The organism is Lederbergia graminis, assembly GCF_042655485.1.
Taxonomy (GTDB): Bacteria; Bacillota; Bacilli; order Bacillales; family Bacillaceae_C; genus Lederbergia; species Lederbergia graminis.
In genome coordinates this window covers 173,015-219,016 of the sequence record NZ_JBHSMC010000016.1, presented here as the reverse complement: position 1 = coordinate 219,016, position 46,002 = coordinate 173,015, and the positions used below count along the sequence as shown (strand labels likewise).

The 46,002-nt window shown below is 34.9% G+C and carries 41 protein-coding genes (1 of these 41 running past the window's edge); 31 read left to right on the top strand and 10 right to left on the bottom strand.

Annotated elements, in window-relative coordinates:
• Positions 1–307 precede the first annotated feature (307 nt).
• The 8 genes from ACFPM4_RS13800 to dnaA all read right to left on the bottom strand — a co-directional run bounded on the left by ACFPM4_RS13800 (position 308) and on the right by dnaA (position 10,864).
• Positions 308–1,396, bottom strand: a complete 1,089-nt coding sequence (locus ACFPM4_RS13800; protein WP_382352822.1) for an HD-GYP domain-containing protein — start codon at positions 1,394–1,396, stop codon at positions 308–310.
• 64 nt (positions 1,397–1,460) lie between these two features.
• On the bottom strand, positions 1,461–4,019 hold the full coding sequence (gene gyrA / locus ACFPM4_RS13795; protein WP_382352819.1) for a DNA gyrase subunit A: 2,559 nt from the start codon (positions 4,017–4,019) through the stop codon (positions 1,461–1,463).
• A 198-nt stretch (positions 4,020–4,217) separates the two neighbouring features.
• Positions 4,218–6,140, bottom strand: a complete 1,923-nt coding sequence (gene gyrB / locus ACFPM4_RS13790) for a DNA topoisomerase (ATP-hydrolyzing) subunit B (RefSeq protein ID WP_382352837.1) — start codon at positions 6,138–6,140, stop codon at positions 4,218–4,220.
• A gap of 189 nt (positions 6,141–6,329) precedes the next feature.
• Complete coding sequence (gene remB, locus ACFPM4_RS13785) at positions 6,330–6,590, bottom strand: extracellular matrix regulator RemB (protein ID WP_144926173.1); 261 nt, start codon at positions 6,588–6,590, stop codon at positions 6,330–6,332.
• 9 nt (positions 6,591–6,599) lie between these two features.
• Positions 6,600–7,718: a DNA replication/repair protein RecF gene (gene recF, locus ACFPM4_RS13780; protein WP_382352815.1), complete on the bottom strand. Its 1,119-nt coding sequence runs from the start codon at positions 7,716–7,718 to the stop codon at positions 6,600–6,602.
• A gap of 14 nt (positions 7,719–7,732) precedes the next feature.
• The gene (yaaA, locus tag ACFPM4_RS13775) at positions 7,733–7,948 is read right to left on the bottom strand and encodes a S4 domain-containing protein YaaA (RefSeq protein WP_382352812.1); all 216 of its coding nucleotides are present in this window, start codon (positions 7,946–7,948) and stop codon (positions 7,733–7,735) included.
• A 248-nt stretch (positions 7,949–8,196) separates the two neighbouring features.
• Complete coding sequence (dnaN, locus tag ACFPM4_RS13770; RefSeq protein WP_382352809.1) at positions 8,197–9,333, bottom strand: DNA polymerase III subunit beta; 1,137 nt, start codon at positions 9,331–9,333, stop codon at positions 8,197–8,199.
• Between the two features lie 187 nt (positions 9,334–9,520).
• A complete protein-coding gene (gene dnaA / locus ACFPM4_RS13765; protein ID WP_144926161.1) occupies positions 9,521–10,864 on the bottom strand; it encodes a chromosomal replication initiator protein DnaA in 1,344 nt (447 codons plus the stop codon).
• A 617-nt stretch (positions 10,865–11,481) separates the two neighbouring features.
• Between dnaA and rpmH the strand changes: the two genes are divergently transcribed.
• The 11 genes from rpmH to ACFPM4_RS13710 all read left to right on the top strand — a co-directional run bounded on the left by rpmH (position 11,482) and on the right by ACFPM4_RS13710 (position 23,146).
• Positions 11,482–11,616 carry a 50S ribosomal protein L34 gene (gene rpmH / locus ACFPM4_RS13760; RefSeq protein WP_144926158.1) on the top strand — a complete coding sequence of 45 codons (135 nt, stop codon included), beginning with the start codon at positions 11,482–11,484 and terminating at the stop codon, positions 11,614–11,616.
• A 94-nt stretch (positions 11,617–11,710) separates the two neighbouring features.
• The gene (rnpA, locus tag ACFPM4_RS13755) at positions 11,711–12,061 is read left to right on the top strand and encodes a ribonuclease P protein component (RefSeq protein WP_382352805.1); all 351 of its coding nucleotides are present in this window, start codon (positions 11,711–11,713) and stop codon (positions 12,059–12,061) included.
• Positions 12,062–12,160: 99 nt separating this feature from the next.
• The gene (gene spoIIIJ, locus ACFPM4_RS13750; RefSeq protein WP_382352802.1) at positions 12,161–12,952 is read left to right on the top strand and encodes a YidC family membrane integrase SpoIIIJ; all 792 of its coding nucleotides are present in this window, start codon (positions 12,161–12,163) and stop codon (positions 12,950–12,952) included.
• On the top strand, positions 12,949–13,587 hold the full coding sequence (gene jag / locus ACFPM4_RS13745; protein ID WP_382352799.1) for an RNA-binding cell elongation regulator Jag/EloR: 639 nt from the start codon (positions 12,949–12,951) through the stop codon (positions 13,585–13,587). The genes spoIIIJ and jag overlap by 4 nt, the downstream gene beginning before the upstream one ends.
• A 120-nt stretch (positions 13,588–13,707) precedes the next feature.
• Complete coding sequence (locus ACFPM4_RS13740) at positions 13,708–15,597, top strand: LTA synthase family protein (protein WP_382352796.1); 1,890 nt, start codon at positions 13,708–13,710, stop codon at positions 15,595–15,597.
• Between the two features lie 271 nt (positions 15,598–15,868).
• Positions 15,869–17,254, top strand: a complete 1,386-nt coding sequence (gene mnmE / locus ACFPM4_RS13735; protein WP_144926146.1) for a tRNA uridine-5-carboxymethylaminomethyl(34) synthesis GTPase MnmE — start codon at positions 15,869–15,871, stop codon at positions 17,252–17,254.
• Positions 17,255–17,497: 243 nt separating this feature from the next.
• Entirely contained in the window at positions 17,498–19,396 is a 1,899-nt protein-coding gene (gene mnmG, locus ACFPM4_RS13730; protein ID WP_144926143.1) for a tRNA uridine-5-carboxymethylaminomethyl(34) synthesis enzyme MnmG, read from the top strand.
• A 14-nt stretch (positions 19,397–19,410) separates the two neighbouring features.
• Positions 19,411–20,127, top strand: a complete 717-nt coding sequence (gene rsmG, locus ACFPM4_RS13725; RefSeq protein ID WP_382352791.1) for a 16S rRNA (guanine(527)-N(7))-methyltransferase RsmG — start codon at positions 19,411–19,413, stop codon at positions 20,125–20,127.
• Between the two features lie 163 nt (positions 20,128–20,290).
• Positions 20,291–21,157, top strand: a complete 867-nt coding sequence (gene noc / locus ACFPM4_RS13720; RefSeq protein ID WP_144926137.1) for a nucleoid occlusion protein — start codon at positions 20,291–20,293, stop codon at positions 21,155–21,157.
• Between the two features lie 386 nt (positions 21,158–21,543).
• Positions 21,544–22,305, top strand: a complete 762-nt coding sequence (locus ACFPM4_RS13715; RefSeq protein WP_382352788.1) for a ParA family protein — start codon at positions 21,544–21,546, stop codon at positions 22,303–22,305.
• Positions 22,298–23,146 carry a ParB/RepB/Spo0J family partition protein gene (locus ACFPM4_RS13710; protein ID WP_382352785.1) on the top strand — a complete coding sequence of 283 codons (849 nt, stop codon included), beginning with the start codon at positions 22,298–22,300 and terminating at the stop codon, positions 23,144–23,146. Before ACFPM4_RS13715 ends, ACFPM4_RS13710 begins: the two co-directional genes overlap by 8 nt.
• A gap of 50 nt (positions 23,147–23,196) precedes the next feature.
• Here the strand turns inward: ACFPM4_RS13710 and yyaC are convergent, their stop codons facing one another.
• Positions 23,197–23,778: a spore protease YyaC gene (gene yyaC / locus ACFPM4_RS13705; protein WP_382352834.1), complete on the bottom strand. Its 582-nt coding sequence runs from the start codon at positions 23,776–23,778 to the stop codon at positions 23,197–23,199.
• Between the two features lie 326 nt (positions 23,779–24,104).
• Between yyaC and ACFPM4_RS13700 the strand changes: the two genes are divergently transcribed.
• The 20 genes from ACFPM4_RS13700 to ACFPM4_RS13605 all read left to right on the top strand — a co-directional run bounded on the left by ACFPM4_RS13700 (position 24,105) and on the right by ACFPM4_RS13605 (position 45,750).
• Positions 24,105–24,302: a DUF951 domain-containing protein gene (locus ACFPM4_RS13700; protein ID WP_144926128.1), complete on the top strand. Its 198-nt coding sequence runs from the start codon at positions 24,105–24,107 to the stop codon at positions 24,300–24,302.
• Positions 24,303–24,444: 142 nt separating this feature from the next.
• On the top strand, positions 24,445–25,545 hold the full coding sequence (gene ychF, locus ACFPM4_RS13695; RefSeq protein ID WP_382352782.1) for a redox-regulated ATPase YchF: 1,101 nt from the start codon (positions 24,445–24,447) through the stop codon (positions 25,543–25,545).
• Between the two features lie 176 nt (positions 25,546–25,721).
• Positions 25,722–26,819 carry a helix-turn-helix domain-containing protein gene (locus tag ACFPM4_RS13690; protein WP_382352779.1) on the top strand — a complete coding sequence of 366 codons (1,098 nt, stop codon included), beginning with the start codon at positions 25,722–25,724 and terminating at the stop codon, positions 26,817–26,819.
• 209 nt (positions 26,820–27,028) lie between these two features.
• Positions 27,029–27,382 (top strand): DUF378 domain-containing protein, encoded by a 354-nt coding sequence (locus ACFPM4_RS13685; protein WP_382352776.1) that lies wholly within the window; start codon positions 27,029–27,031, stop codon positions 27,380–27,382.
• Positions 27,383–27,561: 179 nt separating this feature from the next.
• Positions 27,562–27,849 (top strand): 30S ribosomal protein S6, encoded by a 288-nt coding sequence (rpsF, locus tag ACFPM4_RS13680; RefSeq protein ID WP_382352773.1) that lies wholly within the window; start codon positions 27,562–27,564, stop codon positions 27,847–27,849.
• A 67-nt stretch (positions 27,850–27,916) separates the two neighbouring features.
• Complete coding sequence (gene ssb, locus ACFPM4_RS13675; protein WP_144926110.1) at positions 27,917–28,426, top strand: single-stranded DNA-binding protein; 510 nt, start codon at positions 27,917–27,919, stop codon at positions 28,424–28,426.
• A gap of 72 nt (positions 28,427–28,498) precedes the next feature.
• Positions 28,499–28,735: a 30S ribosomal protein S18 gene (gene rpsR / locus ACFPM4_RS13670; RefSeq protein ID WP_144926107.1), complete on the top strand. Its 237-nt coding sequence runs from the start codon at positions 28,499–28,501 to the stop codon at positions 28,733–28,735.
• A 159-nt stretch (positions 28,736–28,894) separates the two neighbouring features.
• A complete protein-coding gene (locus tag ACFPM4_RS13665; protein ID WP_382352769.1) occupies positions 28,895–29,830 on the top strand; it encodes a YybS family protein in 936 nt (311 codons plus the stop codon).
• A gap of 16 nt (positions 29,831–29,846) precedes the next feature.
• Complete coding sequence (locus ACFPM4_RS13660; protein ID WP_382352766.1) at positions 29,847–31,820, top strand: DHH family phosphoesterase; 1,974 nt, start codon at positions 29,847–29,849, stop codon at positions 31,818–31,820.
• A complete protein-coding gene (gene rplI, locus ACFPM4_RS13655) occupies positions 31,817–32,266 on the top strand; it encodes a 50S ribosomal protein L9 (protein ID WP_144926099.1) in 450 nt (149 codons plus the stop codon). Before ACFPM4_RS13660 ends, rplI begins: the two co-directional genes overlap by 4 nt.
• A gap of 182 nt (positions 32,267–32,448) precedes the next feature.
• Positions 32,449–33,813, top strand: a complete 1,365-nt coding sequence (dnaB, locus tag ACFPM4_RS13650) for a replicative DNA helicase (RefSeq protein WP_382352763.1) — start codon at positions 32,449–32,451, stop codon at positions 33,811–33,813.
• 223 nt (positions 33,814–34,036) lie between these two features.
• Entirely contained in the window at positions 34,037–36,346 is a 2,310-nt protein-coding gene (gene helD / locus ACFPM4_RS13645; RefSeq protein WP_382352760.1) for an RNA polymerase recycling motor HelD, read from the top strand.
• 458 nt (positions 36,347–36,804) lie between these two features.
• A complete protein-coding gene (locus tag ACFPM4_RS13640; protein ID WP_382352757.1) occupies positions 36,805–38,262 on the top strand; it encodes a peptidoglycan DD-metalloendopeptidase family protein in 1,458 nt (485 codons plus the stop codon).
• A 175-nt stretch (positions 38,263–38,437) separates the two neighbouring features.
• Positions 38,438–39,145, top strand: coding sequence for a response regulator YycF (gene yycF, locus ACFPM4_RS13635; protein ID WP_144926087.1), 708 nt, complete (start codon positions 38,438–38,440; stop codon positions 39,143–39,145).
• A gap of 5 nt (positions 39,146–39,150) precedes the next feature.
• Positions 39,151–40,974: a cell wall metabolism sensor histidine kinase WalK gene (gene walK / locus ACFPM4_RS13630; protein ID WP_382352753.1), complete on the top strand. Its 1,824-nt coding sequence runs from the start codon at positions 39,151–39,153 to the stop codon at positions 40,972–40,974.
• Complete coding sequence (locus tag ACFPM4_RS13625; RefSeq protein WP_382352750.1) at positions 40,971–42,293, top strand: YycH family regulatory protein; 1,323 nt, start codon at positions 40,971–40,973, stop codon at positions 42,291–42,293. The genes walK and ACFPM4_RS13625 overlap by 4 nt, the downstream gene beginning before the upstream one ends.
• On the top strand, positions 42,280–43,080 hold the full coding sequence (locus tag ACFPM4_RS13620) for a two-component system regulatory protein YycI (protein WP_382352747.1): 801 nt from the start codon (positions 42,280–42,282) through the stop codon (positions 43,078–43,080). Before ACFPM4_RS13625 ends, ACFPM4_RS13620 begins: the two co-directional genes overlap by 14 nt.
• A 4-nt stretch (positions 43,081–43,084) precedes the next feature.
• Positions 43,085–43,879 carry an MBL fold metallo-hydrolase gene (locus ACFPM4_RS13615; RefSeq protein WP_144926076.1) on the top strand — a complete coding sequence of 265 codons (795 nt, stop codon included), beginning with the start codon at positions 43,085–43,087 and terminating at the stop codon, positions 43,877–43,879.
• A 378-nt stretch (positions 43,880–44,257) separates the two neighbouring features.
• Positions 44,258–45,472 carry a S1C family serine protease gene (locus ACFPM4_RS13610; protein ID WP_382352743.1) on the top strand — a complete coding sequence of 405 codons (1,215 nt, stop codon included), beginning with the start codon at positions 44,258–44,260 and terminating at the stop codon, positions 45,470–45,472.
• Between the two features lie 119 nt (positions 45,473–45,591).
• The gene (locus ACFPM4_RS13605; RefSeq protein WP_382352740.1) at positions 45,592–45,750 is read left to right on the top strand and encodes a CxxH/CxxC protein; all 159 of its coding nucleotides are present in this window, start codon (positions 45,592–45,594) and stop codon (positions 45,748–45,750) included.
• A 236-nt stretch (positions 45,751–45,986) separates the two neighbouring features.
• Here the strand turns inward: ACFPM4_RS13605 and ACFPM4_RS13600 are convergent, their stop codons facing one another.
• Positions 45,987–46,002: the 3' end of a cytochrome-c oxidase gene (locus tag ACFPM4_RS13600; RefSeq protein ID WP_382352737.1), read on the bottom strand. It continues 353 nt past the right edge of the window; 16 of the gene's 369 nt are visible here — the last part of the coding sequence; its start codon lies off the right edge, out of view; its stop codon occupies positions 45,987–45,989.

Genomic DNA, 46,002 nt, shown 5'->3' with positions numbered 1-46,002 from the left:
CCAGCGTTCGTCCTGAGCCAGGATCAAACTCTCATTGAAGTTTGTAGCTCAAAATTGCTGGTCTTACTTAATTATTGTTAACGCTTCGTTTCGTTCAGTTTTCAAGGAACAAATCACTTTGTCGCTCAATGGCGACTTTTCTATATTAACAAAGTTATTATGCTTTGTCAACAAAATATTATTTTTTATTTGTTTGTGCTCTCAAGCACATGTACTAATGTAACACCAATCAGTATGGGATGCAAGGGGTATTTTGAAATTAATTTAAGTCGCGCAATTCTATTATATGCAACAACAATAAAACAAACTAATAGATAACATTTTCAATATATATATCCCTATGATTAATCAAATCCAGTATTTCACCAGTATCATTTATTTTAACCATTGGTCTTGTCGGTAATTCCGGTTTTACAAAAATAATTTTCCCAATATCACCATTTGAAAGAGACACACTAGTCCCTAATGGGAGATTTGTAATAGCTGTGACGAGAATATTTAATACTGAAACATCTAATTTTCCAAACTGATCTTCTTCCATACTTTGTAATACTTTAAAAGGTGATTGTGCTTTTTTATACGGACGCTCAGATGTCATCGCATGATAAATATCAGCTATTGCAATAATTTGTGAGTATTTGTGTACCCTATCCCCTTTTTCTGCAAGTGGATAGCCTGTTCCATCAATTCTTTCATGATGTTGAAGAATCGCAAGTTTCATTTCTGGTTTTAAAAGAGTAATATTTTTTACCATTTGATAGCTATGAATAGGATGCTTTTTTATTTCAGCCCATGACTGGCTAGTTAAACTTTTATCAAAAGAAAGAAGGTTTGGTGGTAGTTTTGCCATCCCACAATCGGCGAGACAACCAGCTAATGCTATTTGAAAGCAATTCCCCTTATTAAGACCTAGTTCCTTTGCTATGTATCCTGTTATTAACCCTATAGCAACCGTATGGTAATAATGATATTCCTCTTTATTTGCATATTGATGAATAGATCTAATCCAACTTTTACTTTTCTGAGAAGCTTCAAATGCCGGACTTAAAATCTCTCTTATCTTCGAGATATTAACTTTCCCACCAGATTGCCAGGTAGTAAATTCATGTTTATATTGCTCAACCGCAAAACGATACTCTTCCACAAATCCTTTCTTAGTAGTTTGTATTGTTTTTTCCCTTTTTGTAACTGGAGCAACTTTCTCATCAATTATAGCTTTCTCACCTGTTACTAACTGCTTTTTTATTTCAATTTCCTTAATAAGAAATGCTCGTAAAATTTCTAACTCTTTCTCTGTAATGACTGTATTCTTTGGAATAATAGGATAACTTGTTTTACCCATCACATCTTTTGTTACGACTGAACCTATTTGTAAAGTTTCTATATTCACTTTCACGTTAATTCCCTCCAAATACAATCATCATATAAACAAAAGGCGCCTTGCCGGCGCCTTTTGCTCTTTACTCTTCCGGATTCTCATCCTTATTCATATCTTCTTCTATAACATTTTCTACTTCTATATCAGTAGACTCTTCGGAATTGTTTTCTTCCTCGGATTCATTCTCATTATCAGTTTCTTCAGTATCAATTTCTTCTTTTTCAACTTTAGCCACTGTTGAGACATATGCTTCTTCTCCAAGTGTCATTAACTTGACCCCTTGAGTATTTCTACCAATAACAGAAATGTCGTTAACGTCCATACGAATCAAGATACCGCCTACTGTAATAAGCATAATATCTTCATCGCCTTTTACAGTTTCAACAGCCACTACAGTACCTGTTTTATCCGTAATCTTACATGTTATTAATCCCTTACCACCACGTGATTGAATGCGGTATTCAGCAGCTGGTGTTCGTTTTCCATAACCATTCTTCGTTACGACGAGAACATCATTGTCTTCTTCAAGGATTTCCATGCCGACTACTTCATCGTCACCTGAAAGCGTGATTCCTTTAACACCAGTTGCAGTACGCCCCATGGATCTAACATCATTTTCATTAAATCTGATTAATAGACCATTTTTCGTACCAACCACTATATCCTTATTGCCATCTGTTAATTGCACTGAAATCAGCTCATCATTATCACGTAAACCAAGTGCAATTAATCCATTATTTCTAATATGAGCAAATGCAGATACTGGTGTTCGTTTTACAATCCCTTGTTTTGTCGCAAAGAATAGATACCAATCTTCTAAATATTCCTCTACGCAAATTACGGTATTTACCCATTCGTCTTTTTCTATTCCTAGTAAATTAATGATTGGTAATCCCTTAGCCGTTCTGCTAAACTCTGGGATTTCATACCCTTTTGCTTTATATACTTTACCTTTATTCGTAAAGAACAAGATTGTATCGTGCGTAGAAGAGGTAATTAAATGTTGAACAAAATCATCATCATTTGTTCCCATTCCTTGCACACCGCGTCCTCCACGTTTTTGGCTACGGTAAGTGGAAATTGGCAATCGTTTAATATAACCATTATGAGTTAAGGTTACAACGATATTTTCTCTTGGGATTAGGTCTTCATCCTCAATTTGTTCAATCCCACCAGAAACAATTTCAGTCCTTCTTCCATCGTCGAAGCGCTCTTTAATTTCTAGTAATTCTTCACGAATAATTTCTAATACTTTTTCTTCATCGGCTAAAATCGCCTTTAATTCTCCAATTAATTGGAGAAGATTTTGATATTCTTCTTCAATCTTTTCTCTTTCTAAACCAGTTAAACGTTGAAGACGCATATCTAGAATTGCTTGTGCTTGTTTTTCTGATAATGAGAATTGCTCCATTAAGCCATTCTTAGCTATTTCTGTCGTTTCTGATCCTCTAATCAATGCAATGATTGCATCAATATGATCTAAAGCAATTCTTAATCCTTCTAGAATATGTGCACGAGCTTCTGCTTTACGTAATTCAAACTCTGTTCTTCTTCTAATAATTTCTTTTTGATGTTCAAGGTAATAGTAGAGGCATTGCTTTAAGTTTAATACTTTAGGTTGTCCATCCACTAATGCAAGCATATTTATACCAAAGTTCGTTTGCATTGCTGTCAACTTAAATAAATTGTTTAAAATTACATTCGCATTAGCATCTCTACGGACCTCAATAACAATTCGCATTCCGTTACGGTCTGACTCATCACGCAAATCTGTAATGCCGTCAATTTTCTTTTCTCTAACAAGCTCAGCAATACGTTCAATTAACTTCGCCTTAACAACTTGATATGGGAGCTCATGAACGAGAATCGTTTCTCTTCCATTCGCTTTTGTTTCAATTTCTACTTTTGCTCTTAATGTAATAGAACCGCGACCTGTTTCATATGCTCTTCTAATTCCGCTCCTACCAATAATAATTCCTGCAGTAGGGAAATCTGGCCCTGGGATATGCTCCATTAGTTCTTGGATCGTAATATCCGGCTCATGACTTAGAGCAAGTAAACCATTGATAACTTCACCTAATTGATGTGGTGGGATATTTGTTGCCATCCCAACCGCAATTCCAGAGGAACCGTTAACTAGTAAGTTCGGGAAACGCGCAGGTAATACAACTGGTTCTTTTTCAGAGCCATCATAGTTGTCTTTATAATCGATTGTATCTTTATTTAAGTCACGTACTAACTCCATAGAGATTTTTGACATTCTTGCTTCTGTATAACGCATTGCCGCAGCAGAGTCACCATCTACAGATCCGAAGTTTCCATGACCATCTACAAGCATATTACGATAGCTAAAATCTTGTGCCATCCTTACCATTGTCTCATAAACCGCTGAGTCACCATGTGGATGGTACTTACCAATAACTTCCCCAACAATACGTGCAGATTTTTTATATGCTTTATCACTTGTCATTCCTAAATCATTCATCGCATATAAAATACGTCTGTGAACTGGTTTTAAACCATCACGTACGTCAGGCAATGCACGTGCAACAATTACACTCATTGCATAGTCTAGAAATGATGTACGCATTTCATGACTTAAATTAATTTCTTTAACATTAGAACTTGGTATTTCAGCCATACCGTTTGGGAACCTCCCTCATAAGAAAGCAATAGGCGTTCGTCTATCAGCAACTAGCAATACGATAATTTAACAAAAAACAATCTATGTCATTCATAAATTAACTTATAAAACTAATGCTGATAGCGCCTAAAGCTAAACATATATAATTTCAATTTTAAGCTATAAACCCTATTTTAAAGTCAAAAGTCTCTAAACTTAAATGTCCAAATTCTTTACATATATTGCATTTTCTTCAATAAATAGTCTGCGAGGCTCTACCTTTTCTCCCATCAACATATCGAAAGTTTGGTCTGCTTCAATTGCATCTTCCAAACTAACTTGAAGCAAGGTGCGAGTTTCTGGATTCATTGTCGTATCCCAAAGCTGTTCCGGATTCATTTCTCCTAAACCTTTATAACGTTGAATACCTGGTTTTGGAACCTGTGGTAACTGTGCTAAACGTTCTTCTAGTTCTTTGTCTGAGTATACGTAATGATCTTTTTTCCCTTGACTGATTTTATAAAGTGGCGGTTGTGCAATATATACATATCCAGCCTCAATTAACGGTCTCATGTATCGATAGAAGAATGTTAATAGTAAAGTTCTAATATGAGCTCCATCGACATCCGCATCTGTCATGGTAACAATTTTGTGATATCTAGCTTTAGATATATCAAACTCTTCACCGATACCTGTACCAAGAGCTGTAATAATTGTTCTAATTTCGTTATTGGATAATATTTTGTCTAATCGAGCTTTCTCGACATTAATAATTTTTCCACGTAAAGGCAAAATAGCTTGGAAATGTCTATCTCTTCCTTGTTTTGCCGAACCACCTGCGGAATCACCCTCAACAATGAATAATTCACTAATTTGTGGATCTCGAGAAGAACAATCTGCTAATTTCCCAGGCAAACTTGAAACTTCTAGTGCACTTTTTCTTCTCGTTAATTCTCTCGCCTTTTTTGCTGCAAGTCTTGCTCTAGCAGCCATTAAACCTTTATCCACAATTTTCTTAGCTAATACAGGATTCTCCAAGAAAATCTTCTCCAAATGCTCTGAGAATAAGGAATCCGTAATGGTACGAGCTTCTGAATTTCCAAGCTTTGTTTTCGTTTGTCCTTCAAACTGTGGATCAGGATGTTTTACAGATACAATAGCTGTCATACCTTCTCGAACATCTTCACCAGATAAATTACTGTCATTGTCTTTGAATATATTACTTTTTCGAGCGTAATCATTTATCACACGAGTTAAAGCAGTCTTAAATCCTGACTCATGTGTACCACCTTCATACGTATTTATGTTGTTAGCAAATGAGTAGAGATTACTTGCAAATCCGTCATTGTACTGCATTGCAATTTCAACATAAATACCTTCTTTTTCTCCTTCAATATAAATCGGTTCATCATGAATAACTTCTTTTGATTTATTTAAATGTTCAACGTAAGACTTAATTCCGCCTTCGTAATAGTATTCATTTCTTCTATTTTCCACTCGTTTATCTTCAATGATTAGCTTTATTCCTCTATTTAAAAAGGCTAATTCTCTAGTACGAGATGCTAATGTATCATAGTCATACTCGATCGTTTCAGTGAAGATTTCTGGATCAGGTTTAAAATGAATGGTTGTTCCAGTACGATCTGTTTCTCCAATTACTTTCAAGTCAAAACTAGGTACTCCACGTTCGTACTTTTGATAATGAATTTGGCCATTCAAATGAACATAAACTTCTAGCTCAGTGGAAAGGGCATTAACAACCGAAGCACCTACTCCGTGTAATCCACCTGATACTTTGTATCCACCACCACCGAATTTACCTCCGGCATGAAGAACTGTTAAAATAACCTCGACTGCAGGTCTCCCCATTTTTTCTTGAATACCAACTGGAATCCCACGTCCATTATCTGTTACTGTAATGCTATTATCCTCTTCAATTGTTAGTATAATTTCATCACAATATCCAGCTAATGCTTCATCAATACTATTATCAACAATTTCCCAAACAAGATGGTGTAGCCCTTTTGAGCTAGTGGATCCAATATACATACCTGGGCGTTTTCTTACAGCTTCCAACCCTTCGAGTACCTGTATCTGATGTTCATCATAAACTTCTTCTTGTAAACCCTTTTGATCCATTGTCATGAAACTCACCTGCTCTTTCAAATTATACATCGCTCTGTTATTCTGCAGTTTCAAGGCTAACTGTGAAGGAATAACAAGCTAATAAAACACCTTATATATAAAAGCTAGTCTATTTTGACTGCTTGATATTGTTAGAGAACGGCTTAAGACCCGCATATCGCGGGCTCCATATATGTCGTTAATCTATAAAATAAATAGCTCTTCATCAGCTAATTTTGTTAATCTTTTTTTAATAGTTCCAGAAGCAATGGGAGATAGGTAAATATGAGACTCCGTTATTACTAAAGATTTGTAATCTGCACCATGCGATAAATCCTCAATTACATCCGCTTTTTTCTGTAAATGTAATTGAATATCTTCAGATGAGTCTACCGTTTCTTTCTCAATAATAGTGATAATATCACTTGCCCAAATCATTACATCTTCCCCAATATGGACATACATCCTATCACCTCAATTCCCTTTCTCCATGAAACCATTACGAACATGAAATGTGTTTGCTTCTTTAAGAGTCTGATGATCAATCCCATCCACTGATGTTGTTGTAACAAAGGTTTGAATCTTCCCCTTAATCGTATTTAACAAATGTGATTGGCGGTAATCATCAAGTTCAGAAAGGACATCATCAAGTAATAATATTGGATATTCATTAATCTCTGAATGTATTAAATCTATCTCAGCAAGTTTAACAGATAGGGCTGTCGTTCGTTGTTGACCTTGAGAGCCAAAAGTTTGTACATCGCGTCCATTCACAAAAAATATAACCTCATCGCGGTGAGGCCCTATCAGACTGACACCACGGTCAATCTCTCGTTGTTGAATTTGGCTAAATTTATTTTCGAATACATCTACCATCTTTGACCAATCTGTGTCTTCCGATACCTCTATAGAAGGCTTATATTTAATACTTAATGTTTCCATTCCTCGTGAAATACCAGAATGTATTGGCTTTGCCCAATTTTCTAGTTTTCGGATAAATTCAAACCGTCGTCTAATTACTTTTATCGCGAGTTCAATATATTGTTCATTCAACACTTCGAGAAAGGTAATATCTTTTTGTTTTTTTATTTGCAATTGCTTTAAATATAAATTCCTTTGTTGGAGTACTTTATGAAATTGACTCATATCATGTAAATAAACAGGGGAAACTTGACCAAGCTCCATATCTATAAAACGTCTTCTTACTTGGGGACTGCCTTTTACAAGGTTAAGATCTTCAGGTGCAAACATAACAACATTCATATTCCCAACATAAGTACTTAACCTTTTTTGTTCAATATGATTAAATTTTGCTTTTTTACCTTTTTTTGACACAGTTAATTCTAATGGAACCGAACTGTGTGCTTTTTGCAGCCTTCCCATTATTTTAGCATATTCTGTATCCCAACGTATTAAATCTTTGTCATTAGATGTCCGGTGTGATTTTGCCATTCCTAATACATATATAGATTCTATCATATTCGTTTTCCCTTGGGCGTTTTCACCTAAAATAACATTTACGTTATTTTCAAAGGAAACCGATAGCTTTTCGTAATTTCTATAATTTTCCAACTGTAATTCTTGCAAATACATGAAGTCAACATCCTTCACCGAACAATAATAAACGTACCTATTCCTTCGATCTCAATTTTATCATGAACTGCGAGTTTACGACCTCTTCTCTGGTCTTGTTCGCCATTAACAAATACATCGTGTTCACTCAAAAACCATTTTGCCATTCCGCCAGATTGAATAACATCAGCTAATTTTAAAAATTGGCCTAGTGTGATCGTATCTGTGTCAATTTGAACTTTAATTTCCACATTCTCACTCTTTCCATGTTTAGTTACTATCTATATTTTACTAAACATTAGAAGCTTTTACAAAGAAATGTAAGAAGAAATGCGAAAGCGACAAATGAATACGGAATCATTACTTACTGTGGTTAAAATAACTAGTAAAACTTGAACCAAAATACTTATATAAAAGTAAAAAGCCGAACTAACTTGAAGTAATTCAAGAAATAGTTGGCTTTTACTTTGTTTTTATCATTTAGTTCTAGTTTTCTAACTTAAAATGTTCTTACTGGAAGAATTAATTGTAATATCGATTCATCATTTACCGAACGAATAATAAAAGGTCTCATCGCTCCTGTAAAGCTAATCACAATGTCACCATCTTCTAAAGCTTTTAGAGCATCCATCATGTATTTTGCACTGAAGGAGATTTTTAACTCTTCACCTGTTATAGATTCACATTGAACTTGTTCTACTACATTTCCAATTTCAGGCGTGGTAGATGATATTTCAACAGAATTTCCTTCTAAAGTTGCAAGTTTTACTACATTATTCCTTTCACCACGTGCTAGTAATGAGGCACGATCGATAGAGTGAAGGAAATCTTTCACATGCAATGTAATATCTGTTTTACTTTCTTGAGGAATTAATCTGGATGTATCAGGATAATTTCCTTCTAATAATCTAGAGAAAAACAATAAATGTTTAGATTTAAATAAGATTTGATTCTCTGTAATAACTATTTCAACTAAGTCATTTGAATCATCTAAAATCTTACTTAATTCCAGTAAGCTCTTACCTGGAATTACAGCTTGGACATTTTCAGAATCATCTAAAGTGATAGGAACAGATCTCCTTGCTAAGCGGTGACTATCTGTACCTGTACAAACAAGTAGCCCATTTTCAATTTGCCAGTTTACACCTGTCAAGATGGGGCGTGTTTCTGAGGTGGACACTGCAAAAACGGTTTGTCTTATTAACGATTTAAGTAAATCTGTAGCAATTGTAAAAGTTTTATCTTCTGCAATTTGTGGTAGATGTGGATATTCATCAGGATCCAATCCATTTAAATTAAATTCTGCTTTTCCAGATTTAATAATTGTTTGACGATGATTCACAACTTCAAATTCAACTGTATCCATTGGTAGCTTTTTAACAATTTCACCAAAGAATTTTGCATTTAATACGATTCCACCAGTTTCTTTAATTTCTACTAGTTCATCTCCAGCTTCCTCTTTTGGAATAAAAGATTCTATTGAAATATCAGAATCGCTTCCTGTAAAAGTTAATCCTTCTTCAGATGCAACAATTTTAATCCCTGTTAATATTGGAATAGTAGTTCTTGATGATACTGCCTTCATTACATCTTGAACACTATCAACTAGGTGATTTCGTTGAATGATGAATTTCATGCTCCGTTTCCTCCGTACATTTAATTTATTTTGCATGCATATTTATATTTTTTTAAAATAAAATTCGTAGTAATAGTAATAGGGCCTGTGAATATGTGGATAAGTCTGTGTATGAATGATTTTTACTAAATATCCACATGTGGACATGCTGTGCATATGGATGTTCCGGTTATGCACAATATCCCCATTATTGATTTTTTAATGAATTACGAATTTCATCTATTTTAGATTGTAACTCGCTATCAGTTTCTATTAGGTTTGAAATTTTTTCATGTGCGTGAATAACGGTAGTATGGTCGCGCCCACCAAACTCTTCCCCTATTTTTGGTAACGAGAAGTCAGTCATTTCTCTTGATAAATACATGGCAATTTGTCGTGGGAATGCGATTGATTTAGTTCTTTTCTTCGCTTTAAAGTCTTCTAATTTCACATTAAATTCAGCACCAACAGCTTTTTGAATATCCAAGATAGTAACCACTTTTGGTTTTGAACTTGGAATAATGCTTTTAAGTGCTTCTGCAGCTAAATCAGCATTGATATCTTTATTGATGAGTGATGAATAAGCGACAACTCTAATAAGTGCGCCTTCCAATTCTCGAATATTCGTATCAATTTGATTTGCGATATAAAGCATTACTTCATTTGGGATATCTAACCCATCCGCTTTTGCTTTTTTTCGTAGAATTGCAATTCTTGTTTCTAAATCTGGAGGTGTAATATCTGTTATTAGTCCCCATTCAAATCGTGATCTTAAACGATCTTCCAAGGTTGGAATTTCTTTTGGAGGACGATCACTTGCAATTACAATTTGCTTACTTTCTTCATGAAGTGTATTAAAAGTATGGAAAAATTCCTCTTGAGTCGATTCTTTTCCTGCTAGGAATTGAATATCATCAATAAGTAAGATATCGACATTTCGATACTTATTTCTAAAATCTACAGCTTTATTATCTCGTATGGAATTGATGAATTCATTTGTAAATTTCTCTGAGGATAAATAGACTACCTTTGCAGTGGGATTATGTTCCAAAACATAATGACCGATCGCGTGCATTAAGTGTGTTTTTCCCATACCTACTCCTCCATAAATAAATAGAGGATTATATGCGTTAGCCGGTGCTTCTGCTACAGCTAGTGATGCAGCATGGGCAAAACGATTCCCTGCTCCAATAACGAAAGTATCAAACGTATATTTTGGATTTAGTATGCTTTGGTAGGACTCACCATGTGTGTCTTTCTCCGCTTTCTTTACAGGAGGTAAATCTGTAAGTTCTTCTTCCTGTTCAGGTGGAACAATAAATTTCACATCCAGTTGCTCACCAATTATTTCGTATAGAAGCCCAGAAATTAATTGGGTATATTGGCCTTCTAACCAATCACGCGCAAACTCATTAGGCGCGGTTATTATCATCGTATCTTTCTTAAGAGCATGTGCTTTTGTATTTTTCAGCCATGTATCAAAACTAGGCTTACTGACCTTTTTTTCAACTTTACTCAGGACTCGCTCCCAAAGATCAGCTATATTTTCCAAACCCTTACCTCCCTTGCAATTTCCATAACCGGTCTAGCTGTTATATAACTGTTTTACACAAAATAAAGGATAATTAATAATTATACATATCTATGAATGTGGAAAAATATATAATAAGGTAGAAAAACAGATTTCGACAATATCCACTAATTGTGGACAAGTTTATTCAAGGGTACTGGATAAACTATCCACAAGATATCCACAATTTGTGGATAAGAGTATTTTGTGGACAAAGTATTCAGAGTGAAAACACAATAATCATAACAAATAATACTAAGGTTCGCAATGGATAATCTAAATTATCCACAATACTAATATACTGGGTATTAAAATTACCCACAAGAGATTAATTTGTGAAAAAACTGTCGATATGTGTTGTGGATAGTTTTTATTATAAAAAAATTATCCACAAGCTTATATTTTTAGTGGAAAGCACTGCTGTTCTGGAAGATTTTTTTGTCATTACATTCTGTTCAAAAAAATGAAGAACTATCTAATATGTATAATCTGATTTTCTACTGTCGAATGAGGGGGTTGACATTGATATGTCGTATCTTTATAATTACCTAGTATGTCTGTAAGTGAAATTTTGTTTTACCCTCGGGGAGGTGTCATACATGAAAAGAACATTTCAACCAAATAAACGTAAAAGAAGCAAAGTACACGGTTTCCGTGCGCGTATGAGCTCAAAAAATGGCCGTAGAGTATTGGCTGCACGTCGTCGCAAAGGAAGAAAAGTGTTATCAGCGTAGACCACTGAAACGTCTCAGTGGTCTTTTTTTCTATGGAGTGATAGATGCGAGCGGATTGTAACATCGAAAAAACCGATTATTTGTAGGTGAAAGTATGAAAAAAACGTTTAGAATCAAAAAAAGTAATGATTTCCAAGCCGTTTTTAGAAGAGGTAAATCGGTAGCTAACAGACAATTTGTTCTATATACGTTAAAAAAAGAGGAGCAACGTCATTTTCGGATTGGGTTATCTGTCAGTAAAAAGATTGGAAACGCAGTCAAACGCAACCAAATTAAACGCTATATTCGACAAGTTTTCCAAGAGCTTTCTGATCAAGTTGATCCTACGAAAGATTATGTAATTATAGCAAGAAAACCAGTTTCTGAAATGGATTATCATTCTGTGAAGAAAAGTTTAGAACATGTATTAAAGCTGAGTAAAAATATAGATATGAAAAAAAGATAAAAATATCATGTTTTAATATAAAAGTATTAGTGAAAAATGGTAAAATAGCGAAAGAGTGTACATATCGTGATTTTTGAGAAAGCAGGGAGGATAACTGGCTTGAAAAAGAGAATATTATTAATATCAGCAATTCTCGGACTTGTACTGATAATGGCAGGGTGTGCAACGCCTGATAACCCTAATTATATTACATCAGAAACTACTGGGTTTTGGAGTAAATATATTGTATGGCCTTTATCATGGTTAATGACAGAAGTAGCTAACTTATTTGGAGGAAGTTACGGTATATCCATTATTATTGTAACATTACTTCTTCGTCTAGCAATTTTGCCGTTAATGATAAAGCAAACTAAAAATTCAAAAGCAATGCAGGCAATACAACCTGAAATTCAAAAGTTAAGAGAGAAATATAGTTCAAAAGATGCTAAAACACAACAACAACTACAGCAAGAAACAATGCAATTATTCCAGAAATATAATGTAAATCCGCTAGCTGGGTGTTTTCCGTTATTAATTCAAATGCCTATATTAATTGGATTTTATCAAGCAATTATAAGAACGGAAGGAATTGCAACTGGTGGAGAATTCCTATGGTTTGATCTTGGTGCACCAGATCCACTATATCTGTTACCAGTAATCGCTGGATTAACAACTTTCTTACAACAAAAAATTATGATGTCTGGGCAACCAAATGCAAATCCACAAATGCAAATGTTACTTTATATTATGCCAGTCATGATTTTAATCTTTGCAATCAACTTCCCAGCAGCACTAGCTTTATACTGGGTTGTAGGAAATATATTTATGATTATCCAAACATATTTTATTAAAGGTCCAAATGAAGCAAAGGTACAAGCAAAAGATGGAGGAGCGGGGGGAGCTAAAAAGTGAGAGAAATCACTGCTACAGGACAAAATGTCGAAGAAGCAGTAGAATCCGCACTTGCTCAACTAAAAGCAACGAGAGAACGCGTAGACATAAGTATTGTAGATGAGGGGAAACGGGGACTGCTTGGTCTGTTTGGTTCAAGGCCTGCTATTGTAAAAGTAACTCTTAAGCCTGATGCAATTGAATCAGCAAAGAATTTTTTACAAACAGTTCTTGAGAATATGGAAATAGATGCGGACATTAAAGTAGTAAAAGAAGATGATCGTAATGTAGTTTTCCATATTACTGGCGAAAAAATGGGACTTTTGATTGGGAAAAGGGGACAAACGATTAATTCGCTGCAATATTTAACACAACTTGCAGCAAATCGTCATTCTCAACATTATGTAACCATTATATTAAATCCAGAAGATTACCGTGAACGTCGGAAAGAAACTTTAATTCAATTAGCTGGACGACTTGCATCTAAAGCACATCATTTAAAAAAGCCTGTATCGTTAGAACCGATGCCGAATTATGAGAGAAAAATAATTCACACAGCTTTAGCAGAGAACCGTCATGTTCGAACGGTATCTGAAGGGGAAGAACCAAATCGATATGTAGTTATAAAACCAAAAAGAGAGAACCTTTTATCATAATGATGAAAGGTTCTTCTTTTTTAGGAAACTTAACATAAGTATAGGGACAGGGACTCACTGAGAAATGATAATATTCGAATAAATTAATGTACCACTGCAATAGTTATAGTGATAAAATAAATGAATATAACAAATGATGGAAGTGAAGATATGGGGATTTTTGCATTAAAGAAAAATAAACAGAATAATAATATGTTCATTTATATAACAGCGACTATATTACTATGGCTAAAATTATGTATCATTTATACTTTTGTATTTAAAGTATCCGTACAATCTTTTGGACAAGGGATTGTATTACTGGTAACTACATTTGGATCGATTGCTTGTATTCTTGGGATAGGATTTTTATTTAAAAAGTCTCCTGCTAGAACAAGGGCTATTTTTATTATTCATTTTATTCTCACCGGGATACTTTACGGGAATATTTTATATTATCGATTTTATATTGACTATGTAACAGTCCCTGTTTTATTTCAGTTTCAGAACGTCGGTGGACTTAGTCAGAGTACACTAGAACTGATTAAGTATTACGATATTTTTATGTTTGTGGATACAATTATCCTACTATTAATTATTATTAGAAAGCTTTCACCAAATGTATCTTTTGATTTCTTAAAGAAATATAAAGGGAGGATTGCTTTAGGATTAGCAGTTATTCCACTTCTACTTAGTATTATGATCAATACTGGCTTTTGGAATAAAGCGTACGATAAGGAATTAATAGTAAAGTCGTTAGGTCTCTATTACTATCATGCTTTTGATATATATCAGAATTCCATGGCGTCTGTGTCTGGAGTATTAGCGGATGGTAAAGAGTTAGATGAAATTGAGCAATATGTTCATGAAAAACGTGGAAATAGTAACCTTTCAGATTTACATGGAGTCGCGGAAGGGAAAAATGTTATTCTTATTTTTTTGGAGTCGACACAAGCCTTTGTAATGGACAGATCCTTTGATGGCCATGAAGTTACACCATTTTTAAACGAATTAAAGGAAGATAGTTTATACTTTCCAAATTTCTACCATCAAACAGCACAAGGAAAAACTTCCGATGCAGAGTTCATAATCGATAATAGCCTTTATCCATTAACTGGTGGTTCCGTATTTGTGCGGAAACCGGATAATGATTTTATTGCAACACCACATCTTTTAGATGATTACCATTATTTTTCAGCTTCTTTTCATGGGAATTATCCGCAATTTTGGAACCGAACCAATATGTATGACTCATTAGGGTATGATTATTTCTTTTCAAAAGAAGATTACAATGTTACGGAAGAAAACTCTATTAATTACGGATTGAAAGATATACCATTTTTTGAACAATCATTACCACATTTACAATCATTACCTGAACCGTTTTATGCAAAAATGTTAACTTTAACGAATCACTTCCCGTTTTTATTAGAGCCGGAGGACCAATTTATTCCTGAATTAAAAACGGAAGAGGGAGTAGTAAATCGCTACTTTACTACAGTCCGCTACGAAGATGAAGCGATAAAGCGATTCTTTGATAAAATAAAAGGTTCAGAGTTATATAATAATAGTATTTTTGTACTAGTAGGCGATCATTATGGAATATCAAACAATTATGATACTGCTTTAAGTGAAGCGTTGAATCGGGAATTTAGTGTAATAGATCAAATTGAGCTACAAAAGGTACCATTGATCATTCATGTCCCAGGAGAAGAAGGGAAAGTGATTGAATCAGTAGGTGGTCAAGTTGATTTAAGAGCGACTATATTAGATTTACTTGGAATAGAAGATAATACATTATCTTTCGGAATTAGTTTATTATCTGATTACGATGACCGTTTAGTTATTTTTAGAGATGGAACATTTTCTACAAACAAATATATTTATATTGAAGATGCTTGTTATAGTAAAGAAACGGCAAAAAAAGTAAAGAGAAACTATTGCTCTCCATATTTCAATCAAGTACAAACAGAATTAACTTATTCGGATCAAATTATATATGGAGATCTTTATAGATTTATAGAAGACTAAAGCTTTTAAGCTGAAGTCTTCTTTTTTTTTTGTAATAAAATCCAGATAGTGTTCTTACATCGTCGAGATATTGTTATTCACATGTGGATAAGTTAAAATAGTACTAATGGTTTTTTGGGATTGTGGATAAAAAAATTTCCAATTTAAAAAATCACTTTTGTGGATAACGAAATTTTGATATTCTATTATTTTGGAGATAATGATAATCTCTCAATAAAATATAATAAGTAAATTTATATATAGAAGATGGAAAAGAAGAGAGGTGATAATAATGGAATTTGATACAATAGCAGCAATTTCTACACCAATGGGGGAAGGAGCAATTGCCATTGTACGCTTAAGTGGTGATGAGGCAATTGCTATTGCTGATAAAATATTTAAAAGTCCTAATAATAAAAGTTTACTTGAAGTACCAACACACACAATTCATTATGGGCATATAGTAGATCCGAAATCAAAAGAGGTTGCTGAGGAAGTAATGATTAGTGTGATGAAGGGACCTCGAACTTTTACTAGAGAAGATGTAGTGGAAATCAACTGCCATGGTGGCCTTGTTTCTGTTAATCGTGTGTTGCAACTCGTATTAAATGGAGGAGCAAGACTTGCTGAACCTGGTGAATTTACGAAACGAGCATTTTTAAATGGGCGTATTGATTTGTCACAAGCAGAAGCTGTAATGGATTTAATTCGTGCAAAGACAGATCGCGCAATGAATGTAGCATTAGGTCAAATGGAAGGACGTTTGTCTAAACTAATTGCGACATTACGACAAGAAATTTTAGAAACAGTTGCCCATATAGAGGTAAATATCGATTATCCAGAATATGATGATGTCGAAGAAATGACACATCGAATTTTGGTGGAAAAAGCCACTTATATAAAAGGGGAACTAGAGCGGCTCTTGCAAACATCACAGCAAGGAAAAATTTTACGTGAAGGCTTGTCAACTGTTATTATCGGTAGACCGAACGTAGGAAAGTCTTCATTATTAAATAGTCTTGTCCAAGAAAACAAAGCGATTGTGACAGATATACCTGGTACAACACGTGACGTTATTGAGGAGTATGTAAATGTTCGTGGTGTTCCATTAAGGCTAGTTGATACAGCTGGTATTCGTGAAACAGAAGATATTGTGGAAAGAATCGGAGTAGAACGATCCAGAGAAGTATTAAAGAAGGCTGACTTAATCTTGCTAGTATTAAATTCTGCTGAGGAATTTACCGAAGAAGATAAGCAATTATTTGCTGCTACTAGTGGAATGGACGTTATCGTCATTGCCAATAAAACAGATTTACCACAAAAGATAGATTTAGATGAAGTACGTGATTTCGCAAGTAATAGAACAATCGTAACGACATCTTTACTTGAGGAAAAAGGGATAGATGACCTGGAACAAGCAATTGCAGATATGTTCTTCCAAGGTCAAATTGAAGCTGGTGATATGACTTACGTATCAAATAGCCGTCATATTGCACTTCTTCATCAAGCATTACAAGCGATTGAAGATGTATTAAATGGAATTGATTTCGGTACACCGATTGATATTATTCAAATTGATTTAACAAGAACATGGGAATTACTCGGAGAAATTATTGGCGATACTGTAGAAGAAAGCCTAATAAATCAGTTATTCTCACAATTCTGCTTAGGGAAATAGTTTTTAGTTATTAACTTATTGTTAAGTTAAAACTTTATTTCTATTTCCTATTATGTACGGTTGATTGAGCGGATGTACACGAGACTCCTGCGGGAACAGCACGAGCCAAAGATCCACTTGGCAAAGCGGTTTTCTTTGCCAAGTTAGCTGAGGCCGTGCCCGCGGAAAGCGAGTGTACAGGAGCGAAAATCAACAACAGAGTTTAACAGAGCTAATTTTTAAAAATCAAGGAGGTTTAACCATATGCAAACTTATGAAGCAGGCCAATATGATGTCATTGTAGTTGGTGCAGGCCATGCTGGAAGTGAAGCCGGTCTTTCAGCAGCGAGAATGGGTGCTAAAACACTCATGCTAACGTTAAACCTGGATATGGTAGCATTTATGCCATGCAACCCATCTATTGGAGGTCCCGCTAAAGGTGTAGTCGTACGGGAAATTGACGCACTCGGCGGTGAAATGGCTCGAAATATAGATAAAACATATATACAAATGCGCATGTTGAATACTGGGAAAGGTCCAGCTGTTCAAGCATTACGTGCCCAAGCGGATAAATTCCAATATCAACATGAAATGAAGAAAACACTTGAAAACCAACCTAATCTTACATTACTTCAAGGAATGGTAGAACAACTAATCATTGAGGATGAAGTATGTAAAGGGGTTGTTACAAAGACAGGTGCTATCTACCGTGGGAAAACAGTTATCATTACAACTGGTACTTTCCTTCGCGGAGAGATTATTTTAGGTGAATTGAAGTATTCAAGCGGTCCTAATAATCAACAACCATCTATTAAGCTTTCAGAACATCTAGAAGAGCTTGGATTCGAATTAGTTCGATTTAAAACAGGTACACCACCACGTATTAATGGAAATACAATTGATTATAGTAAAACAGAGATTCAACCTGGCGATGAAGAACCTCGCGCATTTAGTTATGAAACAACGAAATATATTACGGATCAATTACCATGTTGGTTAACATATACGAACTTAGAAACTCATCAACTAATTGACGAAAACTTGCATCGTGCACCAATGTTTTCAGGAATGGTAAAAGGAACAGGTGCGCGTTACTGTCCTTCTATTGAAGATAAAGTTGTTCGTTTTAACGATAAGCCAAGGCATCAAATCTTCTTAGAACCAGAAGGGCGAAATACAGATGAAGTGTATGTACAAGGTCTATCTACTAGTTTACCAGAAGAAGTACAACATCAAATTATCGCTACTGTACCTGGTCTAGAAAATGCAAAAATGATGCGTCCTGGCTACGCAATTGAGTATGATGCCATTGTTCCAACACAATTATGGCCAACTCTAGAATCGAAAAAAATTAAAAATTTGTATACAGCAGGTCAAATTAATGGGACTTCTGGATATGAAGAAGCAGCTGCACAAGGGATTATTGCTGGAATTAACGCTGCTCGCAATGTTCTTGGTAAAGAAGAGGTTATTTTAAGTAGATCAGATGGTTATATTGGTGTATTAATTGATGACTTAGTAACAAAAGGGACAAATGAACCATATCGCTTGTTAACTTCAAGAGCAGAATATCGTTTATTACTACGTCATGATAATGCAGATCTTAGGTTAACAGAAATTGGCCGTGAAATAGGTCTAATATCTGATGAACGCTATGAAAAATATACGAAGAAGAAGAATGCTATAACAAAAGAAATTGAACGACTACGTACTACAACATTAAAACCTAACGAAAAAACGCAAGCGATGATTGAGCAAGCTGGTGGAAGTCTCTTAAAAGATGGCATTAAAGCAGCGGATCTATTGAAACGTCCAGAAATGTCTTATAAACAAATTAGTGAGTTAACACCTCCTGAAGAAGAGTTACCACAAGATGTAGTAGAACAAGTAGAAATTCAAATTAAATATGAAGGATATATTGAAAAATCACTTCAACAAGTAGAGAAGCTTAAAAAGCTAGAAAATAAAAAAATTCCTGAAGACATCGATTATGATGCAATTAATGGAATTGCAACAGAAGCTCGACAAAAATTAAACAAAGTACGTCCGTTATCAATTGCCCAGGCATCGCGAATTTCAGGGGTGAATCCTGCAGATATATCCATTTTACTTGTTTATATTGAGCATGGGAAAATAGCGAAGGTTTCTGGAGAAGCGCAATAAGGAATGAATGGTTAATGAAAGTAGATCAATTTACAACGTTATTAGCAGATAAAGGGATAATTTTAGATCAAATCCAACTACAAAAGTTCGAAAAATATTATCAACTTTTAGTAGAATGGAATGAAAAGATGAATCTAACCGCAATAACAGACAAAGAAGAAGTGTATTTAAAGCATTTTTATGATTCTATTTCTGCTGCATTCTATGTGGACATGAACAAGTCCATAACCTTATGTGATATTGGAGCTGGAGCGGGATTCCCAAGCATACCTTTGAAAATTTGTTTTCCGGAGCTAAATATCACAATTGTAGATTCATTAAAGAAGCGTATTACGTTTTTAGAGCATCTTGGAGAAGAATTAGAGTTAGAGAATGCGCAGTTTTTCCATGATCGTGCTGAAACCTTTGCGAAACAATCAAGTTTCCGGGAACAATTTGATATGGTAACTGCTAGAGCTGTGGCTAGAATGTCTGTACTAAGTGAACTCTGCTTACCACTTGTAAAGATTGGTGGTCAATTTGTTGCAATGAAAGCTGCAAATGCAGAGGAAGAATTGAAGGCTGCTGGAAAAGCCATCACCCAATTAGGTGGCAATCTTTCTACAGTATATTCTTTTACATTGCCTTTTGAAGAAAGTGACCGTAATATTATTGTTATAAACAAAGTAAAGAAAACACCTAATAAATATCCAAGAAAACCAGGAACACCAAATAAATTGCCACTTGAATAAATTATTGGTATGTATTTTTTGTGAAAAACCCTGTGATGAGAAGGATATTGGAAATAAAAATAGAATGTTGTAATAAGGGATATTTACTAACAGTAGGGATGTTTTTTTACATTCCTACTTTCAGATAACATTAAGGGAGTTTCTATTAAGGTGGTGTAGAAGGATGAAACATCCTTTCTCTCGTTTTTTTGGTTTAGGAGATAAAGAATTGCCGGTAGATAAAGAAGATATGGCAGATGAGGTTGTCGTTGATAGGGATGAAGTAAGAAAAATTCCTGTAAATCAAATGATACCTAACCGTTTCCAACCAAGAACAATTTTTGATGAAACGAAGATTGAAGAATTGGCAAGAACAATCCATACACATGGTATTATTCAGCCAATTGTTGTAAGAGAACTAGAAGATGGTAAATATGAAATTATTGCTGGTGAACGACGTTTTAGAGCTGTCCAATCGTTAGGTTGGGAAGAAGTCCCAGTCATCGTTAATAATCTAAGTGATACTGAAACTGCTTCTGTTGCATTAATTGAGAATTTACAGAGAGAAGAATTAACGCCAATAGAAGAAGCAATGGCATATGGAAAATTATTAGAGCTTCATAATTTAACACAGGAAGCATTAGCTCAACGATTAGGAAAAGGGCAATCAACTGTTGCAAACAAGCTCCGATTATTAAAGTTGCCAATGGAAATTCAAGAGGGTCTATTACAAAAGAAAATTACAGAACGACATGCACGTGCACTAATTCCTTTAAAAGACCCGGAAAAGCAAATTCAACTGATGAATATGATCATTGAGAAAAACTTAAATGTAAAACAAACAGAAGATCAAGTTGTTAAAATGCTTAGTAAAGGGGAAAAACCTAAAACAAAAAGGCGTGCAATTAGTAAAGACATGCGGATTGCATTTAATACAATTCGTCAGTCATTATCTATGGTTGCTGATAGTGGCATTAAGTTAAAATCTCAAGAAGAAGAATTTGATGATTACTATCAAATCACAATAAAAATCCCAAAGAAAAAGAAATAGAGCAATTATTTTTATAATAGATAACTAGTTACGTAGGAAATGAGAAACTTGTTAAAAAGTTTCTCATTTTTTAATAGAAGGCTCTGTTAAAGTTCATTGTTGTTAACAACTTAGTTGATTGTAGCGGATGTACACGAGACTCCTGCGGGAACAGCACGAGCCGAAGACCCACTTGGCAAAGCGGGTTTTCTTTGCCAAGTTAGCTGAGGTCGTGCCCGCGGAAAGCGAGTGTACAGGAGTGAAAATCAACAACAGAGTTTAACAGAGCTTAATAGAAAAACCGTCTTTAAAAAACTTTTTTTTCTACAAACAGTAATTTAACAAAAATATTTGTTAAAATAGAATACATGATTGCTATTTTTGAAGTTAAAAGGTAGGTGACATCGTTGGGAAAGATTATTTCCATAGCCAACCAAAAAGGGGGCGTCGGGAAAACGACCACCTCGGTCAATCTGGGGGCTTGCTTAGCATATCTTGGAAAGAAAGTACTACTTATTGATATTGATCCCCAAGGGAACGCAACTAGCGGCGCCGGGATTGATAAAGGAGATGTCCATCATTGTATTTACGATATTCTCGTAGATGATATGGATATAAAAAAAGTAATTAAAAAAACAGCCGTTGATAATTTATATGCCGTCCCTGCTACAATTCAATTAGCAGGTGCAGAAATAGAATTAGTACCGACAATATCGAGAGAAGTGCGATTAAAAAGGGCAGTAGATTCTGTTAAAGATGAATATGACTATGTCATCATTGATTGCCCACCATCACTTGGTTTACTTACAATCAACTCACTCACTGCCTCTGATTCCGTTTTAATTCCAGTCCAATGTGAATATTACGCACTAGAAGGTCTTAGTCAATTATTAAACACAGTTCGCTTAGTGCAAAAACATTTAAATCAGGACTTGATGATTGAAGGTGTTTTACTGACTATGCTAGATGCAAGGACAAACCTAGGCATTCAAGTTATTCAAGAGGTAAAAAAATATTTCCAAAATAAAGTTTACCAAACAATAATACCTAGAAATATTCGTCTAAGTGAAGCACCAAGTCATGGGCAACCAATTATACAATATGATCCAAAATCACGTGGTGCAGAAGTATATTTAGATCTTGCAAAGGAAGTGGCTGACAATGGCTAAAGGTCTCGGAAAAGGGATTAATGCTTTATTTGCAACTATGGATATTAGTAATGAAGAAACAGTTCGTGAAATTGACTTAAAAGATATAAAACCAAATCCTTACCAACCGAGAAAAGTTTTTTCTGAAGAAGCGATTAATGAATTAAAGGAATCAATTGAAGAACATGGTGTGTTACAACCTATTATTGTCCGAAAGAATATTAAAGGATATGAAATTGTTGTTGGAGAGCGTAGGTACAGAGCATCTAAGGCAGCAAAATTATCAACTATCCCTGCAGTTGTTAGAGAGTTATCGGATCAGCAAATGATGGAATTAGCTGTTCTGGAGAACTTACAAAGAGAAGATTTAACACCGGTAGAAGAAGCTCTTGCTTATCAAACGCTAATGGACAAGTTGAAATTAACACAAGAGGAATTAGCAAAGCGACTTGGAAAAAGTCGACCTTATATTGCCAACCATGTTAGACTTTTATCGCTTCCAAAGCACATTCAGGATTGGATAACAGAAGGTAAACTTTCAATGGCGCATGGACGAACATTGCTCGGATTAAAGAAAAAGGACAAGGTAGAATCAGTTGCTAATAAGGCGATAGAAGAAAGTTTAAATGTGCGTCAGTTGGAAAAGCTTGTCCAACAAATTAATGAAAATGTTCCACGTGAAACAAAGAAAGGTACTCCTAAAAAAGATTATTTTATCGTTGAAAGAGAAAATACTTTACGTGAAAAGTTTGGTACAACAGTAACGATAAAAAAGACGAAGAAAAAAGGAAAAATTGAAATAGAATTTTTATCAAATGAAGATTTAGAACGGATTTTAGAAATATTAGACCAAACGGATTGATATATTAGAGGTGGATTCATAACTATTGAAGTTATGGATCCACTTCTTTTTTAATCTGCAGATTTGTAATTTAGTTTGTCAGTTAATAAGTGCTTAGTTCTAGCAAGCTCGTATAGCATATCAGCTTTTATGATGGAAGACGAAATCTGTTTAGCCATTTTCATAACAAGATTTAATCGAGTATTTTGCAATACAAAAAACTCCATATAACCACTTACATTTACTATACCGGTGATATGAATATCACCAACTTCAGGTAAATCCTTTTTAACGCCTGCACCAGGTTTAACAGGTCCATTAGCTAATTTAACAAAACCGATGTTCTTGTACCTTCCCAAACATGCATCAATGCCAATAATAAATGGATCGAAATACCTATTGTGAATGTATTCTAACTTTTCGGTTAAATTAACAGCGTGTACAGGATCTTCTAATGTCCCATATATATGAAAGTTATTTAAATTTGCATCCTCTAAAAAGGTTCCGATTAAAGGGCCAAGCGAATCACCAGTAGAGCGGTCTGTACCGATACACACAACCACTAATGGACGATGAACTTCAATAGGGAGTAAGTCAATAATCCCTTTAGATATATTTTCACTACATTGTTGGTCATCATATTTAACTTGCATTTCATAAGTATCACGAAATTGAAATAGTGGATGTGACTTCAATGCATAGGCTCCTTTTCCCTTTAATTTTTAATTGTTAGTGAAACGTCTACGTGGCCTACCTCGTGTAGTCAAGCCTCCTCGTGTTTCCTTTATCTCGTCAGAAAACTTTAAATTTGTACGGCGCTAAACAGTCGCTCTCACTTTTCTTATTACCCATTATACGGTGGGGGGATTCTTTCTATACGTGATAGTTGATAAAAAGTAGCTTCTATCTAGGAAAAGACAAGTAAAATTGATAAAATGTAATCATATGTAAAAGTACTAGGCCATCGGAGGGAAAGAATATGGAAAAAAAGGAGTTTAATCTTTACGACGTGGTCGAGATGAAAAAGCCTCATCCATGTGGAACAAATCAGTGGAAAATAATTCGAATGGGGATGGATATTCGAATTAAATGTGAGGGCTGTGAGCATAGCGTTCTGTTACCGCGCAAGGAATTCACTAGAAAAATTAAAAAAATCCTAATAAAGCATGAGGAATAACCTCATGCTTTCATGCTTAAGAAGTAATTGCGGTTGTCTTTTCCACATAGTCTCTCTATAATTGTGAAAGGAATCATTAAAAACGACTATATAGATGATTTATTGATATAAATTTTCAGTAGAAGAAAGAGGAGTGAATTTCATGGCACTTACAGCAGGAATCGTTGGGTTACCAAACGTAGGAAAATCAACCCTATTTAATGCCATTACAAAAGCTGGGGCAGAAGCTGCAAACTATCCGTTTTGTACAATAGATCCGAATGTTGGAATAGTAGAAGTTCCTGACCATCGATTACAGAAATTAACAGAATTGGTACAACCAAAAAAGACAGTACCGACAGCATTTGAGTTTACAGATATTGCGGGTATCGTTAAGGGAGCAAGTAAAGGGGAAGGATTAGGTAATAAGTTTCTATCCCATATTCGTCAAGTTGATGCAATTTGTCATGTTGTTCGCTGCTTTGCTAGTGAAGATATTACACATGTATCTGGAAAAGTAGATCCAATTGATGATATTGAAACAATTAACTTAGAGCTTATCCTTGCTGATTTAGAATCAATTGAAAAACGGATTGGACGAGTTGAAAAACTTGCCAAACAAAAAGATAAAGAAGCAATGTTTGAATACGAAATACTAGCACAATTAAAAGAAGCGTTTGAAGCAGACAAGCCTGCTCGTTCCATCGAATTTACAGAAGAGCAAATGAAAATCGTTAAAGGCCTACACTTACTCACAAGCAAATCAGTACTGTATGTTGCTAATGTTAGTGAAGATGAGATTGCAGATGCTGATAGTAATGAATATGTCCAAAAAGTTAAAGAGTATGCAGAAAAGGATAATGCAGAAGTAATTGTCGTTTGTGCAAAAATTGAAGAGGAAATTGCAGAGTTAGATGAAGAGGAGAAAGCAATGTTCTTAGAAGAACTAGGTATTGAAGAATCTGGCCTCGATCAATTAATTCGTGCTGCATATAAATTATTAGGATTAGCGACATATTTTACGGCAGGTGTTCAAGAAGTTCGTGCTTGGACATTCAAACTTGGTATGAAAGCTCCTCAATGTGCAGGGATCATTCATACCGACTTTGAAAAGGGCTTTATTCGCGCAGAAACGGTTTCTTATGATGATTTACTTGCTGCTGGATCAATGGTAGCAGCGCGTGAAGCGGGGAAAGTTAGACTAGAAGGAAAAGAATATTTAGTTAAAGACGGAGATGTCATGCATTTTCGCTTTAATGTGTAAGTTGTTAACCAAGTGCTTTCGTAAGTACTTGGTTTTTTTATTTTTGCTCTATAGATAGTTTTCAACTGTTAGTTGAATTCGATAATTTCTACCGATAGTTGATAGTCGTAAATGTATACGCGTGCTACGATAATGTTGACAGGGCGCACTGTACATTTCAAATTGGAGGAGATTCTATGCTCGAAACAAGAAAAATTGGTGCTTACATTTCGAAACTAAGAAAAGATCAAGATATGACACAAATGGAATTAGCTGATCAGTTAAATGTCAGCCATCAAGCAGTGTCAAAATGGGAACGAGGAGAATCACTCCCTGATATTGGAACACTCCCTAAGTTGGCGCAATTATTTGATCAGACTATTGATGATATTATGAATGGTGGGGATTCAAATAATAATCAAAGTTTTAAACATGTAGGTAAAATTGTTGAAAACGTATCGGAGGACCGCACTGTAGAAGTAGCCAACTTGATAAATGTAGGAGAAGTCGATGTGGAGGAACTTGTTGAGGTTGCTCCAATGTTAAAAACAAGCAAGTTAAAAAAAATAACAGAACATATAGAAGTTGACCGTTTAAATACAGATAATCTAATTAGTCTAGCTCCTTTCCTTGATTCAGAAACATTGGATGAACTTGTTACTCATGTATTAGAGGATGAAATACAATGGCAAATTATTATGGAAATTGCACCGTTTTTGAGTGAAAAAACGTGGGATAAATTAATTAAGAACTCAATTGATGGAGTAATTGATGTGAATAATCTTATCGGGCTTGCACCGTTTCTTAGTAAAGAACAGCTTGATAAGTTAGTCCATCATACGGAACAAGGTGGTTTTAGTTGGACCGTAATCGAGTCATTGGCACCATTTCTAAGTAAGGAAACATTGCAATATTTAGTCGATAAATCAATTGATGGGACAATTGATGCGCAGCATCTTATCCAGCTCGCACCATTCCTTGAAAAGGGCCAGTTAGACAAATTAGTTCATCATGCCAAAGAAGGTGGCTTTAGTTGGGATGTAGTCATGTCATTGGCACCGTTTCTTAGTAAAGAAACTCTAGGTGAACTTGTGAATGAAGTAATTGAAGGAAAGTTGAAATTAGATCACGTTGTTAGTCTGGCTCCATTTTTAGAAAAGGAACATGTTAAAAAGTTAATTAATGAAATAGGCATAGAGAACTTTAATTCAGACAGCCTTTCTAGGCTCGCACCATTTATTGATCAAGAAACGCTGAAAAATTTAGTAACAATATATATGAGAACCGGAAAATAATTATTTAATATCTCCTCGAAAAAATATGTAATTAAATGAAATATAATATTTAACATACCATCATTACGCCCGATTTTAGTTTAAATAAGTATGCCTTCTTAAAAAGGTGTTTTATTGATGTATAAATTCCTCCTTTTTTCAGAAACTAGAATGAATAGCTGTAATAGCTATTTTATTCGTACTAAGTTGAAAAGGGAGTGCATACTTTTATGAAAACTTTAAGGCGTATAGCATTAGCCTTAGTGATAATAGGTGCAATTAACTGGGGCTTAATCGGGTTATTCCAATGGGATTTAGTCGGATCAATATTTGGCGGTACAGATTCAGGGCTTGCACGTATTATTTACACTTTAGTGGGAATAAGCGGGATAATTTGTTTAGGTTTATTATTTAACTCTGAAACAGCAGATGTCCCTGCGCGTGAAGGTAACAAAGGATTTAATAATGCGAACTATGCTACTGAATTTGCAGAAGAGCCAGATCTAGATAGGTTATATAATCCATCAAGAGAAGCACTCGATTTTGACGATGAAGAAGATATAGAAGATGAATGGCGTCAATAAAATAAAAACCAGTGAAGTTTTTCTTCACTGGTTTTTATTATGAACCCATTGTCTATAATGATGTTAGTTGCATAAACAGTTACATTATGCTATAATATGTGCTTGTGAGTAATGAAAATTGCTCCTTGCCCTTATTTAATAAGTAAGGGCCGCATAGTCCATAAGGAGGTGAATGAACGATGAGAAAGTACGAAATTATGTACATTATCCGCCCAAACGTTGAAGAGGAAGCGAAACAAACTGTAATTGAGCGTTTCGATAACGTCCTAACTTCACAAGGCGCAGAAATCATCGAGTCAAAAGATTGGGGTAAGCGTCGTCTTGCATATGAGATTGAGGATTTCCGTGACGGTTTCTACCGTTTAATCCAAACAAATGCAACTCCTGATGCTGTTCAGGAATTCGAACGTCTTGCAAAAATCAGTGATGATATTATCCGTCACATTGTTATTAAAGATGAAAAGTAAAAAGTAAACATTAATGTTCCACGTGAAACATTTTATAAAGAAGTAAATCGGGAAGAGGTTGATTCTGATGATGAACCGAGTTGTATTAGTAGGTCGATTAACAAAAGACCCAGATTTGCGCTATACTCCAAACGGAGTGGCAGTAGCAACTTTTACGTTAGCTGTTAACCGTACTTATACGAACCAACAGGGGGAGCGAGAAGCCGATTTCATTAATTGCGTTATCTGGCGCCGCCCGGCAGAAAATGTTGCTAATTTCTTGAAAAAGGGTAGTTTAGCTGGTGTTGATGGTCGTATCCAGACACGCAACTTTGAAGGACAAGATGGAAAACGCGTTTATATTACAGAAGTAGTAGCCGATAGTGTTCAATTCCTTGAACCTAGAAATGCTTCTTCACAAGGCCGCGCGAATGACTTTGGTGGTAATCCGTTTGGCGATGACCAAAGAAGTCAAGGTCAGTCCTATGGGCAAAATCAGAATCAGCGTAATAACCAAAACTTTACTAGAACAAACGAAGATCCATTTTCGAATGATGGACAACCTATTGACATCTCAGACGATGATCTTCCATTTTAATAAAGAAAAGCGGAAGCGCCTGGACGATAAAGGCGTTCGTTTATGAAATAAAATGAAAAGGAGGTTATTTTCATGGCAGGTGGACGCAGAGGCGGTCGTAAACGTCGTAAGGTTTGTTTCTTTACAGCAAACGGAATTACACATATCGACTACAAAGATGTAGATTTATTGAAAAAATTCATCTCTGAACGCGGAAAAATTCTTCCACGTCGTGTTACTGGTACAAGTGCAAAGTATCAACGTAAGTTAACTGTTGCAATTAAACGTGCACGTCAAATGGCACTTCTACCATTCGTAGCAGGAGAATGATGATATATGAGAGGAGTAGTGGGGTTATTCTCACTACTCCTTTTCTTTTTCGCCATATTTTCGAGAGAAATACATAAATGGATAAGTGGAAAAGTTGATTGCTATTAGTATCATCGTTAAAATAGAAAAGGTATAAGTATGTATAAAAGAGGTGAAAAAGTGAAAAATACAAGGATGCTAACAGAGGGAGCGATAATGATTGCTGTCTTTGTAGTGTTATTACTAATTACGTTATATGTACCAATAGTATCAATCATACTGCAATATTTTTTAGTAATACCATTCCTTTTATATAGTGCAAAGTATCCTATCAAAAATTCGCTATTGTTTTTATTAGCAACTGTGCTTGTTTCCTTTATTATTGGGTCATTTGGTGGAATAGCATTTGCTATCATATTTGGAACGTTAGGTTTGATGATGGGTTATGGAATTCGGAAAAAATATAGTAAAGAAATTATTTATGTTTCTTCTAGCTTTGTATTCTTAGCCAGTATCATCGTATTATTTATTGTTTCTGCATCATTTTTTGAACTGAATTTTATCACTGAACTTGGTGCAATTCTCCGTGAGTCAGTTGATCAGTCGCTAAATACATTTACTGCCTTAGGGCAGAGTCCACCAGCAATAGTGGAAGAACAGCTTGATAAAATGATCGAAATGATCGGATTAATGACACCTTTTTTATTCACTGCATTTGCTTTTATTACTGTGATTATTATCATATTGATAACTTTCCCGATAATCAAACGATTAGGAATAGATGTGCCTAAGTTTAAACCTTTTCGTTTATTACAGTTTCCAAAAAGTATTTTGTGGTACTATTTATTAATATTAATCACTACGCTATTTATAAAGACTGAACAAGGTTCTTATTTAAATATGGTACTGTTGAATGGGGATCTTATCCTACAAATTTTACTTGTACTTCAAGGTTTAGCAGTCATTTTTTATTATGCACATTATAAAAAATGGAATATCGCTATACCGATTGTAGCCGTTGTCTTAACTGTTTTCATTCCGCTATTCCTTCCATTTGTTAGCTTATTAGGTATAATTGATATAGGCTTTGATTTGAGGCGGCGCTTAAAACAGTAATAAAGGAGCTGAAGGAATGCCTTCCTATAAAAAGGAACGCAAAATGCGTTATCCATTATATGGTATTATAGCTTTATCAGCTGTACTACTTATTTATATAGGCTTTTACAACATATGGGTAGCTCTTATTAGCACCTTCTTGCTTATAGCCTTAGTTATTGCAGCCTTCTATGTCGACAAGAAAATAGAAGAGAGAACAACTGATTATATTTCTACTCTTTCACATCGGATAAAAAAAGTCGGTGAGGAAGCCCTATTGAATATGCCAATAGGGATTATGTTGTACAATGATGACTTCCATATTGAATGGACCAATACATTCATGCAAACTTGTTTTAATAATGAGAATCTCATTGGTGAATCGATATATAATCTAGAGAAATCGATTATTGATATTCTTGAAAAAGAAGAAGATGGGGCAACTATCCGAATTAACGAAAGAGATTATCGTGTTCATCTAAGGATGGAAGAAAAGTTACTCTACTTTTTTGATGTTACGGAAGAAGTAGAGATTATGAAAAAGTTCGAAGACGGAAAAGCGGTCATTTCCATTATCTATCTAGATAATTATGATGATGCAACATTAGGTATGGATGATCAGGCTAGAAGTGAATTAAATAGTACGGTCACATCGTTATTAAATAAATGGGCACTAGAACATGACATTTTAATTAAGAGAACATCAAGTGATCGTTTTATTACCTTTTATAATCGAAAAATATTACGTAAGTTAGAGTCCTCGAAATTTTCAATTTTAGATACAATACGTGAGGCAACTGCAAAGCAAAATACGCCTATTACATTAAGTCTTGGAGTTGGTACGGGGGATTTACCTTTACCGGAGCTCGGGATTTTAGCGCAATCTAGTTTAGATATTGCTTTAGGACGTGGTGGTGACCAAGTTGCGATTAAATTAGCAAATGGTAAGTTGAAGTTTTACGGTGGTAAGACAAACCCGATTGAAAAGAGAACACGTGTAAGGGCTCGTGTTATATCACATGCGCTGAAAGAGTTAATGCTAGAAAGTGATCAAGTGGTCATAATGGGTCACAAATTTCCTGATATGGATGCTATTGGAGCATCTATCGGCGTAAGTAAAATTGCTGAAAAAAACAATCGGAAAAGTTATATTGTAATAGATCAAACGAATATTGATAAAAGTGTTATGCGGCTTATCGAAGAAATTAAAGCGTATCCTGAATTATATGATAAGATTATCAGCCCCGATAATGTGTTAGATGTTATGACAGAAGGGACACTACTTGTAATTGTAGATACACATAAACCTTCATTTGTCATTGATGATAGATTACTGGATAGAACAGATCGAATTGTTGTTATTGATCATCATAGAAGAAGTGAAGACTTCATCCAAAGTCCGTTATTAGTATACATGGAGCCGTATGCATCATCCACAGCAGAATTAGTAACAGAACTATTGGAGTATCAACCGAAAAATGGTAATTTAAATACAATAGAAGCAACAGCATTATTAGCTGGAATTATCGTAGATACGAAAAGTTTTACACTAAGAACAGGATCGCGAACATTCGATGCAGCTTCCTATTTACGTGTAAGAGGTGCAGATACTGTCTTAGTACAAAAGTTTTTAAAAGAAGATATTGATACTTATATTAAAAGAGCTAAGTTAATTGAAACTGTTGAGTTTTATCAAGATGGAATAGCAATTGCAAGTGGTAATGAAAATGAAATATACCACCCTGTGACGGTTGCACAAGCAGCAGATACACTGCTCTCCATGAATGGAGTTTCTGCATCATTTGTACTATCTAAGCGAAATGGGGATACCATTGGAATTAGTGCACGTTCTCTTGGAGAAGTGAATGTCCAATTAATTATGGAAGCGTTAGGTGGGGGCGGCCACTTATCCAATGCTGCAGTTCAACTAGAAGGAATAAATGTTGTAGAGGCTGAACTTAAGTTAAAACAAGCAATAGATGAATATATAGAAGGGAGACAGGAATCGTGAAAGTAATTTTTCTAAAAGATGTAAAAGGCAAAGGGAAAAAGGGAGAAGTTAAAAATGTTGCAGATGGCTATGCACATAATTTCCTAATTAAACAAGGACTAGCAATCGAAGCAACTCCTGGGAACATGAAATCATTAGATAATCAAAAGAAGAAAGAAGAACAGTTAGCTGCAGAAGAAGTGGCGGAGGCTAAAAAATTAAAAGAACAAATTGAGAAACTAAATGTCGTATTGACCGCTAAATCAGGTGATGGAGGTCGTCTCTTCGGTTCCATTACAAGTAAACAAATCGCAGAAGAACTAAAAAAGTCTCATAAAATTAAGATTGATAAGAGAAAAATCTTACTACCAGATGCTATTCGTTCACTCGGCGTGACAAAAGTAGATCTAAAACTTCACAATGATGTTACTGCAACATTAAATGTTCATGTAAAAGAAGAAAACTAAAATTACCAGCGTATGTTTTTGAAATTCATGATAGAATAGAGTTAAGATAGAAATGTGATACGGGTAGTGCCGGTCACATTTTTTCTATGGAATGATATTTGTCAGCCATGAAACAGTTATAGTAATAGACTTCATAAACTGATAGTTTTGTTGTTTGGCATTATATGGAGGTGGAACAAAATTTGAGTGATTTAATGATTGATAGAACACCGCCACAGAACATTGAGGCGGAACAAGCTGTACTTGGTGCAATTTTTTTGGAACCTTCTTCATTGATGTTAGCATCAGAAATCCTCATGCCGGAGGATTTTTACCGGAGTTCCCACCAAAAAATTTATGATGTCATGCTGCAACTAAGCGAATCTGGTAAGGGAATTGATACAGTTACTGTAGCAGAAGAATTGAAATCAACTAATTTACTCGAAGATATAGGTGGGCTTTCCTATCTGAGTGAACTTGCTGTTTCTGTTCCAACTGCAGCTAACATCGGTTACTATGCTAGAATCGTAGAAGAAAAATCGTTATTACGTAGATTAATTCGAACAGCAACTAGTATAGCAACAGATGGTTATTCTCGTGAAGATGAAGTAGAGCAATTGCTTGATGAAGCAGAAAAGCAAATCATGGAAGTTGCACAGCGTAAAAATGGCGGTGCATTTCATAATATAAAAGATGTATTAGTTCGAACTTATGATAATATTGAACTTCTTCATAATCGTAAAGGGGATGTCACTGGAATTCCGACAGGGTTTACGGAGTTAGATCGGATGACTGCTGGCTTCCAGAGGAATGATTTAATTATAGTAGCTGCACGTCCTTCTGTTGGTAAAACAGCCTTTGCATTAAACATTGCGCAAAATGTTGGTACAAAAACAGGGGAAAATGTAGCTATCTTTAGTCTGGAAATGGGTGCTGAGCAACTTGTCATGCGTATGCTTTGTGCAGAAGGGAATATTAATGCACAAAATTTACGTACGGGCTCTCTAACAGATGAAGACTGGCGCAAGCTCACAATGGCAATGGGAAGTCTATCAAACTCTGGAATCTATATAGATGATACTCCAGGTGTTCGTATTGGTGAAATACGTTCGAAATGTAGAAGATTGAAACAAGAACATGGGCTTGGAATGATAATGATCGATTATTTACAGCTTATTCAAGGGAATGGCCGATCAAACGAAAACCGCCAACAAGAAGTATCGGAAATTTCCCGTTCTTTGAAGGCACTTGCTAGGGAACTAGAAGTTCCGGTAATTGCATTATCACAGCTTTCTCGTGGAGTAGAACAACGTCAAGATAAACGTCCGATGATGTCAGATATTCGTGAATCAGGAAGTATCGAGCAGGACGCGGATATTGTAGCTTTCTTATATCGTGATGATTATTATGATAAAGAATCGGAGAATAAGAATATTATTGAAATTATTATTGCTAAGCAACGTAACGGCCCTGTAGGTACGGTTTCGCTTGCATTTGTGAAGGAATATAATAAATTTGTGAATTTAGAGCGGAGATTTGATGAATCTGCTGTTCCATCCGGAGCTTAGCCTATACTCAACACCTTGTCTATAATGGATGAGGTGTTTATTTTTTTGAACAAAAATGACGGAACAAAAATCTGTTCCGTCATTGATATATAAAGTAATATATGTTATGATTAAGTTGTTTTCGTTTGTTATTATAAATTGTAATCATATGTATCCACTTTAAATTATACACGAAGTGGATATGTATGTCAAGCAATATTTTTTCAAAAGGGAGTGTTGTTGATTGGAAAAGGACTGGATAAAGGAACAAAAACGCGTTGAGATGATTCAAACTGTAATTGATGAAAAAGCAGAACAACTCCAACAGAACATGGGTGGAGTGAAGGCAGGAATCATCGAACTAAGAAAAAACTTCTGGGAAGACGTTACAGTCAACCTGGATGAACCTGACGATGTTATTGAAACCTTTGCGAGTATGAAGCAACAGGCAGAATTATTAGCGGAACGAGAGAGAACACATGGTCAGTCCTTTAAACAATTTAAGCAGCTAGGTAATTTGCGAAAATCCCCTTATTTTGGACGGATAGATTTTCATGAAGATGGTGAACAGTCAGTTGATAAAGTTTATATTGGTATAGCTTCCTTAATGGATACCAATAACGAAGAGTTCCTCATTTATGATTGGCGCGCACCAATCTCTAGCTTGTATTATGATTATTCACCAGGTCCGGCTTCTTATGAAACACCTTCTGGAAAAATAGAAGGAACAATGGAATTAAAACGACAATATATCATAAAAAACGGTCAGTTAATCAGTATGTTTGATACTGGCGTTACAATAGGAGATAGTTTGCTTCAAGAAGTGCTAGGCGGTAATGCCAATACACAAATGAAGAGCATTGTTGCTACAATTCAAAAAGAACAAAATAGTATTATTCGAAATGAACGCAGTAAGTTTTTGATCGTACAAGGTGTTGCTGGTAGCGGGAAAACATCTGCAGCCTTACAAAGGGTTGCTTATTTATTGTACCGGTATAGAGATACACTTTCTTCTGAAAATATTATGTTGTTTTCACCTAATCCACTGTTTAATAGCTATGTTGCTACTGTGCTTCCGGAACTTGGCGAAGATAATATGAAACAAACTACTTATCAGCAATATGTAAAAAACAGGCTAGGAAGGCAGTTTAAAGTGGAGGATCCTTTTACCCAAATGGAATATTCACTCACTGCAATGGATGACTCTTTTTATGAAACAAGGATGAAAGCAATTCAATTTAAAGCAAGTCTCGATTTTAAAAATATCGTTGATCAATATATTTCTTATTTATCAGCACAGGGTCTTGTATTTAAAAATATTAAATTTCGTGATCGATTGTTACTTTCTGCTAAAGAAATATATAAGATATTTTATGATTTGGATTCTTCTATCTCGATTCCAAACCGTATGAAGCTTTTATTTGATGAAATATGGAAGGTGCTAGCAAAGGAAGAGCTAAAAGAAAGAAAAAAAGATTGGGTTTTAGAAGAAGCTGAATTATTGGATAAAGAAGATTATTTAAGGGCTTATCATAGAGCTCAAAAAGTTCAAGAGAGCGAAGACCATTCTTTCGACGATTTTGACAGAGAACAACAGATTTTAGCCAAGGTTATTGTAAGGAAACATTTTAAACGACTAAGGGAAGCTGTGAAGAATTATAAATTTATAAATATGAAGGCAGTGTACCAAAATTTATTTAAGTGGGCAGAACCATTCTCTCGCCCAGAAGAGTGGGATGAAATTGCAGCACTAACTCTAGATTACCTTCAAAAGAACTTCATGCCCTACGAGGATGCTACACCATATTTATATTTGCAAGATCAACTTGAGGGAAGGAAATCAAATACACTTATTCGCCATTTATTTATTGATGAAGCCCAGGATTATTCACCGTTTCAATTTGAATTTTTAATGCAGCTGTTTCCTAATAGTAAGATGACCATCTTAGGAGATATAAACCAAGCGATATATGCACATACGATGAATGCACCAACATTACTTTCCAGTGAATTAGAGAATATGGAAAAAATTGAACTGCTAAAAAGTTATAGATCAACAGCTGAAATAGTCAATTTCACAAAAGGTTTAATAAGTAATGGCCATTTAATTGAACCTTTTAATCGCCCGGGGAATAAACCGGTCCTTACTATTGTAGATAATGAGGAAATACTTCATCAAAGAATAACAGCTTGTGTTCACCAAATGAAAGAGATTGGACACGAAACGATTGCAATCATATGTAAAACATTAAAAGAAAGTCAACATGCATATACCCAATTGCGAGAGAAGCTAGATGTTAAGATTTTCAATAAGGACGCGAATTCCTATGAGAAGGGAGTTATTATCATTCCAGCGTATTTAGCAAAGGGAATTGAATTTGATGCTGTAATAATTTACAATGCCTCTAATAAGCAATATGATAGGGAATTTGAACGAAATCTCTTCTATACAGCATGTACAAGAGCAATGCATGATTTACATTTATTCTCGATTGGAGAGCAAACACAACTTATGCAAGGTATTTCCCAAGAGACCTATAAACACGGAAAGTGATAGGAATTCACGAAATTTGTCGAAAAGTATTGCATTATTGAATAAATATGTGATAATATTGTCTACATTACAAAAGAACCACCTTTTCCTTAAAAAGCGCTGCGATGACGTTGCCTCTCGTGGTGCTTTTTTTATTTCTTCATTTTTTTCCCTCGTTTGCCACTATATTTGTAATATATTTGTAATAAAACTGACTTAATTTGAAATAATAAGGCGATTTGTGTCACATATTGAAAAACGCTTAAAAACTCAGTGTTTGCAAGTGTTTTCAACTTTTACTCCATACATAATTCTACAAAGTCAGACAAGAATTATACAAATATATTACAATATCATGTTTCTCCTCAATTATTACGATTAATGTGTTAAAGTAGTAAACGTAAATAAAATATGAAACTATTTACCTAGATTGCTAGAGAATATTTCATTGGGAGTTTGGGTTTAGGAGGATTTTTAATATGAGTTTGGAGTTAAAACGGCAAAAGAAAAGAAAAAAAGCCGGATTATTTCTTAAAGTAACAACCGCATTACTCCTTTTAACTACGATTCCATTTCCAGCATCAGCAACTACTGATATAAATACAGTTTTCCATGTGTATATAGATGATACGTACGCAGGAGTTATTTCTGATAAAGAGGTCGTAAATAAAGCAGTAATAGAAGTAATCGAAGAAAATCAAGAACAATATGAAGGTTTACATTTACAATTAGGAAATAAAATCACTTACATACCAGAGCAAGTATTCTGGTTAAATGCAAATAATGAAGCTGTCTCTAATAAGATTGAAGAATTAGGTACAGTGAAAGCACTGGTTACTGCTATTACAGCAGACGATGAACAAATTGCATATTTGAAAGATATTAATACAGCAGAAAGTGTTGTAGAAACAATTCAAACACAATATGTACCCAAAGAAGATTTAGAAGCATTTAATGAGCAGCAACAAAGTGCTCAAACAATGATGGCTATGTCTACAGTTACAAAAGAAGAAACAGATAAATCTTTACCTTCAGGTATTCTTAATATCGCAACAAAAGAAGATCTTAAATATGAAGTTGTAGCTGTTGATCCTGATGACGTAATGAGTTCGAAGGATGCAGTTCAACTATTAAAAAAGGGAACGCTTGAAGAAAAGACCCATATTGTAAAAGAAGGCGAAGTATTTGGGAGAATCGCTGCTAAATACGGACTTACAAATCAACAATTAGAAGATATAAATAAAGGTGTAACAGAAGAATCGATTTTACAAATTGGTCAAGAATTAAATGTACTTGTAACTAAACCACTTCTCAATGTATTAGTTGAAAAAGAAGTATATAAAGAAGAAGCCGTTGGTTTCGAAACAGAAGTTGTTGAAAACAGTTCATTACCGAAAGGTGAAACAAGAGTTAAACAACAAGGAAAGAACGGTAAAAGTGGTATCACATATAAAATTGTTGAACAAAACGGTAAAGAAATTAAAAAAGAAGTATTAGATGAAAAAGTAATTTCAAAACCAGTTAAAAAGATTATTGAAAAAGGAACAAAAGTAATTCCATCACGCGGAACAGGGTCATTTACATGGCCAACAAATGGCGGATATATATCAAGTGTACAAGGACAAAGATGGGGTAAGCTCCATAAAGGTATAGATATTGCTCGTCCTAGTAACTACACGATTAAAGCAGCAGATCACGGAATTGTTGTTTTCGCTGGATGGCATGGTGGATATGGTAATAAAATAATTATTGACCATCAAAATGGTTATAGAACCGTTTATGCACACTTACGTTCCATTAGTGTATCTAAAGGTCAAAAAGTAGAAAAGGGATCAAAAATTGGTATTATGGGTAGCACAGGTGATTCTACTGGCACTCATCTCCACTTTGAGATTTATAAAAATGGGGCTCTTAAAAATCCTTTAAGCTACTTTTAGAATGAAAATACAGGTCCAAGGGGGAGATTGAACTCACTTGGACCTGTTTCTTTTGTATGCTAAAATAGGTAAAATAGCTATATTAGAGTGGCGTTATAAATTATTATTCTTATGTATAGATCATTACCAATTTTTATAAAAGATGGTTATTAATCGTAAAGGGGATATAAGCACGATGGATAAAAAGATTCTTGTAGTAGATGATGAAAGACCAATCGCAGATATTCTTCAGTTTAACCTTGAAAAAGAAGGTTTTACTGTACAGTGTGCATACGATGGAGATGAAGCATTGAAGCTAGTGGAAGAAATGCAGCCTGATATGATTCTCCTCGACATTATGCTACCAAATCGAGATGGCATGGAAATTTGCCGTGAAGTTAGAAAAAAATATGAAATGCCTATTATTATGCTAACTGCAAAGGATTCTGAAATAGATAAAGTTTTAGGATTAGAGCTTGGTGCTGATGATTATGTAACGAAACCTTTCAGCACAAGAGAATTGATTGCTCGTGTAAAGGCAAATTTACGCCGTCACTCGCAAGCTTCCCAACAAGCAGAAGCAGATGATAGTAATGAAATTACAGTAGGATCGTTAACCATTCATCCAAATGCATATGTAGTCTCAAAACATGGGGAAACAATTGAACTTACTCATAGAGAGTTTGAATTGTTACATTACTTAGCAAAACATATTGGTCAAGTGATGACGCGTGAGCATTTATTGCAAACTGTGTGGGGCTATGACTACTTTGGTGATGTCCGTACTGTGGATGTTACAGTAAGGAGACTTCGAGAAAAAATTGAGGATAATCCGAGTCACCCAACATGGATCGTAACTCGTAGAGGAGTCGGTTATTATTTACGCACACCTGAACAGGAGTAAACTTCATGGAAAAAGTAAGCTTTTTTCGCTCTGTTCATACAAAATTTGTTGTAATTTACGTCTTACTGATATTAATTGCCATGCAAATTATTGGTGTATATTTTGTTGGCAAGTTAGAAGAACAGTTAATAGAAAACTTCCAAAATAGTATTGAAGGCCGCCTGCCGTTATTAGAGTACAACATACGAGAAGAATTGAATAAAGATAGAACATCAGAAGAAGTACCTTCACTCGAAACAGAGCTTAATACGTTATTGTTTGATTTTGCTGCTACCGATATTTCAGAAGTAATATTTGTAAATAATAGAAGCGTTATTATGGGAACATCCGAAGTAAATAATACGGGAATTGTCGGTCAAAAATTCGCTGAAAGACTGGTAAGAATTGCCCTAAATGGAGACCGAGAAGAAAAAGTAATGCTAGATGAAGACTCTCGAGATCGAATATGGGTACTAGCAGCCCCTATTTATAATAATAGCGAAGTAGTAGGCGTTATTTACCTAGAAGCAAAGATAGAAACCATCTATGAACAGATGGATGAAATTAATAACATTTTTATTACTGGAACCCTTATTGCAATGCTAATTACTGCGATTCTTGGAATTGTACTTGCAAGAATGATTACGAGACCAATATCAGATATGAAGCGGCAAGCAACTGCTATGGCAAAAGGTAACTTTTCTAGGAAGGTAACGATTTACGGAAGAGATGAGATTGGTCAATTAGCACATTCCTTTAACCATTTAACGAAAAGATTGCAAGAAGCTCAGGCAATGACTGAAGGGGAGCGGCGAAAGCTTTCCTCCGTTCTTTCATTTATGACGGATGGAGTAATAGCAACCGATCGAAAAGGAAGAGTCATACTAATTAACGAGCGTGCTGCTGAGATGCTAAAAGTTCCACGTGAAACAGTCTTATCACAACCAATAATTGAACTATTAGAGCTAGAAGGAGAATACAGTTTCGAGGATTTGCTCGTCATGAAAGAATCATTAATTCTAGATTACGGAACAGTCGATACTCCTTATATTCTAAGAGCAAATATGTCTGTTATTCAGCGTGAAACAGGGTTTGTAAATGGTGTAATTGCTGTTTTACATGATATTACGGAGCAAGAAAAGCTAGAAGAAGAAAGACGAGAATTCGTTTCTAATGTATCTCATGAATTAAGAACACCGTTAACGACGATGAGAAGTTATTTGGAAGCTCTGTCTGATGGTGCGATGAAAGACGAAAATCTAGGTCCTCGCTTTTTAGGAGTTACACGAAATGAGACAGAGCGGATGATTCGTCTTGTAAATGATTTATTGCAGCTTTCTAGAATGGATAGTAGAAACTATCAACTTAATAAAAATTGGGTTGATTTTGTTAAGTTTCTTAACCATATTATTGATAGATTTGAAATGACTAAAGAAAGACATGTTACATTTAAACGGGAGTTTCCAAATAAGGAAATCTTCGTTGAAGTCGATGAGGATAAATTAACTCAAGTTATTGATAATATTATTTCGAATGCATTGAAGTACTCACCAGAGGGTGGGAGAATTACTTACCGAATCAAAGAATTAGATGGAAAGATTGAAATAAGTATAAGTGACCAAGGTATTGGAATTCCAAAAGAAAACTTAGAGAAAGTATTTGAACGCTTCTATCGGGTGGACCGAGCTAGGACAAGGCAGCTTGGTGGAACAGGTCTCGGCTTAGCGATAGCAAAAGAAATGATCGGTGCTCACGGGGGGGATATTTGGGCAGAAAGTAAAGAAGGAAAGGGAACAACAATCCTATTCACCCTCCCATATGACCCTGAACAAGAGGATGATTGGCTGTGAAGTTTGAAACGATAAAGTCAATATTACTAGTAGTACTAGTGACAATTAGTATCTTTTTGACATGGAGCATGTGGAAATATAAACCTGATTTAGATGTTAGCGATAAGCCGCAGACACACCAAATGCAAATTGCGGAGTCAAGAGAACCTGCAGAACTAATCATGCCAATCAGACTTCTATATCATATTGATGGGGAACATTATGGATCAGTAAAGGCTTATGATATAAAAAACTTAATTGGTCAAATAAGTAGATGGAATCTGTTTAGAATTGAAGGGCCACGAATTTTAAGTAATGAGGAAATTGCTACATTATCTCAATCGAATAACCGAATTGAAATAATGTATCCTGATCTTGTACCTTTTGATATATACAAAAGCATTATTAATATTCAATCTGATGATGTACCGCGAGCAAGTTTTAATCGAATTGTGATTAATTTAGATTATAAGGGGCAAGATGCTGCTGCTATTTATTTTATCTCGACGATTGATGGTAGAGTGTTCGAAAGTAATATTGACCCTGAAAGAATAACACAATTAATACAGTATACAAGAGATAATAAAAAGGAATTTGATCAATATGAAGCTGTAGAGCTTGCAGACGGTCGAATTAGATTTTTGTTAAGCGAAGAGAAGGAATTAAAGAGGTATAAGTATTATACAAATAATATTGATGTAAGTAAGTTCCAGGAAGTATTATTTAGTGATCCTGATAAAGTTAGACGGGATTTTGTTAAAAATGGAGAGAAATTCACAGATGACTCCAGCTTCATGAATGTTGATTATATGTCAAATATGATTTCTTATGTTTACCCCGGAAATGAATTAAAAACAGAGGATATCTTAAGAAATAATGATATCTTGAAAAAAAGTATTGATTATATAAACGAGCATAAAGGTTGGACCGATAATTATCGTTACTTTAATATCGGTGAATATGACCAACGAGTTTCTTTCCAGCTCTTTATGGATGATTATCCTGTATTTAATGATAAAGGGATGACACAGTTTCGGCTCTCGTGGGGAGCAGAAGGTATATTTAAATATAATAGACCATATTTTTCGTTCGATATTGATTTACCAGGGGAATTATTAATAAAACTTCCTTCTGGCACAACCGTATTAGATTATTTAATGACGGATCCTGATTTTAAACCAGAATTAATGCAAGATTTAATGATTGGTTATAGACTCGGCAAGGACCCTAATAATGCGCAAGTTTATACATTGGAGCCATCTTGGTATTATCTTTATGCCGGATCATGGTTACGTGTAGATCCGATCGATATAAGGGGGAAGTTCAATGGATTGGAGTAGGATAAAAACGATATTTATTGTGGCTTTCCTCATTCTAGATCTATTTTTACTTTCCCAACTGAAAGCAAAAACGGAATTTGAAACAAAAGAAGACCCTACGGTAGAAGAAAACCTGAAAACAGATGGAATTGACTATAGTAATTTGCCTAGCGATCACATCAAGGATCAGTATCTAAGTGCTAATACAAAAGTGTTTGAAGAGACAGTTTTAGATACTTTAACAGACCAAGACGCATATTTGTTAGAAAGTAATACTGTTATTTATTCTAATCTACAAAAACCAATATCAATTGGAGAGGACGGTGATTTAACGAAGTTACTCCAATTTGTTAAAACAAATGTGCTATTTGGAGATCAATATGACTTGTGGGAATATAATGGCGAGGCAAAGACCGTAACATTCTATCAAAAAGTAGATGATAAGTTTTTATTTTTAAACCAAAGTGGTCAACTCGTTTTTACTCTTAATATTGATAATCAAGTAGTTTCGTATAAACAAACAATGCTTGACTCCTTCGATCCTATTAGTGACAAGGAAGAGGTACTTTCAGCTTTCCGTGGTGTAGAATCTCTATATCGAAAAGGGATGATAAAATCAGAAAGTAAAATTGTTAAAGCAGAACTAGGTTATTACACACTAGTAAATATGGAAGCTACGCAAGTATTAACACCTACATGGAGAATTATTGTAGAAAAGGACGGTATAAGAGAAAATTTACTTTTTAATGCGATAGAGGGTCAGATTATCGTAGTCCCTAGAGGAAATGAGAAAAATTGGAGTGAATAAATAAATGACCATGCAATTTAGTGTGCTGGCGAGTGGCAGCACGGGGAATGCTGTATATGTAGAAACAGCCGAGCATTCCATTTTAGTTGATGCGGGATTAAGTTGTAAACAAATGGATGGTCTTTTTCAACAAATTGGACGAAATCCTGCAGATTTAGATGGTATCCTCGTTACACATGAACATTCAGACCATATAAAAGGTGTCGGAGTAATGGCAAGGAAGTATAAATTGCCTATTTATGCGAATGAACGAACTTGGAAAGCGATGGAAGGTCATTTAGGAGAAATTGACATCCAACAAAAATTTGTGTTTGGAATGGAAAAGGTAAAAACATTTGGTTCTCTTGATATTGAATCATTTGGTGTTTCCCATGATGCAGCAGAGCCAATGTTTTATATATTCCGTTCAGGTGGAAAAAAGCTCGTCATTATAACAGATACTGGTTATGTTAGTGATAGAATGAAAAGCATGATTTCAAATGCAGATATGTATGTATTTGAAAGTAATCATGATATTCAAATGTTAAGAATGGGAAGATATCCTTGGAGTGTGAAAAGGAGAATCTTAAGTGATGTGGGCCACGTTTCTAATGAAGATGCAGCTCTAGCGATGAGTGATGTAATTGGCGACAATACGAAAAGAATTTACTTAGCGCACTTAAGTAAAGATAATAATATGAAAGACCTGGCAAGAATGAGTGTACAACAAACACTTGAAAGTAGAGGTATTTCAGTAGGTTCTAGTTTCCAATTATTTGACACAGATCCAAACAAACCAACCGAATTAACTGCAGTGTAAAACGAAAAGCGAAAGCGCCTGATCAGCGACGTCCAAATTTAAAGCTTTCTGACGAGATAAAGGAAACACGACGAAGAATGAGTCGATGTTGACTTATCGTAGGAAGAAAGTGTAAATTTGCTAGTCGCTAGGCGCTGTAGCTAGACAAAGAAAAGCGAAAAGCTTTTTATAGTTAAATTTTGAAACAATAGATAATATATCGAACGAAAAGCCAAACTAAATCTTGAACTATTTTCAAGTTAGCTTGGCTTTTTTCCTTTAATAATACTCCTTTTTCAAGTTAGAAAGTATTCTGTTTTGTAATTTAACTTTACAATATTATAATTATAATATGAATTGGTAAACTATACTGTATTGCATTAGAAGGGAATGGTGTATGTGGGGTATTATGATGATCACAGCCCAAACCGTAATCAGGGACGAGGCAAGGCAAAAAGTTTCTTTTCTGGGCTAATCGGAGGAATTATTGGTGCCTTATTAGTTGTTTTAATTTATCCAAATGTAGTTAGTAATACAAGTAATGTAGATGTGAGTAATAAAACAGTTGAAACAAATAAAAATAATGATAATAACAAAATTACACAAAATGTATCTGTTGATGTTACAACAGATGTTACGAAGGCAGTAGAAAAAGCCGGTAAGAGTGTTGTTGGAATTACAAATTTACAGGTAGCGAGCTTTTGGTCCTCTGGTGAAAGTACGGAGGCTGGCACGGGATCAGGTGTTATTTATAAAAGAGCTGGAGATTCTGTGTATATCGTTACAAATCATCATGTAGTAGAAGGAGCTTCTCAAATAGAGATAACATTAGATGATGGCACAAAGATACCTGCTGAATTAAGGGGAAGTGATGTTTGGACAGATCTTGCAGTAGTCGAAATAAGCGGAAAAGATATTGGGGATGAATACATTACCGAATTTGGTGATTCGGATGCATTAAAAATAGGAGAGCCAGTTTTAGCGATAGGTAATCCTTTAGGTCTTCAATTTTCTGGCTCCGTTACTCAAGGTGTTATTTCAGGAGTAAACCGCACAGTACCTATTGATATTAATAATGACCGTATTCCAGACTGGCATTCAGAAGTTATTCAAACGGATGCTGCAATTAATCCAGGAAATAGTGGTGGAGCTCTCGTTAATATTGCTGGTCAAGTAGTTGGAATTAACTCCATGAAAATTGCGCAAGCAGCAGTAGAAGGAATTGGTTTTTCCATTCCAATAAATTATGTAGTTCCTATTATTGAAGACCTTGAAGCCTATGGTGAGGTAAGAAGACCTGCAATGGGAATTACATTACGCAATGTGGCTGAAGTCTCAGCATATCATCAGCAAGAAACATTAAAGTTACCAGAAGATGTAACAGACGGCATTATGATTGAACAAGTAGTACCGAATTCCCCAGCAGATAAGGCTGGTTTAAGAGAATTGGATGTCATTATTCAGATGGATGATGAAAAGGTAAAGGATATCGTGGAACTACGAAAGTACTTGTATAACGAAAAAAATGTTGGTGACAAGCTGAAAGTTAGGTTTTATCGTGCTGGTGAAATAAAGGAAGCAACATTACAACTCGACAATGAGTCTAGAATGTAATAGTAAGAATACAAAAGGGAAAGCTACTAGTAGCTTTCCCTTTTTATTTATTGTGATAATATTAGTTGTGGATAAGCAATATTTAATAAGTGAATTTTATTGAGGAAAGAAGGATCAGCATGATTTATTGTTGTCTAGAACATGTGGAATTAGCACTTGATATTATTGTGGATGAATATGAAACAGCCCCTATCTTGCAAGAAATTGAAAGTGAAGGGAAATTATCCACAACATGTGAATATTGTAATAATACTGCAACATATATTGTGGGGAACTAGTATTCTTATACAAAATGTGGATAGAAAATGTGAATATGTGGATAACTTTTGTGGATAAATTGTTTGTATAGTGTGTTTATCCTGTGAATAATGTTTTGTGGATAACGTAATGTGAGGAAGAGGCTTACCAATAAATACTTATTGGAAGCCTTTTTTTGGATTTGCATATGAAACGAGCTCCAACAAGTCATCTTTATTAGACTAATTGAATAGGTCACTTTTCAATAGCCTGAATATTAGCTTGATTTAAGT

Coding starts and splice junctions, on each gene's coding strand:
- rsmG (WP_382352791.1), top strand. CDS start 19,411: ATGAAAGTAGATCAATTTACAACGTTATTAGCAGATAAAGGGATAATT.
- rpsR (WP_144926107.1), top strand. CDS start 28,499: ATGGCAGGTGGACGCAGAGGCGGTCGTAAACGTCGTAAGGTTTGTTTC.
- ACFPM4_RS13710 (WP_382352785.1), top strand. CDS start 22,298: ATGGCTAAAGGTCTCGGAAAAGGGATTAATGCTTTATTTGCAACTATG.
- ACFPM4_RS13700 (WP_144926128.1), top strand. CDS start 24,105: ATGGAAAAAAAGGAGTTTAATCTTTACGACGTGGTCGAGATGAAAAAG.
- ACFPM4_RS13740 (WP_382352796.1), top strand. CDS start 13,708: ATGAATATAACAAATGATGGAAGTGAAGATATGGGGATTTTTGCATTA.
- mnmG (WP_144926143.1), top strand. CDS start 17,498: ATGCAAACTTATGAAGCAGGCCAATATGATGTCATTGTAGTTGGTGCA.
- ychF (WP_382352782.1), top strand. CDS start 24,445: ATGGCACTTACAGCAGGAATCGTTGGGTTACCAAACGTAGGAAAATCA.
- dnaN (WP_382352809.1), bottom strand. CDS start 9,333: ATGAAATTCATCATTCAACGAAATCACCTAGTTGATAGTGTTCAAGAT.
- noc (WP_144926137.1), top strand. CDS start 20,291: ATGAAACATCCTTTCTCTCGTTTTTTTGGTTTAGGAGATAAAGAATTG.
- rnpA (WP_382352805.1), top strand. CDS start 11,711: ATGAAAAAAACGTTTAGAATCAAAAAAAGTAATGATTTCCAAGCCGTT.
- ACFPM4_RS13605 (WP_382352740.1), top strand. CDS start 45,592: ATGATTTATTGTTGTCTAGAACATGTGGAATTAGCACTTGATATTATT.
- gyrB (WP_382352837.1), bottom strand. CDS start 6,140: ATGGATCAAAAGGGTTTACAAGAAGAAGTTTATGATGAACATCAGATA.
- yyaC (WP_382352834.1), bottom strand. CDS start 23,778: ATGCAAGTTAAATATGATGACCAACAATGTAGTGAAAATATATCTAAA.
- yycF (WP_144926087.1), top strand. CDS start 38,438: ATGGATAAAAAGATTCTTGTAGTAGATGATGAAAGACCAATCGCAGAT.
- rpmH (WP_144926158.1), top strand. CDS start 11,482: ATGAAAAGAACATTTCAACCAAATAAACGTAAAAGAAGCAAAGTACAC.
- ACFPM4_RS13615 (WP_144926076.1), top strand. CDS start 43,085: ATGACCATGCAATTTAGTGTGCTGGCGAGTGGCAGCACGGGGAATGCT.
- rpsF (WP_382352773.1), top strand. CDS start 27,562: ATGAGAAAGTACGAAATTATGTACATTATCCGCCCAAACGTTGAAGAG.
- remB (WP_144926173.1), bottom strand. CDS start 6,590: ATGTATGTCCATATTGGGGAAGATGTAATGATTTGGGCAAGTGATATT.
- ACFPM4_RS13660 (WP_382352766.1), top strand. CDS start 29,847: ATGCCTTCCTATAAAAAGGAACGCAAAATGCGTTATCCATTATATGGT.
- gyrA (WP_382352819.1), bottom strand. CDS start 4,019: ATGGCTGAAATACCAAGTTCTAATGTTAAAGAAATTAATTTAAGTCAT.
- ssb (WP_144926110.1), top strand. CDS start 27,917: ATGATGAACCGAGTTGTATTAGTAGGTCGATTAACAAAAGACCCAGAT.
- ACFPM4_RS13690 (WP_382352779.1), top strand. CDS start 25,722: ATGCTCGAAACAAGAAAAATTGGTGCTTACATTTCGAAACTAAGAAAA.
- ACFPM4_RS13640 (WP_382352757.1), top strand. CDS start 36,805: ATGAGTTTGGAGTTAAAACGGCAAAAGAAAAGAAAAAAAGCCGGATTA.
- walK (WP_382352753.1), top strand. CDS start 39,151: ATGGAAAAAGTAAGCTTTTTTCGCTCTGTTCATACAAAATTTGTTGTA.
- ACFPM4_RS13620 (WP_382352747.1), top strand. CDS start 42,280: ATGGATTGGAGTAGGATAAAAACGATATTTATTGTGGCTTTCCTCATT.
- ACFPM4_RS13685 (WP_382352776.1), top strand. CDS start 27,029: ATGAAAACTTTAAGGCGTATAGCATTAGCCTTAGTGATAATAGGTGCA.
- mnmE (WP_144926146.1), top strand. CDS start 15,869: ATGGAATTTGATACAATAGCAGCAATTTCTACACCAATGGGGGAAGGA.
- recF (WP_382352815.1), bottom strand. CDS start 7,718: ATGTATTTGCAAGAATTACAGTTGGAAAATTATAGAAATTACGAAAAG.